The sequence below is a fragment of the Streptomyces sp. CBMA291 genome, from assembly GCF_014596525.1.
Classification (GTDB): Bacteria; Actinomycetota; Actinomycetes; order Streptomycetales; family Streptomycetaceae; genus Streptomyces.
In genome coordinates, this window is the sequence record NZ_MSJP01000050.1 from 1 (window position 1) to 57,671 (window position 57,671).

Genomic DNA, 57,671 nt, shown 5'->3' on the forward strand with positions numbered 1-57,671 from the left:
GGCCCCCGGGTCGCCGACACCCGCGCCGCGCTCGCCGTCGGCCGGGGCGCCGACGCGGGCCCGGCCACCGGCTGGATCCGGCCGCCCGGCGCGGGTCCGCACGGCGCGGACCACGGTTCGTACGCCGGGGAGCCCGGCCCGCCGCCCGGCGCCCGCCCGGTCGGCGTCCCCGCACCCGGCCCCGTGCCCGAGCCCGCCCTGCCGGAGCCGGGGCACTGGCGGCCCTGGCGCTTCCGTATGTCCAACGACGTGTGGGGCACCCCTGTCGTCGACGGCGACCTGCTGTACGTGACCTCTTTCGAGGTACACGCCCTGGACATCGGAAGCGGTCGCCGTCAGTTCAAGACGCGGGACGTGGCCTGGTCGATGGCGGTCGCCGGAGGCCGTATCCATGCCTCCGACGGACCCACGCTCTATGCCCTCGACGCCACCGACGGCGGCGAGCGCTGGCGGCTGCACACGGACGCCTGGGTGTACTCGCTCCGGGTCGACCGGGGCACGGTCGTCACCGGTACGCGCGGGGGCGGGGTGCAGGGCTGGGAGGCCTCCAACGGCGCCAAGCTGTGGGAGATCACCGGCGCCCAGACCGACTTCGAGACCGCGGAGGCGGGGCCCGCCGTGCACGGCGACACCGTGTACGTGTGGCGGGACGCCCGGCTCCAGGCACTCGACGCCCGCACGGGAGTGGAGCGCTGGTCGTACCCGGTCGGCGACGCCGCCTCCTGCGCCAACGTGCCGGTCCGGGTCGCCCCCGCCGAGGACGGCTGTGTGTACGTGACCGCCGGGACCCGGGTCCTGTCCGTCGACATCGCCTCAGGGCACGTCCGCTGGCACTTCGAGGCGCCCGCCGTCTTCCTCTCGCCGCCCACGTTCGCGCCCGGCCCGGCGGTCACCGGCGGCGGGGTCTACCTCACCGACCACCTCGGCACGGTGTACGCGCTCGACGCCACCACCGGCCAGGACCGCTGGCGGATCGCGACCGAGCCCCGGCAGTCGACCGAGCCGGTGCTGGTCGCCGACGGCAATGTGCACGTCGGCAGCGGCAGCGCGCTCTACACCCTCGACGCGGTCACCGGCACACCCCGCTGGCGCTTCGCGGCGGGCGGCGAACTCGTCGGCTCCCCGGTCGTCGCCGACGGGCGGGTCCACTTCGGCTCCGCCGACCACGTCCTCTACACCCTGGACGCGACCGGCGGACAACTGCGCTGGAAGCTGGCGACCGGCGGCGAGATCACCGGCTCGCCGGTGGCCAGGGGCGGGGTCGTGTACGCGTGCAGCAAGGACCGCTGCGTGTACGCGCTCGACGCGGTCAAGGGCACGGCGACGGGCCGGGGTTCCGGTACGCGATAGAGCGACGCGCCCGACGGCCGGGGACCCGCCGTCCGGGGAGCGGCCCCTCGGGGCCGGCCCTCCGGGCGGCGGCCCACCCGCGGGTTCGCGAGGGTGTCTCCGGATGTCGGCAGATGGGTGGTTGGTCGTTCGCCGACGCTTCGACCCGCCGCGCCCGACCGGCCAGGGATCAGGTCAGGTCAGATCAGGGCAGGTCCGCTCGTGGGTGGGTGGGACGGTGGTTCGGTGACGTCCCGGAGGAAGCTCCGGAGTGCTTCGCGCAGGGCGCCGGGCTGTTCCAGATGGAGGTCGTGTCCCGCGCCCGGAACGCTCAGGGCCACCGTCTCGGGGCGCTGCCGGAGCATGCGTCCGGAATCCTCCGGCGTGACGATGCCGGACTGGCCGAGGACGACCAGGGTCGGGCAGACGACACGGGCCCACTCGTCCCAGTAGGCGCGCCGGGCGTTCTCCGCCAGGGAGTCGACCATCACGTCACGGTCGAAGCGCGGCCACCATCCGCCGTCGCGTTCCTCAAGCCCCGCGGCCCAGCCCTCGCCGACCGGGCCGCCGCCGAGGAACTCCACCGCCGCCTCCCTCGAAGGAAAGGGCGTCGGCCACGAGTCGAACCACGAGCCGATCCCGGCGACGACCTCCGGACTCGACCCGCCGGGACCGGCTTCGACCAGGACGAGCGCGCGGACGAGACCGGGGTGCGCCGCGGCGGCGAGCATCGCCGTGAGGCCGCCGAGCGACTGGCCGACGAGTACCGCCCGCCCAAGCTCCAGCTGTTCCACGACGGCGACGACATCCGCGACGTACGCGGCACGTGAGCGGTCACGGGGGCGCCGCTCGCTGGCTCCGTGCCCACGCTGGTCCACGGCGACGACGCGATGCCGGGCGCGGAGGTGTGCGGCTGCCGTGTCCCACTCGCCCGCGTGGCCGGCCAGCCCGTGCAGCAGGACGACGGGTGGACCCGACCCGCCCCAGTCGCGGCAGGAGATGCGCACACCGTCGCGCACCACGGTGCGCTCGAACCACGTCATGGGGATCCCGCCTGGGTCGGTGAGGCGCTGGAAGGTGGTCGCCAGGGTCGCCAGGACCCGTTCGAAGCCCTGTTTGTACCAGGCCGCACCCCGCTCGGGGAAGGCGTCTGCGTCGGGAGCGGGCGGGCGGCACGGCCATCGCCTTCGAGCGGCGGGGCGCGGGCCCGTACGCCCGGCCCGAGAGGAGTTCGGGACCGTGACGGCCGTCGTGCCAGGCACGGAAGGGGCTCCGGACGGCGGCCGCCGCTCCGATGAGAGCCGGGACCGGGCCGACCACGTTCCCGGTCGTCGCCGCGGCCTCCCTCGCGGGACGGCTCTCGCTCCCGACGCTACGCCGGGTGCGCGGGCCCCGCCAGATGGCCCATCCCCTAGGGTGGCGCGCACACGACATCGAACGGGGGAACGAGAGTGGTACGTACGCGCTTGAAACTGGCGGTCACGCTCACGGTGGTGGTCCTGGCGCTGACCGGCTTCCAGACCGGGAGCCACAGCGGCGGCGGCAAGAGCAGGAGCCGGGGCCACTCCTCGCACCACGACTCGGGCGGCGGCTGCTCCAGCGACGAGAAGCGCAACGACGACTACGGCGGCTCCGGTTCCGGCACGACGGCGCCCACGCCCACCCCGTCCCCCGCGTCGGCGGAGGTCGTGGTCGTCGACTGCGTGAAGCCCGAGACGAAGAAGCTCAAGGGGAAACCGGCCCGCCGGGCGGACACCACGGCCACCCTGGAGATCACCTCCAAGGTCTGGGACACCACGACCTTCCGCGTCACCCTGGAGTTCAAGAGCGCCTCGGGCTCGGCGGTCGACTCGGCGGAGACCCTGGTCACGGTCGACGGCCGGGCGAAGAAGCGCTTCGAGATCGCGATGAAGAAGCCGAAGACCGTCGGCCAGGTGCGGAACTGCTGGGTGTACGACGTACGGGTGGAGCGGTAGGCCCACGGGTGGGAGCGGTAGCCCGCGGGTGGAGCGGCAGGCCGGGCCCCGGTGCCGCGCCCGCCGCTCACCGCACCCGGTACTCCTTCCGCCTCCCCCCGAACAGTTCCGCCTGCCGGTCCGAGGGCAGGTTGCCCAGGGCGATCAGATGCGGGGCGTGGGCCAGGGCCTGCGAGCGGGCCGCTTCCTGGACGGACCACAGGGCGCGGACCGTGCCCTGGACGGCCTCCGTGGGGTGGGCGGCCACGACGGCTGCGGCGCGGAGGGCGGCGGACAGGGCGTCACCGGGGGCGGTGAGTTCGGAGACCAGGCCGGTCTCGTACGCCCGGCGGGCGGAGATCCGTTCCGCGCCGCCCATGAGCGCCATCCGGGCGGCCTCCCCGTGGGGCATCCGCAGGGCCATGTGGACGGTCTCGAAGGCGCTGACCATCCCGTAGGTGGTGTGCGGGTCGAAGAAGACGGCGCTCTCCCCGGCGATCAGGAACTCGGCCTCGCCCAGCAGATAGAAGGCGCCGCCGCAGGCCGGCCCCTCGACGGCGGCGATCACCGGTTTCCACAGGTCGTTCGCCTTGGGGCCGATCGCGAGGAGGGGATCGTCGATCGTGTACGGGGACGAGGGCTGGGGCACGTTCCCCGCGTCGGTCCGGTCGATCCCGGTGCAGAACGCGCGTCCGCCGGCCCCGGTCAGCACGATCGCGCGGACCTCGTCCTCATGGCGGAACGCGCGCCAGAGCGCGCCGAGTTCGCGGGCCATCGCCAGGGTGATCGCGTTGTGCCGCTCCGGCCGGTCGAGGGTGACGACCGCGACCCCGGTCGCCGCGTCCCGCTCGACCCGGACGCTCATCCGCGCTCCAGGAGCCAGCGGGGGACGGTGAGACCGCCGGTCTCGGTGAAGGCCACCCGCACGGGCGCCCCGATGCGCAGCCGCGCCGGGTCGACCGAGTCGAGCGGGGCGTCGGGGGCGGCGACGACGTTCCCGACGAGCCGGACGCGAGGGGCGTCGAGCAGCTCCACGAGCACCGCGTTGTACGGGGCTTGGGCCGCGTAGGCGGGCAGCAGGGGCGGATGGGGCAGGACGTACGACCAGATCCGGCCACGCCCCGACATCCGGCGCCACTCGCTCGCGAAGGAGCGGCAGTGGGGGCAGCAGGGGCGGGGCGGGAAGCGGGGCTCCGCGCAGTCGGCGCAGAACTGCACGCGCAGCTCGCCCCGGGCCGCGTACTCCCAGAAGGGGGCGCCGTCCTCGTCGACGACGGGCGTCAGGAGGGACGGGAGGGGGCCGTCGGCGGTGGGCGCGGACGGCCCGGGGGCGGCGGGGTCGAGGCCGGGTTCGGGTGACACGGGGGCGGTGGCGTCGAAGCCGGGTCCGGGTGACACGGGGGCGGTGGCGTCGGGTTCGGTGGCGGGTGGCGGCATCGTCTCTCAGCTCCTCAGCAGGATCGCCGATGTGGGGACGCCCTCGCCCGCCGTGACCAGGCAGGTGGCGGCGCCGGGGACCTGGGCGGTGGAGACGCCCCTGAGCTGCTTCACGCCCTCGTTGACGAGGTTGAAGCCGTGTACGTACGCCTCGGAGAGCCCGCCGCCGCCGGTGTTCAGGGGGAGCCGGCCGCCGATCTCCAGGGCGCCGCCCTCGGTGAAGGCGGCTCCCTCGCCGCGCCCGCAGAAGCCGTAGCCTTCGAGGGAGAGCGGGACGAGCGGGGTGAAGGCGTCGTAGATCTGGGCGACATCGACGTCATCGGGCCCGAAGTCGGCTTGTTTCCACAGGTGCCGGGCGGCGGTCCAGGCGGGGCCCGAGAGCGGGTCGTCGTTCCAGTAGTTGACCATGCCGTGGTGCTGGGAGGGCAGCCCCTGCGCGGCGGCGTGCACGTAGACCGGCTTGTGGCGGCAGTCGCGGGCCCGTTCGGCGCTCACGATCACACAGGCGAGGGCGCCGTCCGTCTCCAGGCAGTTGTCGAAGAGGCAGAGGGGTTCGCTGATCCAGCGGGAGGTCATGTACATCTCCCGGGTCAGCGGCCGCTCGTACATGATCGCGTCGGGGTTCTGGTTGGCCCGGTTGCGGCAGGCCAGGGCCACGTTGAAGAGGTGGTCCCGGGTGGCTCCGTACTCGTGCATGTAGCGGCGGGCGAGCATGCCGATCTCGTCGGCGGGGCGCAGGAGCCCGAAGGGGCGGGTCCACTGGCCGGGGGTGGGCAGCTGCGCGGCGGTGTTCTTCCAGGGGCGCGGCCCGCTGCCCCGCTTGCGGGAGCGCCAGGCCACGCCGACGTTCGCCTGGCCGGCGGCGATGGCGGCGGCGAGGTGCCCGACGGTGGCGCAGGAACCCCCGCCGCCGTAGCCGACCTTGGAGAAGAAGGTGACGTCCCCGGCGCCGATGGACTTGGCCAGCTCGACCTCGTCGGTCTCCTCCATCGTGTACGAGGCGAAGGCGTCGACCTCGCCGGGGTCGATCCCGGCGTCGTCCAGGGCGGCGAGCACCGCCCGGCAGGCGAGGGCCTTCTCCGTCTCGGGGAGCCGTTTCGAGAAGGCGGTCTGTCCGATGCCGACGATGGCCGTGGCGTCCTTGAGCAAGGCAACCTCCCCATGGGGCCGAGATGCTGACAGTGCGTCAGGTTACAACTAATCTGACGAACAGTCAGTTGGTGGGACGGTGGAGGTGGAGATGCGCGGAGACCTGGAGTGGGGCACGATCCCCGGACTCGTCCGGACGGCGGCCGAGCGGTACGGCCCACGGGAGGCCGTCGTCGACGGACGCGTCCGCGTCACCTACGCCGAACTCGGCGCACGCGTCGAGCGGGCCGCCGCCGCCTGCCTCGCCACCGGACTCCGGACCGGGGACCGGGCCGCGATCTGGGCCCCCAACACCCTCGAATGGATCGTCGCCGCCCTCGGCGCGGTCACCGCCGGAGCCGTCCTCGTCCCCCTCAACACACGCTTCAAGGGCGCCGAGGCCGCCTCCGTGCTCCAGCGCTCCCGGGCCCGGCTGCTCTTCGTCACCGGCACCTTCCTCGGCACCTCGTACGTGGCCTCGCTGCGCCGCTCCGGGGCCGACCTGCCGGACCTGGAGACGGTCGTCGTCCTCGGCGACACCGCGCCCGAGGAGTGGACCACCTGGAAGGAGTTCCTCGCCGGGGGAGACACCGTCCCGCCCGCCCGGGTCCACGAGCGCGCCGCCGCTCTCGACCCGCACGCCCCCTCCGACATCGTCTACACCTCCGGCACCACCGGCCGGCCCAAGGGCGCCGTCATCAGCCATGCGCAGAGCCTGCGCTGCTACGCGATCTGGTCCGCGCTCGCCGGGCTCCGCGAGGGCGACCGCTATCTCGTGGTCAACCCCTTCTTCCACACCTTCGGCTACAAGGCGGGCGTCCTCGCCTGCCTCATGCGGGGCGCGGTGATCGTCCCGCAGTCCGTCTTCACGGCGGAGGCGGCCCTCGCCCACATCTCCGCCGAACGCATCACCGTCCTGCCGGGCCCGCCCACCCTCCACCAGTCGCTCCTGGACCACCCGGCCCGTGCGGTCCACGACCTGTCCTCGCTCCGGCTCGTGGTGACCGGCGCCGCCGTCGTCCCGCTCCGGCTCGTCGAACGCCTCCGCACCGAGCTGGGCGTCGGCACGGTCCTCACCGCGTACGGCCTCTCCGAGGCGAGCGGCATCGTCACCATGTGCCGCCGCGACGACCCGGACGAGACCGTCGCCACCACCTCGGGCCGCCCCATCCCCGGCACCGAACTGCGCCTCTCCGCGACGGGGGAGATCCTGGTCAGGGGCCACCATGTGATGCGCGGTTACTTCGAGGACGAGGAGGCGACGGCGGCGGCGGTCGACGCGGACGGCTGGCTGCACACCGGGGACGTCGGCGAACTCGACGAGGCGGGCAACCTGCGGATCACCGACCGGCTCAAGGACATGTACATCGTCGGCGGCTTCAACGCCTACCCGGCCGAGATCGAACAGCTCCTCGGCCTCCACCCCGACCTCGCGGACGTGGCCGTCGTCGGCGTCCCCGATCCCCGGCTCGGCGAGGTCGGCAAGGCGTTCGCGGTCCGCCGCCCCGGCGCCCGGCTCACCGCCGACGACTTGATCGCCTGGGCCCGCCGCGCGATGGCCAACTACAAGGTCCCCCGCGAGGTCGTGTTCGTCCCCGCCCTCCCGAGAAACGCGAGCGGCAAGGTCCTCAAGGGCGAACTGCGGGCGCGCCGGGAGGAGTGACCCTCCCCTCGGGGGCGCACGCCGGAGGGGACCGGCCTCCGTCGCGCGCGTGGAGGGCCGAACCTCCGTGCGGGCGTACGCCGGAGAGGCCCCGTACCTCCGGATTGCCCTCGCGTACGCCGGAGGGGCCGTACCTCCGGATTCCCCTCGCGCGCACGCCGGAGGGGCCGGGCTGCTGCCCGGCCCCTCCTGTGCGGTGGTCCGATCGCGTCGCGCACGGCCCTTCCGGAACCGATCCCCCCGGTTCCGTCCCGGAATCCCCCGGGCCCGTGTGCTCCCCCGTCGACCGGACCTCCCTGGTCGGCCCCGGCGACTCCCCCGAAGTCGTCGCCGCGGCCTATCCCCGTCGGGAGTGGCTTCAGTCGACCGGCTTGACGTCGTGCTTCTCGCCGTCCTGGCCGGTCACCTTCTCGGCGATCGCGGCGAGCGCGGGCTCCGAGGTGGCGTGCATGTCCTTCGTGGCGATCGCGTGCTCTTCCGTCCCCGTGATCTTCGCGGTGATCGCGTCGAGCGCGGGCTCCGAAGTGGCGTGCATGTCCTTGGTGGCGATGTCCTGCGTGATCGGGTCGGTCATGCTCGTCAACTCCTGCGTGTGATATCCGAGAGATGAGGAGATTCGTCCGGCCGTTCCCCCGTGGACGACCGGACGAATCTCCGGGGCCGATCACCTTAGACGCAGGTGTCGTGGCCCTCATCGGCGACCCGTCTGCCCCCCGACGCGGCGGATCGTCATGGGAAGAGCATGCCGGGTGGCGATAAACGAACGATGAACGCACAGGCCACACGGACGGTACGGGCCGGGTGACCCCACCGGGCCCACCCGGATCGGGCCCCTTCTCCCCAGGGACAAGCAGGGAGAACGCCCCTGCGAGGGCCCCGGCCCCGGTCCAGGACGGCTCCGCCCCGCAGGGGCGTACGTGGCCGAGACCGGTCCCCTGGGACGGCAGGGGCTACGGGGGCACGGGGGCGTACGGGGCGGGGCCCCGGCCCCGGGGGTCACCCCGCAGCCCGCTCCCTCACGCCGCGTTCGCCGGGAACAGCAGTGCCCGTACCTCCGCCGCCTCCGGGACTCCCAGTTCCTCGTAGATGCCGAGCGCCTCCCGCCAGCAGACCAGCGCCCGGCCGGTCTGTCCGATGCCGAAGAGCGCCCGGCCGAGCACCGTCAGGACGTTCCCGCGCCGCCACTCGCCCCCGATCCCGCGCAGCACCGTGAGCGCCATCTCCGCGCCCGCCGCCGCCTGCGCGTGCCGGTGACCTGCGAGGTCCACCTCCGAGAGGCGGAAGAGGGTCATCCCCTCCCAGAGCCGCTGCCGGCTGTCGGCGAAGACGCCGAGCGCCTCCCGCAGTTGCTCGCCCGCGGCGGCCAGCTGGTTGTCCTGGGTGAGGGCGAGCCCCAGCGCGTACCGCCCGTTGGCGCCGCGCAGCGCGTGCCCCATCGCGTCGTAGATCGCGGTGCCCTGCCGGGCCAGCGCTATGGCGCTCGACGTGCGGTCGGTGGCCAGGTGGATACGGGAGAGGTTGCACAGCGCGCTCGCCTCGCCCGGCTGGTCCCCGATCCCCCGGAACCGCTCGATGGCCTCGGTGAAGCACCGCTCGCCCTCCGTGAAGCGGTTCTGGTAGAGCGCGATGATGCCCCGCGCGTTCGCCGACCAGCAGGCGGGGACGGGGTCGCCCGCCCGCTCCGCGTGCGGCAGCGCCCGCTCGGCGTCGTGGTCGGCCTCCTTGAAGCGGCCCGCCGTGTGGTGGACCCCGGCGAGGACCATGAACGCGCGGCCCCCGGCCCGGTCGTCGCCGAGCGCCCGCGCGGCGTCGCGGACCACGGCCCCCGTCGCCTCGAACTCGCGCGAGTTCGCCCCCGATTCGCCCAGGTCGAGCGCGGCCCACAGCAGGTCCACGCCCCGCCGCAGGGTCCCGGGGGCCGTCGCGGCCTGCCGGACGCAGGCGAGCAGGCAGTTGGCCTCCGCGTACAGCCAGTCCTGGGCCGCGTGGCGGTCGGTGAAGGTGAGGCCCTCGTGGGTGGTGGGCTCCAGGTGGTCGACGAGCTTGTCGCCGGGGCGCTCGATGGCGTAGACCCGCGCCGCCGTCGACAGATAGAAGTCGAGGAGCCGGGAGAGCGCCGCCGCCTTCTCGGAGGGCGGCTGCTCGTCGCGGTCGGCGCACGCGCGCGCGTACAGCCGGACCAGATCGTGGTACCGGTACCGGCCGGGCGCCGCCGACTCCACCAGGGAGGTGTCCACGAGGGCTTCGAGCAGGTCCTCCGTGTCCCACAGCGGCAGATCGAGGACGGCCGCCGCAGCCGCGAGCGACATGTCCGGTCCGTCGGCGAGGCCGAGCAGCCGGAACGCGCGGGCCTGCGCCGGTTCCAGCTGTCCGTAGCCCAGCTCGAAGGTGGCCTTCACCGCCAGGTCGCCCGCCTGGAGTTCGTCGAGGCGCCGCCGCTCGTCCGCCAGCTTGGCCGCGAGCACGGAGACCGTCCAGGTCCTGCGGGCCGCGAGCCGGGAGGCCGCGATCCGGATGGCGAGCGGCAGGAACCCGCAGGCGCCGACCACGTCGAGGGCCGCCTCCCGCTCGGAGCGCACCCGCTCCTCGCCGACGATCCGGGTGAAGAGCTGAAGGGCCTCGTCCGGGGACATCACGTCCAGGTCCACCAGATGGGCGCCGGCCAGGTCGACCATCCGGATACGGCTGGTGACCAGGGCCGCGCAGCCCGCCGTGCCGGGCAGCAGCGGGCGGATCTGGGCCGCGTCCCTGGCGTTGTCCAGGAGGACCAGGACCCGGCGCCCGTCGAGCGTCGAGCGGTAGAGCGCCGCCCGGTCCTCAAGGGATTCGGGCACGGCGGAGTCCGGGGTGCCGAGCGCGCGCAGGAAGGAGCCGAGGACGGTCTCCGGGGACGCGGCGGCCGAACCGGCGCCCTGGAGGTCCACGTACAGCTGTCCGTCGGGGAAGTGCGGCCGGGCCTCGTGGGCGACGTGCACGGCCAGGGTCGTCTTGCCGACGCCCCCGATGCCCGCGAGCGCCGACACGGCCATGACGTGCCCCTCGGCGCCCGCGAGCCGGGTGCTCAGCTCCCGTACGAAGGCGGCGCGGCCGGTGAAGTCGGGGACGGTCGCCGGGAGCTGCGCGGGCCGGGCGACGGGCGCCGCCGCCGGGGCCGCCTCCTCGACGGGCCGGGCCAGTTCGGCGTCGGCCTGGAGGATGCGCTGCTGGAGCCGGGAGAGTTCGGGGGTCGGGTCGACGCCCAGCTCCTCGGCGAGCAGACGGCGGGTGTCGGCGTACACGGCGAGCGCCTCGGCCTGCCGTCCGCTGCGGTACAGGGCCAGCATGAGCAGTTCCCGCAGCCGCTCGCGCAGCGGCTGCGCGGCGGTGAGCGCGGTCAGCTCGGAGACGGCCTCGGCGTGCGCGCCGATCTCCAGGTCGATGTCGAGCCGGGACTCAAGGAGCGTCAGCCGCCATTCCTCCAGGCGGGTCCGCTGGGTCTCGGCGTACGGGCCCGGTACGGAGGCCAGCACCTCGCCGTCCCACAGGTCGAGGGCGGTGGCGAGCCGGTTTCGGGCCGCCGCCCGGTCCCCGGCGGCCCGCAGCTTCTCGGCCTCGGCGGCGAGTTCCTGGGCGTCGGTGACGTCGAGGGCGGCGGCGGAGGTCCGCAGGGCGTAGCCCCCGGACTCGCTGACCAGGACCTCGGGCCCGAGGGCCTTGCGGAGCCGGGAGGCATACGTCCGGACGGCCGCGAGGGCCTGCGAGGGCGACTCCTCGCCCCAGAGGGCGTCGATCAGCTCGGCGGCGGTGGCGGTCCGCCCGCCGCGCAGCAACAGGGCGGCGAGCAGGGCACGCTGCTGCGGGGACCCGGTGGACACGGACGCGTCCCCGCGCCAGGCCCGGACGGGCCCGAGCACGGAGAACCGGAGGAGAGCGGGGACGACGGGGCTCTCCGTGGGGTTCTCCGTGGGGTTCACCCTGGGGCTCTCGGTGGCGCGCTCGACGGCGGCGGGGGCTGTGGCGACAGCCTCATCCGGCGCACTGGCCTCATCCGGCGCACCAGCCGCAACCGGCGCATCAGCCTCATCCAGCACACCAGCCACAACCGGCACACCGGCCTCATCCAAGACACGGGCCCCATCCGCGACACCAGTCCCGTTCGGCGCACCGGCCCCGCCCGGGGCAGCGGTCCCATCCGAGACAGCACCCGTCCCGCGCTTACCACCCTTCACCTCGGCGTCATCCCCGGCATGGCCGGAATGCGACCCCGTACCGGCCTTGTCGGCCGCCTCGTGCGCCGGGGCCGCCGCGCCCGTCCTCGGAGCCCGCTGCACCGGAACTCGCGGCCCGTTCTCACGGTCCATCGCTCCCCCTGCCGTACCGCAACCGCTGGTTTAGCCCTGCACAGTCTGCCTTGTCCGGAGGGGGTGCGTCAGCATCAGGTCAGCCTTACCGGGGCCGGATGCGGGGGAGTACGGGAGCCCGGCGAGGCCGTCCGCGGGGTCGGTGAAGGCCCCGTCGAGGCCGTGCGGACGGGCCTCCGGCCGGGTCGCCCGGGACCCCGATCCACCGCACGATAGCTGACGGGTCGTCAGTTCGGCGCTAACGTGAAGCATATGGAGACCTTCCCGGAGATCATCTCGGTGGACGACCACACCGTGGAGCCCCCGCACGTCTGGCGGGACCGGCTCCCGTCCCGGTACCGCGACACCGGCCCCCGGATCGTCCGCGCACCGCTGAAGGAAATGTCCTTCCTCGGCGGCAGATTCGCCCCGGTCATGGGGGAGAAAGGGGACGAAGGGCCGATAGGGGACTGGTGGGTCTACGAGGACCTGCGCCGCCCCCTCACCCGGCTCGACACCGCCGTCGGTCTCGATCGCGACGAGATACGGCTTGAAGTGATCACCTACGAGCAGATGCGGCCCGGCTCGTACGCCGTACCCGAGCGGCTCGCCGACATGGACGTCAACCATGTGCAGTCCGCGCTCTGCTTCCCCACCTTCCCCCGCTTCTGCGGCCAGACCTTCACCGAGGCGGCCGACCGTGACCTCGGGCTGCTCTGCGTCCGCGCGTACAACGACTGGATGGTGGAGGAGTGGTGCGGGCCCGAGGCCCGGGGGCGGCTCGTCCCGCTCACCCTCGTCCCGCTCTGGGATCCGGAACTGGCCGCCGCCGAGGTGCGCCGCAACGCCGCGCGCGGGGTGCGGGCGGTCGCCTTCTCCGAGATCCCGCCGCACCTCGGACTCCCCTCGGTCCACACCGACCACTGGGACCCCTTCCTGCGCGCCTGCGACGAGACCGGCACGGTCGTCGCCATGCACATCGGCTCCTCCAGCCGGATGCCGTCCACCTCCGCCGACGCCCCGCCCGCCGTCGGCTCCACCATCACCTTCGCCAACTGCTGCTTCTCGATGGTCGACTGGCTGATGAGCGGCAAGTTCGAGCGCTTCCCGAACCTTCGGATCATGTACGCGGAGGGACAGATCGGCTGGATCCCGTACATCCTGGAGCGCGCCGACATCGTCTGGGAGGAGAACCGGGGTTGGGGCGGGGTCGCGGACAAGGTGCTGCGCCCGCCGTCCGAGCTGTTCGCCGGGCACGTCTTCGGATGCTTCTTCGACGACGCCTTCGGGCTGCGCAACCTTGACGCGATCGGTGTGGGAAATGTCCTGTACGAGACGGACTACCCGCACTCGGACTCCACTTGGCCCAAGTCCCGCGAGGTCGGCGAGGCACAGATGGGACATCTGCCCGCGGACACGGTCGAACGGATCGTCCGGGGCAACGCCATCGACCTCCTCGGCCTCACCCCGGAAGGTCTCTGGCCCGGCGCGTGAACCAGCGCGTAGGCCGGTCGCGTGGGCCGGTCCGTAAACCGGCGCGTGAACCGGCGACCCTCGCCCCATCTACCCCACTTCCCCCAACCGCCCCAGCAAAATAGATTCTTCGTACAACCTCTCGCTTCCGTCGGCAGTCCTTTCGGGTGAGGGCGCGGCACGCGCCCATCGCCCCGGAAGGGATCGCACCATGCACCATTCGTCTCGCCGGCGGCTGACCGCCGCCGTCGTCACCGTGCTCGCCGTCACCCTCGGAGCGGGAGCTGTGACCGGATCGGCCTGGGCCGCGTCCGCCGCGCCCGGCGCCTCCGCCGTCGCCGCTCCCGCCGCCGTCACGAGCACCCCGGCGCCCGTCCCGTATCCGAAGGACTCGCCGATCCTCGGGGCGGGGGTGACGGGCTTCCTCACCCGGCCCGACTCCGAACGGCCGTCCCCGCCGCACTGGTCGCTCTTCGGGGACGGCTCCGGGCAGGACGTCCGGGACTCCGCCGAGCTGCGGTCCACCCGTACCGACGACTTCCTGGTCAGCCGGTCCGTCTCCGGTGTCACCCAGCGGAACATGACGACCTCGGCCACCTTCGAGGTGCGCACCGGTCCCTCCGACGTCTACGTGGGCTCGGCGGCGGACGCCGTCTTCACCCGGACCACGGCGGCGGACGGCGGCCAGGTGCTGACGCGGCACACGAAGCGGGACGGCGACGTGCCCGTGACGGGCTTCCCGGCGGGCGCGTCCGGCTTCGCGGTCGGCCCCGGCACCGTCGATCACGCCCTGGTGACCTTCACGTCCGGCGGAACCGCCCGGTGGGGCCTGATCGATCTGGCCGCGGGCACCGTGGGCGAGCTGCGGGTGCGGCCCCCGGCGGCCACCGGTCACGTGGCCGTCTCCGCGACCCGTGTCGTCTGGACCGAGGGCGGGGACACCGACCCGGTCAAGGTCGTCCTCCTCGACCGGGCCACCGGCGCGACCCGGCAGCTTCCCGTCCCCTCCGGGCGGGCGAGCCTCAAGGTCGGTCTGGTCGGCGGCTGGGTCGTGTACGGCGAGCCCGGCGCGCTCTCGCGCGGCACCACCCTGCCGTTCGACGCGTTCACCGCGTACCACCCGGGCACCGGGGCCAAGGTGCCGCTGCTCGACCACCTCACCTCGGTCGCCGCCGGTCCCGACGGCAGCCTGTACGCGCGGGGCGGCACCGTCGCGGGGGGCGAGGGGCTGTACCGGATCGCGAGCACGGGCGACGAGCGGCCGACGGCCGTCAAGGTGGCGACCACCGGCGAGCCCACCAAGATCGTGATCGGGGCGTCGCGGGTGCCCTCGACCCTGCGTCTCGCGGACTCCGGCGAGAAGGCGTCGCTCGGCTGGGATCTCTCCCGGAGCACCGCGCGGGTGAAGATGACCCTGCGGCACACCGGCACCGGCAAGACCTACGTCGCCTACGAGGACCACCCGGTCCGGCCCGCCGTGACGTTCCTCTGGCCGGGGCAGGTCCAGGGCACGGGCGGCGCGGCGGAGGCCGCGCCCAACGGCGCGTACACCTGGGAGCTGAGCGCCGCCCCGCTCAACGGCATCGGCCCCACCGCCGTGGCCAGAGGCTCCTTCACGGTGGCGCGCGGGGTCCAGCCGCACGACCTGAACGACAACGGCACCCCCGACCTGCTGATGCGGGACGCGTCCGGCCGTCTCGTGCGCGAGGACACCTACTACAGCCCGTACCACCAGGACGGCAGGCTGGTCGGCGGCGCGGCGCGGACCTCGCTCGGCGGCGGCTGGAACGTCTACGACCGCATCGAGGCCACCGGCGACCTCGCGGGCTCCCCGGTCGGCGACCTCGTCGCCCGGGACAAGGCGGGCGTCCTGTGGCTGTACCAGGGCACGGGGAAGGGCGGCTTCGCGCCGCGCGTCCGGGTCGGCGGCGGCTGGGGGGTCTACGAGCGGCTGGCCGGCGGCAGCGATCTGACGGGTGACGGCAGGGCCGACCTCGTCGCCGCCGACAAGCAGGGCGTCCTGTGGCTGTACAAGGGGACGGGCGACGCCAAGGCGCCTCTCGCCGCCCGCAAGAGGATCGGCGGCGGCTGGGGCGTCTACAACGACCTCGTCGCCACCGGGAACCTCGGGGGCGCCGCCGCCGGAGACCTGGTCGCCCGCGACAAGGCCGGTGTCCTCTGGCTGTACCTCGGCCGGGGGGACGGCACCTTCGCCCCGCGCGTCCGCGTCGGCGGCGGCTGGGGAGCCTTCACCCAGCTCGTCGCGGTCGGCGACGCGAACGGCGACAAGCGCCCCGACCTGCTCGCGATGAGCCCGGACGGGAACTATCTCTACCAGTCCACCGGAAAGTGGGCCGTTCCCTTCAAGCCGGGGGAGATCGCACAGGTCAGTCGCCCGTTCGGCGGCGGGCAGCTCATCGGCTGACGCCCGCAGGAACGCCCGGAGGCCGGGCGGTCCGGCCGGGGCGCCCTGGAAGGGGACGCCCCGGGACGCCCGGCCTCCGGCGGCAGCGCACCCGGAACTCCCCTCCCGCATCCCTTGCCTGATGGAACGTCAGCCGTGAGCATGGCCCGGCCCGCGCGCGTATGACACTCCGTCAGGCAAGGTTCCGAGGAGGTCCCCATGGTGGTCTACGGGATGCAGCTGCCCGTCCAGTCGCAGTCCGTCCTCTACGCCGAGCCCTGGGAGGCGGCGGCGGGCCCCGCCGATCTGCTCGCCGTCGCCCGCGCCGCCGAGGCCCACGGCTTCGACTACCTCGCCTGCTGCGACCACGTCGCCATCCCGCGCGACCTCGCCGGGGCGATGAGCACCGTCTGGTACGACCCCGTCGCCACCCTCTCCTTCCTCGCCGCCGCCACCACGCGGATCCGGCTCCTCTCGCACGTCGCCGTCGTCGGACTGCGCCACCCCCTGGTCACCGCCAAGGCCTACGCCACGCTCGACCACCTCTCCGGCGGGCGGCTCGTCCTCGGGGTCGGCGCCGGGCACGTCCGGGAGGAGTTCGAGGCGCTCGGCGTGGACTTCACCCGCCGGGGCGCCCTCCTCGACGAGACCGTAGACGCGCTGCGGGCGGCCCTCGGGCCCGAGGAGTACCCCGAGCACGCGGGCGCGTTCTTCGCCTTCAGGGAGCTGGGCCAGCGCCCCCGGCCCGTGCAGCGCCGGGTCCCGCTCTGGGTGGGCGGCTCCTCCCCGGCGGCCGTGCGCCGCGCCGCGCTCAAGGGCGACGGCTGGCTGCCGCAGGGCGACCCGCGCGAACGGCTCGCCGCGCGGATCGCCACCCTGCGACGCCTCCGCGCGGACGCCGGGATCGCCGAACCCTGCACCGTCGGCGCGATCACCGAACCGCTCTACGTCGGCACGCCGGGACATCCGGTCGGCCGCCGCACCCTGAGCGGCCCGCCGCAGGAGCTGGCCGCCTCCCTGCGCGCGTACGGGGAGATGGGCGTGGACCAGATCCAGGTGCGGTTCCGCTCCCGGAGCCTTGCCGAACTCCTCGACCAGATGGCGGCCTTCGGCGCCGAGGTCGCCCCGCATCTGTAGGTCGGGTCCCGTGTGACGGCCGTCCCCGACCACCCTTTCTGATGACTCGTCAGCTCTTGACGGGTCCGGCCCGCGGTGCGACAGTCGGGCACATCGAGAATCTGATGGGTCGTCAGGTTCCATGGGAGACGACGAGGACGGTGAACCCCCTTGGAATTCGGGATCTTCGTACAGGGATACGTCGGCAGGCGCGCCGAGACCGATCCCGAAGCCGAGCACAAGGCCCTCATGGAGGAGACCGAGTACGTCGTCCAGGCGGACAGGTCCGGCTTCAAGTACGCCTGGGCCTCGGAGCACCACTTCCTTGAGGAGTACTCGCACCTCTCCGCCAACGACGTCTTCCTCGGCTACCTCGCCCACGCCACCGACCGGATCCACCTCGGCTCCGGCATCTTCAACCCGCTCGCCCCCGTCAACCACCCGGTGAAGGTCGCGGAGACCGTCGCCATGCTCGACCACCTCTCCGGCGGCCGCTTCGAGTTCGGCTCCGGCCGGGGCGCGGGCTCCCACGAGATCCTCGGGTTCATGCCGGGCATCACCGACATGAACCACACCAAGGAGATCTGGGAGGAGACCATCGCCGAGTTCCCCAAGATGTGGCTCCAGGACGAGTACGAGGGCTTCCAGGGCAAGCACTGGTCCCTCCCGCCCCGCAAGATCCTGCCCAAGCCGTACGGCGGCTCCCACCCGGCCATGTGGTACGCGGCCGGGTCCCCCTCCTCGTACGCCATGGCGGGCCGCAAGGGCCTCGGCGTCCTCGGCTTCAGCGTGCAGAAGGTCTCCGACATGGAGTGGGTCGTCGACTCCTACAAGACGGCCGTCAAGGAGGCCAGGGCGGTCGGCGACTTCGTCAACGACAACGTCATGGTCACCTCCACCGCGATCTGCGCGGAGACCCACGACAAGGCCGTCGAGATCGCCGTCGGCGGCGGACTCAACTACCTCCAGTCGCTGCTCTTCCGCTACCACGACACCTTCCCGAGGCCCGAGGGCATCCCCGAGTGGCCCGAACTCCTCCCGGAGTACTCCGCCGAGATCATCGAACTCCTCATCCAGGAGGAGCTGATGATCTGCGGCGACCCCGCGGAGGTCCTCGCCCAGTGCAGGCGCTGGGAGCGGGCCGGTGCCGACCAGCTCTCCTTCGGACTGCCGATCGGGATCTCGTACGAGGACACGATGAACTCGATCAGGCTGATCGGCGAGCACGTCATCCCGGAGATCGACACCGACCCGGTCCACCGCACCACCCGCTTCCGGCAGGCGGCGGGCGCGTAGGGCCCGCCACCCACACGTGGGCGGCGTCTTCCCGGACCGCCGCCCACGGCGCCCCGACCGCGGCGGCCCGCGGCCGGGGCACACCCACGCCCCCGCGCCCCCGCCTGCGCGCCCACACCTGCGCGCCCCGCAGCGGAAGCGCCCACGCCCCACGCACCCCAGGCGCACCAGGCCTCATGCCCCCCCCCGCGCCCCATGCCCCCCGCGCCCGAGGCGCCCCGCGCAGAAAGGGACCGTCATGCTCGACCACCTCATCACGGGAGCCACCGTCGTGGACGGCACCGGTGCCCCCGCCCGTACCGCCGACGTGGGGATACGCGAGGGCAGGATCGCCGTCGTCGCCGCCCCCGGCACCGTCCGCGAGGCGGCCCGGACCCGCGAGGACGCCGCCGGTCTCGTCCTCGCGCCCGGCTTCGTCGACCCGCACACCCACTACGACGCCCAGTTGTTCTGGGACCCGTACGCCACCCCTTCGATGAACCACGGCGTCACCACCGTCGTCGGCGGCAACTGCGGCTTCACCCTCGCCCCGCTCCACCCGGACCGGCCCGAGGACGCCGACTACACCCGCCGCATGATGGCCAAGGTGGAGGGCATGTCCCTGACGGCCCTGGAGGAGGGCGTCGACTGGGGCTGGTCCTCCTTCGGCGAGTACCTGGACGCCCTCGACGGCCGGACCGCCGTCAACGCCGGGTTCATGGTCGGCCACTGCGCCCTGCGCCGGTACGTGATGGGCGCCGACGCCGTCGGAGGGGCGCCCACCCCCGGGCAGCTGGCCCGGATGGTCGCCCTGCTCAAGGAGGCCATGGCCGCCGGTGCCTGGGGGCTCTCCACCACCCAGTCCGCCACCCACTCCGACGGCGACGGCGCCCCCGTCGCCTCCCGGCACGCGGCCCCCGAGGAACTGATCGCGCTCTCCCGCGCGGTCGGCGAACACGAGGGCACCCAGATCGAGGCGATCCTCGCGGGCTGCCTCGACCAGTTCTCGGACGCCGAGATCGACCTCTTCGTCGAGATGACGGCGGCGGCGGGCAGGCCCCTCAACTGGAACGTCCTCACCATCGACGCCGCCGTCCCCGCCCGCGTCCCGCGCCAGCTCACCGCCTCCGAACGGGCCCGCGAGTCCGGCGGCCGGATCGTCGCCCTCACCATGCCGATCCTCACCCCCATGAACATGTCCCTCGGCACCTTCTGCGCCCTCAACCTCATCCCCGGCTGGGGCGAGGTCCTGGCCCTGCCCGTCCCCGAGCGGATCGCCCGGCTGCGCGAGCCCGCGACCCGGGCGGAGCTGCTGCGCCGCGCCGACTCCCCGGAGGCGGGCGTCTTCCGGCGGCTCGCGGACTTCGGCCGGTACGTCGTCGGGGACACGTACAGCCCCGAGAACGAGGGACTGACCGGCCGGGTGGTGAAGGACATCGCCGCCGAACGCGGCCAGGACCCCTTCGGCTGCCTCGTCGAGATCTGCGCCCACGACGACCTCAGGACCGTCCTGTGGCCGATGCCCCGCGACAACGACCCGGCCTCCTGGGCGCTGCGCCGCGAGACCTGGGACCACGAGGACGTGCTGCTCGGCGGCTCCGACGCGGGCGCCCATCTGGACCGCATGTGCGGGGCGCCCTACACCACCCGCTTCCTCGGCGACTGTCTGCGCGGGCGCGGGCTCGTGCCCCTGGAACGGGCGGTGCGGATGCTGAGCGACGACCCGGCCCGGCTCTTCGGGCTCCGCGAGCGCGGCCGGATCGCCGAGGGCTTCCACGCCGATCTGGTCCTCTTCGACCCGGCGCGGATCGACGCGGGCCCGGCGACCCTCGTGCACGACCTGCCGGGGGAGAGCCCGCGGCTGGACTCCCGGGCGGTCGGGATCGTGTCGGTGCGGGTCAACGGCGTGGAGACGGTACGGGACGACGAGGTGACCGGCGCGGTCCCGGGCCGGGTGCTGCGCTCCGGCCGGGACACGAGGACGGTGAGCACCCGATGACCCGCACCGGACGGCTCTTCGTCGGCGGCTCCTGGGTGGAGCCCGACGAGGGCCACTACGAGGTGGTGAACCCGGCCACCGAAGAGGTCGTCGGTCTCGCCCCCGAGGCGTCGAGGAGCCAGGTGTACGAGGCCGCCGCCGCCGCCCGCGAGGCCTTCGCCGCCTGGTCGCGCACCCGGCCCGAGGAACGGGCGGCGCTCCTGGACCGGGCCGCCGACCTGATGGCCAGGGACGCCGGGGCCAACACGCTGCTGGCCCGTGCCGAGACCGGGGCGACGACCGGCACGGCGGCCGGAATGCAGGTCGCGGTGGGCGCCGCCCGCTTCCGGCGGTACGCGCGGGGCGCCCTGGAACCGGTCGAGCGTCCGCTGCCCCCGCAGATCAACGAGGCCGGTCCGATGGGCCGGGCCGGGATCTTCGGCGCGGTGGCGGTGCGCCGCCCGGTCGGCGTGGTCACCTGCGTCACCTCGTACAACAACCCCTGGGCCAACGCGGCGGGCAAGGTCGCCCCGGCGCTCGCCATGGGCAACACGGTCCTGGTCCGGCCCGCCCCGCAGGACCCCTTCTCCGTGTACGCGATGGCGCGGGCCCTCGAAGAGGCCGGGATCCCGCCGGGCGTGGTCAACGTGGTGACGGGCTCCACGCCGGAGACCGGGCGGGCGGCGGTGGACTCCCCGGACGTCGACATGGTGTCGTTCACCGGCTCCACGGCCGTCGGCCAGGCGATCGGCGAGGTCTGCGGCCGTCAGCTGAAGCGGCAGCTGATGGAGCTGGGCGGCAAGGGCGCGGCGCTCGTCTTCGACGATGCCGACCTGGACGCGGCCGTGCGGGGGATCGGGACGACGTTCTCCTTCTACAGCGGCCAGATCTGCACCGCCCCGACCCGGGTGCTCGCCCAGCGCGGCATCCACGACCGGCTGGTGGAGCGGCTCGCCGCCTACGCCTCCCGGCTGACGGTGGGGGACCCGGCGGAGCGGGGCACGGTGGTCGGCCCGGTGATCTCGGCGGCCCACCGCGACCGGGTGGAGGGATACGTGGAGCTGGGCCGGAAGGAGGGGGCGGTGGTCGCGGCGGGCGGCGGCCGGCCGGAGCTGCCCGGGGGCTTCTACGTGGCCCCGACGCTGCTCGTGGGGTGCGCCCCCGGGATGCGGGTGGTCCGGGAGGAGATCTTCGGGCCGGTGGTGGTGGTCGTGCCCTTCGACGACGAGGAGGAGGGGATCGCCCTCGCCAACGACAGCGACTACGGGCTGATCGACTACGTGTGGTCGGGCGATGTGGCCCGCGCCTTCCGGACCGCGGCCCGGCTGCGGGCGGGCGGGGTGGGGGTGAACACGATCGGCCGGAACATGGAGGCGCCGTTCGGCGGCTTCAAGAAGAGCGGGGTGGGCCGGGACGTGGGCTCGTACGCGCTGCACGCGTACAGCGAGTTGCAGTCGGTGGTGTGGCCGGGCTGAGGGGCCCGGAAACCCCCTCCGACCAGCCCGGGAACCCCCTCCCGGCCGTCCGGGGCGGCCGGGAGGTTACCAGGGCGAATCGCCGGAAAATTCCTCGGGAAATTTTGGAAACGGACATTTGGGGCCAGGCTGCGGTTCCCGCATATCGGACGCGGACCGACCGACCTACCAGTTGGTCGGTCGCCGTGGTTGTCGATCTTTCAATCATTGGCAAGTCGCGGACGAGCCCCTGGGATTGCAAGGCGATGATCGTTCAGTTGATCGGATTTCGATCTTCCGGATGTGGAAACCGCACCGTTTAACGTCCTGTTCATGACTCAGGTGGATGTCCGGCCCCGGGCCGGAGACACGGTAAGGGGCGTCGACGCCCCTGGCGGCACGCAAGGCGTGCGCACCAAGGGCCTCGGCGGAAATTCCGTCGGCCTCCTCGGCAGTGCCGTCATCGGCATCTCCACCGTCGCCCCCGTCTACTGTCTGACCTCCACCCTCGGCTCCACCGCCGGCGAGGTGGGCCTCCAGATGCCCGCCGTCTTCCTCGCGGGCTTCCTCCCGATGCTCCTCGTCGCCTTCGCGTACCGGGAACTCAACCGGGTCATGCCCGACTGCGGCACCTCCTTCACCTGGACCGTCAAGGCCTTCGGCCCCCGGATCGGCTGGATGTGCGGCTGGGGCCTCGTCATCGCGACGATCATCGTGCTCTCCAACCTGGCCGGCGTCGCGACCTCCTACTTCTGGCTCCTCGCGGGCGAGATCAGCGGCAGTGACTCGATCACCGCCCTCGACGGCAACAAGGCCGTCCACATCGTCACCTGCCTGGCGCTCATCGCCACCGCGACCGCCATCAGCTACCGGGGCATGACCGCCACCAAGGGCATCCAGTACACCCTCGTCGGCCTCCAGCTCGTCGTGCTCGCCGTCTTCGTCGGCATGGCCCTGTCGAAGGCCGGTTCCTTCGAGACCTCGGTCAGCTTCTCCTGGTCCTGGATGAACCCCTTCGCGGTCCAGTCCTTCGCCGCCTTCACCGCCGGACTCTCGCTCTCGATCTTCATGTACTGGGGCTGGGACGCCTGCATGGCGAGCAACGAGGAGACCACCGGCAGCGCCAAGACCCCCGGCCGCGCCGCGCTCATCGCGATGGTCGTCCTGGTCGGCTCCTACCTGGCCACCGGCATCGCCGCCCAGATGGTCGTCGGCTCCGGCGACCAGGGCCTCGGCCTCGCCAACCCGAAGACCTCCGACAACGTCTTCGCCGCCCTCGCGGGCCCGGTGATGGGCCCCACGCTCGGCATCCTGCTCTTCGTCGCCGTCCTCGCCTCGGCCGCCGCCAGCCTCCAGACGACCTTCATCCCGGTCGCCCGCACGGTCCTCGCGATGTCCACGTACGAGGCCCTGCCGAAGTCCTTCACCAAGGTCCACCCGGTCTTCAAGACCCCCGGCAAGGCGACCGTCGTCGCGGGCATCGCCACCGGCGTCTTCTACACGGTGATGACCCTGGTCAGCGAGCACGTCCTGGTCGACACGATCTACGCGCTCGGCCTGATGATCTGCTTCTACTACGCGCTGACGGCCTTCGCCTGCGTCTGGTACTTCCGCGGCGACCTCTTCCGCTCCGCCCGCGACTTCGCCTTCAAGGGCCTCATGCCGCTGCTCGGCGGCCTCATGCTGACCGCCGTCTTCGCCAAGACGCTCTACGACATGTGGAACCCGGCCTACGGCTCCGGCTCCGCCGTCTTCGGCGTCGGCTCGGTCTTCGTGATCGGCGTCGGACTGCTGCTGCTCGGCGCGGTCATCATGCTGGTCATGCAGCGCCGCAGCCCCGCCTTCTTCCGGGGCGAGGTCCTGACGAAGGAGACCCCGTCGCTGGTGCTGCCCGACTGAGGCACTCCGGGGCACCCCCCCAAGCGCGAAGGTGACGGGCCCGTGGGGGGTCCCGTCACCTTCGCTTCTTCCGTTCCGGCTCTGCCCCGGGGCCGGTTCAGCCCTTCGGGAGCAGGCCCCCCACCAGCGAGGACGCGTGCGGCAGCGGCGCCTTCCCGCCGGGCTTCGCCTTCGGCATCAGCAGACCGCTGAGCGGCACCACCGAGGGCAGGTTGAGCCCGCCGGTGTCGGCGGACGCGGTCCCGGCGGCGAGGGCGCCACCGGAGACGGTGAGACAGGTCAGGACGACTGCGGTGAGGATCTTCTTCATGCCCGCACCAACGCGGAGGAGACCGGTCCGGTTACGACCGGGAGGACGCGCGCCCGCTCACAGCGCCGTACCGGCGGGCTGGCGGACGGTGACGTTCAGCCGGTTGAACAGGTTCGTCAGCGCCACCATCAGCGTGATCGCGGCGAGCTGCTTCTCGTCGAAGTGATCGGCGGCGGCGTCCCAGATCTCGTCCGGCACCGCGTCCGAGGTGTCGGCGAGCCGGGTCGCCGCCTCCGCCAGGGCGAGCGCCGCCCGCTCCTCCTCGGTGAAGTGCGGCGACTCGCGCCAGGCGGAGACCGCGAACAGCTTGTCGTCGGCCACCCCGTGCTTCCGGGCGCTCTTCACGCCGTATTCGACGCAGAAGCCGCAGTTGTTGATCTGGCTGGCCCGCAGGTGCACCAGTTCGAGGACGGACTCCGCCACCCCGCCCTGCCGGGTGGCCTTCACCAGCCCCTGGATCGCGGCACCGGCCTCGGGAAGCAGGTAGGCGGGGTTGGTCATACGGGGCTTGGGCTCGTACGTCATGGGAATCGCTCCTCGGCGTCTCGGGTCTCGCGCGGGTGCCGTGCTTTCCGCTTCACCTCCCTGACGGAGCGGGCGACGGGGATGTGACGGCTTCCGGAAAATTCTTTTCCGGCGGGATTCCCGCGCGCCCCCGCGCCGGGCCCCCGCCCGCCGGAGGTTCCGCACCCCTGTCCGGGGCGCCGCCCCCTCGGAAAACCGGCCGGTACGCCCTACCGTGCCGCTATGCGGATCTCGACCACGATCTTCCTGACCGACGAGACCATCACCCCCGTCCGGCTCGCGCGCGAGCTGGAGGAGCGCGGCTTCGGCGGGCTCTATCTGCCCGAGCACACCCACATCCCCGTCGAGCGGAGCACGGCCTACCCGGCGGGCGGCGAACTGCCCCGGGAGTACAGCCGCACCCTCGACCCCTTCGTCTCCCTCTCCATGGCCGCCGCCGTCACCGAACGCCTCCACCTCGGCACCGGCGTCACCCTGGTCGCCCAGCACGACCCGATCGCCCTGGCCAAGCAGGTCGCCACCCTCGACCACCTCTCCGGCGGCCGCTTCACCCTCGGCGTCGGCTTCGGCTGGAACCGCGAGGAGGCCGCCGACCACGGCGTCACCTGGTCCGAACGGCGGGACCTGGTCGGCGACCGGGTCGGCCTCATGCGGGCCCTGTGGGCGGCCGAACCGACCGCGTACGAGGGACGCCACGGCGACTCCGTACGCGCATCCGAGGCCTGGCCCAAGCCCGCCGGGGGAGCCCCGCGCGTCCTCGCGGGCGGCGCGGGCGGCCCCCGGCTCTTCGCCGGGATCGCCGCCTGGGCCGACGGCTGGCTCCCGGTCGGCGGCGGCGGCCTGACCGAGACCCTGCCGGTCCTCCGCGAGACCTGGGAGAAGGCGGGCCGCGACCCGGAAACCCTCCGGATCGTCCCGTACGCCGTCGTCCCCACCCCCGGCAAACTCGCCCACTACGCCGAACTGGGCTGCGAGGAGGTCGTCCTCCAACTCCCGCCCGCCCCGGAAGCGGAGGTCCTGCGGACCCTGGACGCGTACGGACGGTACGTCTGAGCGGGGAGTGAGGGAGTACGGAGCCGGGGGAGGCGGGGCGGTACGGGCCGGAGGGGCGGGTGGGGCGGGCGCGTGATGTCGGGCGCGTGATGTCGGGCGGTACGGGCCGTGGCCCCGGGCGGTCCTGGCCCGAGTCCGGGCGGTCCGGGGCCTCACCCCCGCCAGGCCACCCCGGGGCCCTGCCCGGCCCGGCCGTCCCCAAGCCTCAAGCCCCAGGTCCTGCCTCGCCCGGCCCAGCCGTCTCCCAGATCCCGCCCGGCCCGGCCAGGCCCGGCGATCCCCCAGGTCCCGTCCAGCCCGGCCCGGCCAGCCCCAAGGCCCCAAGCCCCCAAGACTCACCCCACCTCACCCCACCCCGCCAAGCCATTCACCAGCCCTCGTTCCGGCCTGTTCCGGTCCGTCCCGGTCTCCCTGCGGGGACCCGCAGTCTCTTCCCACTGTCCGCTCGTATGCTCGGTTCATGACGGATCACCAGGAAGAACGGCCCACCGCGAACGCCATGCGACGAGCACTCCGGCGCGCCCGCGACGGGGTCGCGCTCGACGTGGAAGAGGCCACCGTGCTGCTGCGGGCACGCGGCGACGACCTGGCCGATCTCGTCGCCTCCGCCGGACGGGTCAGGGACGCGGGCCTCGCGGCGGCGGGCAGGCCCGGGGTCATCACGTACTCCAAGAGCGTCTTCATCCCGCTCACCCGGCTCTGCCGGGACAAGTGCCACTACTGCACCTTCGTCACCGTCCCCGGCAAGCTCCGCCGGGCCGGGCACGGGATGTTCATGTCCCCGGACGAAGTCCTCGACGTCGCCCGGCGCGGCGCCGCGCTCGGCTGCAAGGAAGCCCTGATCACCCTCGGCGACAAGCCCGAGGACCGCTGGCCCGAGGCCCGCGAGTGGCTCGACGCGCACGGCTACGACGACACGATCGCGTACGTCCGCGCCATGGCCATCCGCATCCTGGAGGAGACCGGCCTCCTCCCGCACCTCAACCCGGGCGTCCTGTCCTGGACCGACTTCCAGCGTCTCAAGCCGGTCGCCCCCTCCATGGGCATGATGCTGGAGACCACCGCGACCCGGCTCTGGTCCGAGCCCGGCGGCCCTCACCACGGCTCGCCCGACAAGGAACCCGCCGTCCGGCTGCGGGTCCTTGAGGACGCCGGACGCTCCTCCGTCCCCTTCACCTCGGGGCTGCTGCTCGGCATCGGCGAGACCCTGGAGGAGCGCGCCGAGTCGCTGTTCGCGCTGCGCCGGATCTCCCGCGCGTACCACTCCCTCCAGGAACTGATCATCCAGAACTTCCGTGCCAAGCCGGACACGGCCATGCGCGCGATGCCCGACGCCGAACTCGACGACCTCGTCGCCACCGTCGCCGTGGCCCGGCACATCATGGGCCCCTCCGCCTGCCTCCAGGCCCCGCCGAACCTCGTCGACGCCGACTACGAACGGCTCATCGCGGCGGGCATCGACGACTGGGGCGGCGTCTCCCCGCTCACCATCGACCACGTCAACCCCGAACGGCCCTGGCCGGCGATCGAGGAACTGGCCGCCCGCTCCCGCGCCGCCGGGTTCGAACTGCGCGAACGGCTCTGCGTCTACCCCGAGTTCGTCACCCGGGGAGAACCCTGGCTCGACCCCCGACTCCTCCCGCACGTCCGCGCCCTCGCCGACCCCGAGACCGGCCTCGCCCGCCCCGACGCACCCGTACGGGGCCTGCCCTGGCAGGAGCCCGACGAGGCGTTCACCGCCACCGGCCGCACCGATCTGCACCGGACCATCGACACCACCGGCCGCACCCACGACCGGCGCGACGACTTCGACGAGGTGTACGGCGACTGGGAGGCGCTGCGCGAAGCCGCCGCCCCCGGGCTCGTCCCCGAGCGCGTCGACGCGGACGTACGCGAAGCGCTCTCCGTCGCCGCCGACGACCCCACCCGGCTCACCGACGCCCAGGCCCTCGCCCTGCTGCACGCCGACGGGCCCGCCCTGGACGCGCTCACCCGGATCGCCGACGACGTACGGGCGGCGGTCAACGGCGACGACGTCACCTACGTGGTCACCCGGAACATCAACTTCACCAACGTCTGCTACACCGGCTGCCGCTTCTGCGCCTTCGCCCAGCGCCGCACCGACGCCGACGCGTACACCCTCTCCCTCGACCAGGTCGCCGACCGCGCCCAGCAGGCGTGGGAGGTCGGCGCGGTGGAGGTCTGCATGCAGGGCGGCATCCACCCCGACCTGCCCGGCACCGCCTACTTCGACATCGTCCGCGCGGTGAAGAAGCGTGTCCCCGACATGCACGTGCACGCCTTCTCCCCGATGGAGGTCGTCAACGGCGCGACCCGTACGGGACTCTCGATCCGGGAATGGCTCACGGCGGCGAAGGAAGCCGGACTCGACTCGATACCCGGCACCGCCGCCGAGATCCTCGACGACGAGGTCCGCTGGATCCTCACCAAGGGCAAACTGCCCACCGCCACCTGGATCGAGGTCGTCACCACCGCCCACGAGCTGGGCCTGCGCTCCTCCTCCACGATGATGTACGGCCATGTCGACCAGCCCCGGCACTGGCTCGGCCACTTCCGCACCCTGGCCCGCGTCCAGCAGGAGACCGGCGGCTTCACCGAGTTCGTCACGCTCCCCTTCATCCACACCAACGCCCCCGTCTACCTCGCCGGCATCGCCCGCCCCGGCCCGACCGTCCGCGACAACCGCGCGGTCATCGCGATGGCCCGCCTCCTCCTCCACCCCCACATCCCCAACATCCAGACCAGCTGGGTCAAGCTCGGCACCGAGGGCGCCGCCGAGATGCTCCGCTCCGGCGCGAACGACCTCGGCGGCACCCTGATGGAGGAGACCATCTCCCGGATGGCCGGATCGAGTTACGGCTCCTACCGCTCGATCCGCGACCTGGAGTCCATCGCGGCGGCGGCCGGCCGCCCGGCGAAGCCCCGCACCACCCTCTACGGCGAGGTCCCCGAGGAACGGCAGCGCACCGCGCGGGCCTCGGACGGACATCTTCCGGAACTGCTGCCGCTCCTCCCGAAGGAGGACAGGGCCTGACGCCCGCAGGGCCCCACTCCCCCCAGCTCGACCCGTGATGGGTCAAGTCCGGTCAAAAGTGGCCGGAAGGGCGTCGGATCACATAACGTTCTGGCCCCCAATCGCGCGGACCCGGTCCATTACAGTGCTGCGCAGACCGGTCTACGGGGGAGGGGGCACGTCGTGGCCACGACAGCCGCGGCCGTGTGGGGCCGCGCCGAACAACAGGACTTCCGCGCCCGCGTACGAGGCTGTCTGCTCGGCGGAGCCCTCGGCGACGCCCTCGGCGCGGGCGCCGAAGGCCGTACCCTCGCCGAACTCCGCGAGACCCACGGCCCCGAGGGACTCGCCGAGCCCGCCCCCGCCTTCGGCCGCCGCGGCGCCGTCACCGCCGCCACCCAGATGGGCCTGTTCACCGTCGACGGCCTCATCCGCGCCCAGGTCCGCCGCGACACCGGAGCCTGGCACCCGCCCACCGACGTCCACCGCGCCCACCGGCGCTGGGCCGCCACCCAGCGCGACTGGGGCCCCGACGAACGCCGCAAGGACAACGGCTGGCTCGCCTGCGAGGAGTGGCTCTACACCCGCCGCAACCCCACCCGCGCCAGCCTCACCGGCTTCGCCGACGACATCCTCGGCACCCTCGTCACCCCCAAGAACCCCGACGCCGACGACTACGGAGCCCTCGTCCGCTCCGCCCCCTTCGGCCTGCTCGTCGGCTGGGAACCCGCACTCGTCTGGCAACTCGCCCTGGAATGCGCCGCCCAGAGCCACGGCGCCCCCACCGCACGACTCGCGGCCGGCGCCTTCGCCGTCACCGTCCACGGACTCGCCCGCGGCGGCACCGTCGAGACCTCCGTCGCCCGCGCCCTGGAACACCTCGCGGACCACCCCGACCACACCCCCGTCACCGACGCCCTGGACCGCGCCCTGACCGCCGTACGCGAAGGCGTCCCGGACCCCGGCCGGGTGACGGCACTCGGCGCGGCCGAAGACCGCGCGGAAGGACAACTGGCGGCGGCCGTCTACTGCACTCTGGTCGGCGAGGACGTACGCCACGGTCTGCGCCTGGCGGTCAACCACGACGGCCCCTCGGCGGCCACGGGCACCCTCACCGGCGCCCTCCTCGGCGCCCTGCACGGCGAAACGGCCCTCCCCCCGGCCTGGCTCGCCGAGTTGGAGGGCCGGAGCACGATCCTGGAACTGGCCGACGACTTCGCGATGGAAATGACCCAGGGCCCCGCCCTGCACGGCCCCACCGACTCCTCGCCGGGGTGGCTCACGCGGTATCCCCGGGGGTGAGGGGCGGGCCGCCGGAGAAAAGGGAAAAGGGGAGAGCCGGGGGAGGGAGGAAGCGCCGGGAAAAGGGGAGAGCCCCCTCGACCAGGACGGCGGACCGGACGAGAGGGCTCTTGCGTACCAGGAGTGCTGCGGCGGGAGCCGCGGGGCTCAGAGGGCCCCGAGGCTCACCTCGCCGACGAAGGCGTTCCACGAGCCCGGTCCGAAGGAGAGGGAGGGGCCCTCGGGAGCCTTGGAGTCCCGCACCGCGATCGCGGCCATGACCGGGGACTTCACCTCGACACAGGCTCCGTTACCTCCGGAGTACGAGGACTTCGTCCAGGTGTCGGTACCACCCTGAATAATCGCCATGCTGATTCAGCTCCGGTTCTGCCGATGAAGGCTTCACGCCAGCGTTCTTGCCGACGTGATCGACGCTACTGGTCGGCCCCGCCCGACGAGGCCGACGTTCACACGTCCGGGTGGCGTGTACCCATCGTTCTTCCCTGGCGACGACCAGGCGGTGTACCTTGCCTCCCCCGCCTCAACTCTTGGCGTATTTTCTCGCCATCTCCGCGATGAAGTCCCGGGTCTGCTCGACGTTCAGCGCCTGCGCGCGCAGATGCTCGTACATGACGCTGTACTTGCCGACGTCCTGCGTCTTCTCCAGATACAGATCGCTCGTCACACCCTCGATGTAGACCACGCTGGAGTCCGAGGTGTCGGGGAACTCCAGGATCGAGTACTGCCCGCTGATGCCCGGGTGCGCCCCCATCTCGAACGGCAGCACCTGCACGGTGACGTGCGGCAGCTGCGCCTGCTCGATCAGGTACTCCAACTGCTCCACCATCAGCTGCCTGCTCCCGACGACCCGGTGCAGCGCGCCCTCGTCGATCACCGCCCAGAGCCTCAGCGGCCGTTCGGCGTCCCGGACGCGCTCCTGACGACGGGTGCGGACCGTGACGCGCTTCTCGATCTCGGCGGGCGTCGACTCCGGCAGCGCACCGGCGATGACCGCCTCCGCGTACGCGTGCGTCTGGAGCAGCCCCGGGATGATCTGCGGCTCGTACATCCGCAGGCTCTCCGCGTCCGTCTCCAGACCGATGTACACGCTGTACGGGATGTCGCCGAAGGCGTGCCACCAGCCCTGCTGGCGGGAGTCCTTGGCCATCTGCATCAGGGAGTCGACCATGCGCTCGTCCTCGACCTCGTACACCCCGCAGAGGTCGCGCACATCGCGCTGGCTGATGGAACGGCGTCCGTTCTCCAGCCTGCTGATCTTCGACTGGGAGACGAGGAGGCGATCGGCGACCTGTTCGGCCGTCATGTTCTTCGACTCCCGGAGCCGCCGCAGCTCCTGGCCCAATCGGCGTCGCCTGACGGTGGGATTGACATTGGACGCCACGGAAACTGCACCTCCGGCTGTCTGCCGCGTAGCTGTGAGTATCTACCGCTTGGCAGACTGCCACCAATGGCCCCGTGCGCGCTGGAAAACGAGCACAACGCGAACCGGGCCGCACACACGCGTGTGCGGGACGACCGTCCTGGCCGTCCCGCACACCGTGCGGCTCCCGGTGGGATGCCTGATCGCTCCACGAGCGCGTACCGCTCGTGGAGCGCCTGGGCCGTGCTGGTGGTGGTACTGGTGCCGGCGCCGGGTGCTAGTGCGCCGCCGCGCGGGCCATGCTGCCGCGAGGCTGCGCCGGGACACCCGCGGCGCTCCGGCGCGGCTGTGCCCCCGCGCCGTTCTGGACGTCCATCACGGCGTGCGCCACGAGTCCGCCCATCGGGTCGTGCCGGATCAGATCGCGCAGCCGGGACCGCGACGACCTTCCTTCGTTTCCGGGGTAGAGGTGCTTCCCGAGACCGACCGCGTGGGCCAGTGCGGCAAGCGCCGCGGTCCGCGGGTCCGGCGGTACGCCGGTGCGGATCGCACTGTCCAGCCGGGCACGGATCTCCCGACTGATCGCCGTGTCGGTCGCCTGGTAGCGAGTCGTCGGCAACACCCCGCACATCTGGCCCTCCACGGCATGCACCATGCCGCATCGCTCCAGATGCGAGAGATACGTCTGACGGAGCCCCAGTCGGGGTCCGCCGATCCAATGGACGGCCCGGACCGGACTGCCACGCCTGCGCAGCAGCTCCAGTGCGGAGTCCAAGGTCGGATCTCCGGTCGGCCGTGGCATCACCACGGCGATACGATCCCCGTCTGGGGCTATCCGGCCTGCCAGCGCCAGCTCCACTAGCTGTGCGCCGGCCAGGCCGAGGTCGAGCGACTGCGGCTGCGCTGTGGTACCCGTGGTCGGGTCCAGAGCGAGCAGCAGAAGCTCCTCCGGAATGGTTCTGCGGCTCCTGCCCATCCATGCCTCCCCGCGTGGATGAATGACAGGGTGACCCCTCTCACATTCATCTGTCGAGAGTGCCTGGGTGGTTCATCCGGGAACCAGTAGGTATGTCGTTCTCGTCTAGCACGGGGGCCAAGGGGCCCACACAGGACACTGGTACACGGACCGGTACATGGTTCGAACGTACGCATGACGCTGAAGGAGGCACGGTGGCGGGCGAGTCCCCCGACAGGGCGGAGCAGCAGGGGTCGTCGCAGGAGACGGCGGCCTCGGGCGTCGGCGGCCGGGATCCCCGGCTCTCCACGCTCCGTGAGGAAGACGCCTCGTCGTCGGCTTCGGTTGCGACGCCTGCCGAGCCGGACTCGGAAGCGGACTCGGAATCGGAGCCGGAGCCGGAGTTGGAATCGGAGTCGGTCGTCGACTCGGTTTCGGCTTCGGCCGGGGCTTTGGCTCAGGCCTCGGCCTCGGTTTCGGTTCGGGAGGACCAGGCGACGGCCGTCTTCCGGAATCTGACACCGCGTACGGCGGAGGACGACGCGGGGACGGAGACCGGCGCGGGGGCCGACGAGGGGGCCGCGGGGGCCGCCGAGACCGCGTCCGCCGGGACGAAGCCCGAGCCCGCGTCCCAGCCCGCGTCCAAGCCCGGATCCGGGTCCGCTCCCGAGCCGGAGGGGGAGCGGCTGAAGGCGGCCGTCGCGGCGTGGGTCGCCACGGCCGGGGACGCGGGGGGCGCCGACGGCCAGAAGGGCGCGGGCGGGGCGGAGGGGGCCGGGGAGGCCCAGGAGGCCGGTGATGCCGACGGCGGCGCCGTCGTGGCCTCTTCGTCGACGGAGGGCCCCGAGGGGCCGAAGGACGAGCCCAAGCCCGGCTCCGCGTCCGGCTCCGACTCGAAACTCGCCGCGGGTGCCGCCGCTGGTGCCGGTGCCGCTGCCGGTGGCTCCCTGGCGGCGGGCTCTGCGCCCGAGCCCGGCGGCAGGACGGCCGACGGAAAGACGCCCGGCGGCGGTATCGACGGCGAGGGTGACGGCACTGACGCCGCTGACGCCGCTGACGGCGCCGAGAAGCCCGTACCGGCGAAGCCCGCCGCAGGCTCCTGGTTCGCCGCGCGCAAGCCTCTGGCGGAGCGCGAGTCCGTCGAGGACGGCTCCGAGACCTCGGGCGAGGACGACGAGCGCGACGAGCGCGACCGGCGCGCCGAGCCCGCCGAAGAGGTCGAGCCCGCCGGGGACGACGAGCCCGTCGACCAGCCCACGACCATGTTCAAGGCCATCCGCCCCGCCCCGGTGGACCAGCCGACGACCGCGCTGAAGATCCCCCGGTCCCTGGCCGAGGAGTCCGACAGCGAGCGCACCAGCACCTTCGTGCCGCTGCGGGCGGACATCCCGGCCGAGCGGAAGGCCGGGGGGACCCCGGAGGCGCGGGGAGCCCAGCAGGCCGCCGTGCCCGCGCCCGCCCCCGTACCGGAGCGGAAGCGGCCGGCCGTGGGGCAGGCGGCCGAGGAGGCGCCGGGCGTCGGCGCGGAGGGTTCTCCGGGTGCCGCCGCGGCGGCGGAGCGGACGCGGCAGCAGCCGCTGCCTCCGCTGCCCCCGCTCGACCTGCTCGCCGAGCTGACGAACACGCCGCCCCCGCCCCCGACCCCGATGCGGACGACGTTGCGCCGGGTGCGGATCTGGACGCCGCTCGTCCTGGTGCTCCTGATCGTCTTTGCGATCGCGCAGATGGTGCGCCCGCTGCCCTCGCCTCAGCTCAAGCTCTCGGCCGAGCCGACCTTCGTCTTCCCCGGCGGGCAGCTGAAGATGCCGTGGCCCACGGAGGGGCAGGGCGCCGTCGAGGTCGAGGGCGTCGGTTCGATGGGCACGTTCGGTGCGCAGAAGCCGGCCCCGATCGCCAGCGTCACCAAGACGATGACGGCGTACGTGATCCTCCGCGACCACCCGATCAAGGGGAGCCAGAAGGGCCCCGAGATCACGGTCGACAAGAAGGCGGCCGAGCAGGCGAAGGCGACGCACGAGTCGACGGCGGCGGTCCAGGAGGGCCAGAAGTACACGGAGAAGGAGCTGCTCGAACTGCTCATGATTCCGTCCGCGAACAACGTGGCCCGGCTGCTCGCGCGCTGGGACGCCGGTTCCGAGGCCGCGTTCGTGACGAAGATGAACGCCGCCGCGAAGGAGCTGGGGATGACCCAGTCGACGTACACCGACCCCTCGGGGCTGCTCGACAGCACGGTGTCGACTCCGAAGGACCAGCTGAAGCTGGCGAAGGCGGTCATGCAGTTCGATGTGTTCCGGGAGATCGTGAACATGCCGAACGTGACGGTGGACGGCATCCCGGGCCGCATCGAGAACAACAACAACATCCTTCTGGAGCCGGGGGTGAGCGGCATCAAGACCGGCTCCTCCACCCCGGCGGGCGGCAATCTGCTGTGGTCGGCGAACACCGTCGTCGACGGCAAGAACCGGCGGATCCTCGGCATCGTGATGGGGGCGAAGGACGCCAAGCTCCTCAACGACAAGCTCCAGCTCGCCATCGACAACAGCCTCAAGCTGATCCAGCAGGCGCAGAAGGACGTCACCTCGGCCGCCGTGGTCCGCAAGGGGCAGGTCCTCGGATACGTCGACGACGGTCTCGGCGGCCGGACGCCGGTGGTGGCGACCAAGGAACTGAAGGCGGTCGGCTGGCCGGGCCTGAAGGTGGACCTGGAGCTGACCGACGGCGGCCAGGCCGTGCCGCACAAGGGCGCGGCGGGCGACGTCGTCGGCCAGGTCTCGATCGGCACGGGCGCGGGCCGGGTCAGCTCCCCGGTCGCCCTCCAGGCCGACCTGACGGAACCGGGCTTCGACAAGAAGCTGACGCGCGTCGGCTGAGGCCGCCGGACGAACACGGAGGGCCCCGCTCCCGGACCGCCTTCGGGCCGGGAGCGGGGCCTTTCCGTTGAGCCGGGAGAGCCCCTGCCGGACGGTACGGGGGCGGGCCGCCTGCCGGACAGTGGGGCCTTTCCGGACGGTACGGGGCGGGGGAGCTGGGCCTTCCGGACGGTGCGGGTAGGGGGGAGCCGGGCCCTTCCGGACGGTAGGGGGCGGGGCCGCCGCCCCCTCGGCTGGGCGCCCCGGGGCTTCCGGAGTGCCCAGCTGTTAGCGTCTTCGGGGGGACGAGAGGGACGCGTGGCACACCCGCGCGCAGCGAGACGGGCAGCACGGGAAAGGGCCGCAGTGACCACCGCCGAGCCGACACGCGCCGACCGCGCGGACTCCTCAGCCGATTCCGAGGCGACGGGGGTCGCCTCCGTATCCGCGGCCGTACCGGCGTCGGCGGGGGCCGACGGACCGGGCGGAGGCGGTGGATCCGACGGACCCGCCAGGGCCGACGGGGAGGCCGGCGGACCGGGAGGCACGGGCCGATCCGGGAGTACGGGTCGGGTCGGCGGGTCCGGTGGGTCCGGCGGTACGGGTCGATCCGGCGGGTCCGGCGGGTCCGGTGGGTCCGTTGGTACGGGGCGGGCCGGTGCCGAGGTGCCGCGTGAGGCGGGGGCGCCGGAGGGAGTCGATGTGTCCGATGATTCGCTTCCGCGAATAGTGCTTCCGGCCCAGCGGCCGGCATCGGAGACCCTGGCGGTCCCGGAGCCCTCGGCGACGCAGATGCCACCCACCACCCCCACTGCTCCCACCACCCCCACGAGCGACACGACTCCCACCGCTCTCACGAAGACCACCCCACCCACCGTCCTCACCTCGCCCACCTCACCTACCCCCCTCACCTCACCCACCCCACCCACCTCCCTCACCCCGCCGACGGCAGTCCGCCGCCCCCGTAAGCGCCGCTACACGGTCCTGGCGGCGAGTGCGCTCGCGGCCGTCACGCACCTCCTGTGGTTCTTCTTCGTCGCGAACAGCGGCGGGGATCTGGCGGCGCAGGACGCGTGGGCCGAGTTCGTCGGCCGGCATCCGGATTCGGCGTACAACCTGGCCTGGTACGGGGGGATGCACCCGATCTCGTACAGCGTGGTGTCGCCGTATCTGATGGCGGTGCTCGGTGTGCGCAGCACGATGATGATCGCCGGGACGCTGTCGGCGGCGCTGACGGCGCTGATCCTGGTGCGGGTGAGGGCGGTCCGCAATCCGCTGGCCTGTTCGGTGGCGGGCGCGTTCGCGTTCCTCTGCAACGCGCTGTCGGGCCGGGTGACGTTCGGGCTCGGCATGATGTTCGCGCTCGGCGCGGCGGCGGCGGTCTTCTGCTGGCCGCACCGCTGGCGCCGCAAGCGCTGGGCGAAGGCGGCGGTGGCGGCACTGCTCGCGGCGCTCGCGACGGCGTGCAGCCCGGTCGCGGGGCTCTTCCTGGGGATCGCGGCGGCGGCGCTGTTCCTGAACGGGCGGCGCCCGGGGGCGTACGCGCTGGGGCTCACGCCGGTCGCGGTGGTGGCCCTTTCGTCCTGGCTGTTCCCCTTCTCCGGTACGCAGCCGATGGCCTTCGGGTCGACGGCGCTGCCGCTGCTCTTCGGGGTGGTGGTGTTCCTGCTGGTCCCGAAGGACTGGCGGACGGTCCGTACGGGGGCGGCCGTGTACACGGTCGGGGCGCTGCTGACGTGGCTGATCGACTCGCAGATCGGCTCGAACATCTCGCGGCTGCCGATGCTGTTCGCCGGGGTGGTGCTGCTCGCGGCGCTGCCGTACACGGCGCCGCGTTCGCGCCGCTGGTACGCGCTGGTCCTTGCGTTCGCGGGGCTGAACTTCTGGATCGGCTTCAAGGGCGTCGACGACGTGATCCGGACGGCTCCGGACGCTTCCTGGGCACGGGAGGTGGCGCCGCTGATCAACCAGTTGCAGGTGCGGAAGGCGGACAAGGCGCGGGTCGAGGTCGTCCCGGCGTCCAGCCACCGCGAGTCCTCGGCGCTGAGCCCGTACATCAACCTGGCGCGTGGCTGGAACCGGCAGGCGGACATGGAGCGCAACCCGCTCTTCTACGACGACACGCTGGACGCGGCGAACTACGCGGAGTGGCTCGACCGCTGGGCGGTGCACTACGTGGTGCTGCCCACGGGCGCCCCGGACTCGGGCGCCGAGCAGGAGGCGGAGCTGGTCGGGGCGGGGCTGCCGTATCTGAAGCAGGTGTGGTCGGACGCGAACTGGCGCCTGTACGAGGTCGAGGACCCGACGCCGCTGGCGGAGCCGCCGGCGGAGGTGCAGAGCGCGGAGGAGAACGAGGTCGTCATCCGTGTCGACAGCCCCGGACGGGTCCTGATCCGGGTCCCGTACTCGCCGTGGCTGGCGCTGGTGGACGAGAACGGCGGCAAGATCGAGCCACCGCAGGAGACGGAGGAGTCGAAGCTGGCCCGCGAGGAGTCGGACCGGGACCTCCCCAAGGCCTTCGCCAACGAGAACGGCTGCCTCTTCAAGACGGAGCCGAACGCGGAGGGCGACGAGTGGACGGAACTGATCGCCCCGAAACCGGGCACGTACCGCCTGGCGGCCCCGTACAAACTCTCCCGGGGGACGGCCTGCCCGGAGGAGCTGCGTTAGGGGGACACGGCGGGTCCGGGCCCGGGGGAGACACCACCCGACGGGCCCAGCCGGGGTGTGCCGCATCATGTGCGCGTGATCACCATTCATCTGAAGTACGAGATCGACGCGGACAAGCTGACGGACTTCGAGGAGTACGGCCGCCGCTGGGTCGGCCTGGTCGACCGCCTCGGCGGAACGCACCACGGCTACTTCCTGCCGAGCGAGGGCGACAGCGACATCGCCTACGCCCTCTTCTCTTTCCCGAGCCTCGCCGAGTACGAGCGCTACCGCATCGCGAGCGAAACGGACCCGGAGTGCCAGGAGGCCTTCGAACTGGCCCGCCGGACCCGGTGCATCAGACGCTATGAGCGACGGTTCCTGCGGCCGTTGGACGGGGGGCTTTCGGGCGGGGGGGCCGGGGCGGTCGGGTGACTGGAGGGGGCCGTCGCCCGGAGAGGAAGGATGCGCGCCGACGGGTGTCAGGCCTCTGGTGCCTCGCGGCGATACCTTCAGGCCAGGGGCAGGGCTCCATGGGGTCGTGCGGTCGATCGGCCCTGGTGCCGGGCGCAGGGCGTCATACTCGTCGCGTGTGCGCATGGACGGATACGCTCAGTTGGCTCTTCGGTGCGGTGTCCGGGGCGGTGCAGTTCTCACCGCGACCCTGCTGCTGGTGGCCGGCGGTGGCGTACGAGCGCCTGACGCGGCACCTGTGTCATGACGAGGACCCAGGGCTCCTGTCGAAGGATGAGGGCTGGGTGTACCCGGGCTACTGGGTCGTGACCAACGGTCTGGTCCAAGTCCTGACCCGGCCGACCTGGCGTGATGGGCTGTTGAGGGCAACTCTGACGCGTCAGCCCTCTGCCGATTGATCGGGATTTCGTGAACGGTCTCGCACCACGGCAGTCTTTGTTCGGGAGAATTCTCCTTGTAAAGCAGCTGATGTGGGGCGATCTCATGGAAGGCGGCAAAGTGAGCGATGCGCGCATCCAAGGCTTCCTTGGCAGGGAGAACGACATTTTCGTGCGTCTCGACGATCCGTTGCCGTGGCTCGATCAACGGACCCGGTAAGTTTGCCTCAGGTCATGCTACGTCGATCTCAACCCTGCCCACGATGGCTTCGTAGCTGCTCTGCTGCCATTGGTTGGCCGAATCGTGTGGCAAGAGCGGCAAGCTCCTTAAGGAGGTGTGCCGTTGTATCCGCCTCCATGCCCCGGACGAGTTCCTGAAGAAGCTTGGCCGTTGCGACCCAGGATGTTCCAGGATCACAGGAAGAGATCTTGACAATAAGCTGGTCAATCTGATCGATGGCTTCTGAAGAAAGTCCCTGTGGGTGCCGAAGGGCAAGATGGGCGAGCGCCAAACTCGGATCCTTGCGCATCGCGTCTCGAAAATTCTCGCTGAGTTCGATCACGCCCCTGTATTGCTCCTCCTTCACCTTGTGTTCGTATATGCGTTGCAGGGACCGCGTGGCGTTGTCAAGGTCATCGGATTTCCCCCACAGCCGAACGGAAGCCCAGCTGAGGGAGACTGGCATATCTGGTACAGAGGTCGGCAGGCCGAGGTGAGCGTTGACACGCTTCTCCACGGTCAGGGCATCCGGCAGCTCGTGGGCTCTTGTGATCTTTCGAAGGATGGTAAGGACGTGATCCGTGGCAGCCGCCTCAGGGTCATGATGGCGTTCGGCTCCGGGCGAGTCCCGCCAATGACCCGTGGCCTCGAAATGGAATCGATAGCACTCAGCCGAGCTGGGCATCGTTCCAGCGGCGTTAAAGGTCCCGTTGCGCAGCTTGGGACTACGGCTTCGGAACACTGGAGTCGATTCCCGGGTTGGTGGGGTCCGAAGCCCTGACCCAGTCGATCAGTGAGTCACGGAAGCGGGCGCGGTCGGTCAGAGGCTTTCTCGGTTCGGAGGGCTCCCAGTGGGTGGCCAGCCGATTCAGGCCCAGGAAGCGGATGGCGCTGTTGTCCTCGGGAGCGTCGTGGACTGCCTGCGCGAGAATGCCGAACACAGTGTCACGGGTGTCGGGTGCGGCGGCAGCCCCCTCCATCCACACCTTGAAGGCGCTGATGGCGGTCTCGGGAGCTGGATCATGCTCCAGAGTGGTCCGCCAACTCTGCATGATCCAGGGCAGATCGTTCTCGTAGTCGTCTCCTGCGGACAGCAAGGACGGTGTGCCGTTGCCCTCCACGCGGCTGGCGAGGTACAGGAACGCATGACTGCTGGAACGACGGAGTGACCCGGTGGAACTCCTGGCCCATGTGCGGAGCACCTTCCTGACCCTCTGCCGTTGCTCAGGGCGGTCCCACATCGCGTTGAACGCCTTTCCTACCGCGGCGGCCACGTCGGGCTTGTCGCTCGCGGCCAGTTCGCCCAGGCGAAGAAGCGCTTCCTTCGGATAGACCTGGCTCACTTGCTGGCACACATCAGCCAAGGTGACCAGGAGGTTCTTTGGCACATCGCCATCGCGAGCCCATGCGAGGGTTCCGTCCCGGACCAGGCGTCCGATCTCGCTGTCGACAGCTGCGACCGACAAGAGGTCGCGGGCATGCCCTTTAAGGATCGGGATAGAGGACCATCGCCCTGCTACCGACTTCAGTACACGTACTGAACGGCTCTTCTGGGTATGGCGAATCACCCACACTGCAACGCGATCTGCGAGTTGCGTCCCGAGGTCACCTTTGAGGTTGGCAGCCTGCGTTGCGGTCCACTCTGTGAAGCGATCGACGAGATGTGCGCGGTCCATCAGGAAGTACTCGACAACGGCTTCGGCGTAGCCTTCACTCGGCAGCACGACGGTGCCATCGGAAGTCAGCTCAGCGCCGATCATGTACGTCAACTCGATGATGCCGGGCCCCTGCTGGCCCGGCCTCGGCTTGGGCTCCTCGCCGAGGGCGGTGGCAAGGCTTTCCGAAGCGCGGTAGATCTGGTCAACCGGAGTACGGTCCATGGACGCAGCTGCGAGGAGGAAGTTGCGGTGGTCGCTGTCCGGGTGTTCGATGTGCCATGTACGAAGCTGGTTACGCCAGTCGGCCATAGCCTCGATGACACGTTCGACCTGCTCGTTGAACTCTTTTGTGATCTGCTCGCTGGTAGTGGTGGTGGCTGTTGAGGCCATCGGGCGGCTCTGCTCAGCCACGATGGCGTCAGACCATCGCTTGACCTCGCCCGGCAGCTTGTCAGTGATGGCTTGAGCGATCCGGGAGTGCGCGGCCCATTTCTCTGACTCTCGGCACTTCGCCGCCCGCAGATGGGCAAGCAGGACGTCCTCGGCCTCTGGCGCCTCCAGCGTTACGGCGACGTCGCCTCCGCCGTCGCTGATCGGTTCCCACACCTCGGGGCTGGCCAACACCACGAGGTACGACGTAGCCGCCTTGAGGGCAGTGGTGTCCTGAAGTGAGAAGCCCAGGCCGCCCGAGACGGTATCGCCCTCTGCCCTGAGGTCGAGAATCCAGCCGACGTTCTGCTGGCCAGTCAGGTCGGTGAGTGAGAATGGGTCCTTCGGCTCGCGATGGAAGCGCTTGAGGGTGAGCTTCTCTTTGAGCCCCTGCAACAAGTGGAGGCCAGCGGGCTGCCGTCCGGCGCCGCTCTTGCCAAGGAGCACGACAACGTGGTCGTCACGCAACTTGGCGGCTGCTTCCTTCTCGTTCTTGGGGGGTACGTAGACGGCCAACTGTTGGGTGACCCAGTCCTCGCGCAGTTCAATGGTGCGCATTCCGTTGATGATGTTCTGGAACTGCACTCCGATTGCGATGCCGTTGTTCGTGTTGATGTGCTGCTGCATCGACGCCACGGTGGCCTCGGGCCGAACGGGCGACGGCTCGAAGTCCGAGGCTTCCTCTTGTGTGTCGCCGAGGGGCGTGCGCTCGGCTTCATCGTCTGAGGCGAGGCGACCGGACTCCGACGTCGGCTCCTCGGCCGGTTCTCCTTCGGGGGAGAAAGGGGTGTTGGCTTCTGGCTGCCGGTTCGGTTGAACCGGCAGCTGCTCATCGGCCGGACCGTTCCCCAGGAAGCGAAAGGGCGTGTTCACGATGGGCTTCTCCTGGTCATACGCGAGTTGAGAGCCGGAGAGAAGTGGCGGGACTGCGGACTCAGGCCTTCAAGCTTTGTCGCCGATGGTGAAGGCGGACATCCCGATCACCGTGGATCCACTGCTTACCGTCTTGAACTCCTGATCGACCTTTCCCGTGACGATTGCCCCGCCTGCCTGCATGCCGGTCACATTGCCGGCCACAGTGTCGATTCGCTGTACAACCAACGGGCCGGAGCGTTCACGGCTCTCGCCGGCGAAGGTGAAACGGTGGGAGTAGATCTCTTCCAGGGTCACGCGGAGTTGCCCGAGGACATCAAGCAGCATGGAGTCGTCCAGCACTACCAGGCTCGGATTCTGCTGGTAGCGCGTGAGAACCGACCTCGCCATACGCAGCTGCGCGGCGTATTCATCGAGGCGCTGCTTGTTGGCCACGAGCGGCAGGGTGACGGTACCCACCAGCGCCGACGGCAGGTTGGATGTGGTGAGTTCGTCGGTGGCGTCGCGACCCTCGTGGCGGTTGAGGAGGGCGTCAAGGCGCCCATAGAGGAAGGTGAACGTCGGCTGGAGTGCTGCGGCAGCAGCGGCGGAGAGGCTGAGAGTGTCGGACATTTGATCCCCCTCGGGAAGGCCCTGCCTGGTCACCAGGAAGCCATTCCTACACCGCCAGGGGTTAGCGGGTGTCGCGAATAGGAAGGATGGCTGAATCTCAGCACGTAAAGCGAATGGAAATCCTATAAATTTCCGACTGATCGGTCACGCTTTCGAGAGTGTGGGGATTTTCGAATCTAGTGCGATCCTGTTTCGGAAGCGGCTCTTGTGATCGCCGAGGCCGCTGCCCGTCTCGTCCCGGGCGCACGCAAATGGCACCAGGCGAGATTCCCGAGGTCGGGTAAGACTCCGACCTGGGAGGAGAACCCCAGGCCGGAGCCGTACCACATGGTGCCCCCGGCAGGATTCGAACCTGCGACACCCGCTTTAGGAGAGCGGTGCTCTATCCCCTGAGCTACGAAGGCGGGACTGACCGCTGACAGCCTAGCGGATGGGGGTCATCCGGGTCTCCTCCCTTCCCCGGAGAGTCGGGAAGATGCCGGTGACCTGCGGTTTTCGTTCAGGAAGGGGTGGGTTCCCGGAGGGTGGGGAGGGTCAGGGACGCCGCCGTGAGGGAGAGTGCCGAGGCTGCCAGTGTCGTCGTCATCGCCAGGCTTCCGGTCAGGAGCGTGCTCGCCGTCAGCAGGGTCAGGAGGGCCGTCAGGGCCGTCAGCGCCGTCGGCAGGAGGCGGTGGAAGGGCAGCAGGCGCTGGACGCGGGCCGCCGCCAGGGCTCCGATCAGGCCGCCCGCCGCCATCCCGCCCTGCGCCAGGCCCAGCGTCCGGGCGCTGTTCCCCGCCTCCGTCAGGATCAGGACCGTCGAGAACTGCGCCCCGCCACCGCGAAGACCACCCCGAGGGGCGCCCCGGCGAGCAGGATCGCCGCCGCCAGGCCCGTGAACAGGAGGGCCCGTCCCGCGTCGCAGACCTGCATCACGCGCTTTCTGCTCCAGCGGTCGGCCAGCGCCCCCGCCGGGAGCTGGAACCCCACCCGCACCACCGCCCGGAGAGTGCCCAGGGCCCCCGCCTGCACCGCCGAGCCGCTCGTCGACAGGACGAGCAGCGGGAACGCCAGCACCGAGACGGACGTGCCCAGTCGGGAGACCTACTGGCCGCCCCAGAGGAGGGTGAAGTCCCTGTTCCGGCGGAGGGGTTCCGGGGCCTGGAGTCTGTCCCGGAACCGCAGTATCAACTGCTCCACCTCGGCCTGTAGTTCGGCCGCCTCCTCCAGGGTGGCCCACCGGATCGTGTGGAAACGGTCGGCCCCGCCCTCGTGCGCGCGGTGGCGGTCCAGCTGGCGTTCCAGGGTGAGTTCACCCAGGTGCCGGGCCGCTACCGCGTGCTCCCCGCCCTCCCCGCCCTCCTCGTCCGGGGACTCCTCCACGGACCAGCCGAGCCGGGTGATCCGCCAGGGGCGGGAGCGGCCGGGCATCGGGCCCGCCTCCTCCACGAAGCCGTACTTGACGAACAGGTGGTGGCGGTCTCGCCGATCAGCTTGCCCGCCCGCGTGGCGGTCAGCGCGCCCCTGAGCGGACCCTCGGGGCTCAGTGGCGTGTCACCCTCACCCGGTACGTCCCGTCCTCCGACTCGTCGAGGACCGTGATCCGGATGCCGTGTGCCCGGTCCGTGAAGGTCTCCCCGGGGCGGTAGGGGGCGTCGGAGAGTTCGGCGTGCACATTGGCCCGGTGGGTGCAGCCGCCGCTCGCGCGCCGGCTGTCGGCGACGGTCACCGGGCCGTGGCCGGTGTCGACGTCGGACTCGACGCGGTAGACGAGGACGCCCTCCTCGCAGACCGCCTCGTCGTTGCCGCCCTTGCCGCGCACCTCGACCGCGTACCCCGACGTCCCGGAGAGCGGTACGAACACCAGCTTGGGGCCGCCCGGTTCGGCGAGCGGGGTGAGGGTCCAGTCGGCGGAGCCGGGGCGGGCGGCGCAGCCGATCTGCTCGTTGTCGAGCCAGCCCAGCTTCCATTTGTGCCAGCCGAGCAGGTCGTTGTTGGCCCCCCAGTCCTCGGACATGATGTCCCAGTGCCCGACGGTGCCGCCGCCGTCCGGGGTGTAGAGGTCGGGCAGTCCGAAGACGTGCCCGTTCTCGTGCGGCAGGACCCGGTAGCCGGTCTCGGGGTAGCTGCCCGAGCCGTCGTCCTGGCGGCTGTAGACGAAGGACGTGTTGGCGAGCGGTACGCCGTCGGCGTACGGGGCGTCGTCGTTCCCCGAGAAGGTCACGGACAGGACGGTGTCCAGGGCCGAGGGCCCGGCGTTCGGTGTGACCAGGACGTTCACCAGGTCGTACGCGCTGAAGTCGATCCGGGAGTCGGCCGCCTTCACGATGTCCTCGACGAGCGAGCGGTACCCCGGTTCGAACGGGGAGCCGCGCTCGATCCCGTACGCCGCGAACGCCTTGGGCATCCGCAGCCAGTCGGGTATCGGTGCCTCGGCGAGATACCGGAGCCGTCCGTAGGAGCTGGTGCGGAACCAGTCGGCGGTCCGCGGGAAGAACTCGCGGAAGCGGCCCATCGCGGTGCCGTCGCCGGGGGCGTCGGGGAAGTCGACCATCAGGTTCAGGGCCCGGACCCGGCCCGTGGAGTGGACGTATCCGGGGGCGGTGGGCAGCCCCTCCGACATCTGCACGCCCAGGGAGGTGGCGATGCGGCACGGCCCGAGCTGGGCACCTTCGGGGGCGGCGGCCACGGGGCCCGCCGAGGCGGGGGCGGGACCGGGGAGCGTGCCGCTCGCGGAGGCGAGGAAGGCGAGGGAGAGGGCGGTGGACGCGGCCAGGGCGGCGCGTCCGCGTATCCGTCGGCGGGGGTGCTGCATACGGACGCCTCTCCGGTTCAGGCGGGTCGGTGATGCGGGGTTCCGCTCCGGGGCGGGCGGGCGGGTCGGTGGCGCGGGGCTCGCCCGGGGGCGTGCGGGACCGCGCTGTGCGATCAGCCTGTGACGGGTGGTTCCGGAGCGCGCGCCGGAAGGGCCGATCGTGGGTATTCCGGCCGGACGGGAGGGTGTGACGCAGGCCACAACGGGCTCGGGAAATAACCGGGGACCTTCTCCCCGTTTGGAGCTGTGTCGAGCGAAGCGGGGAATCTCTCCCCGGATCTCTCTTCCCGGGATCTCTTCCCCGGGCTCCCGCCCGGTTCCCTGCTTCCCGTGACCCAGGAGGTCGTGACGTGACCAGCTCCTCCGGTACCGCACCCGGCGCCGTGTCCCGTACGACTTCCGGCGCGACGTCCGAGCCCCGTACGACTTCCGGCGCCGTGTCCCGTACGTCCTCCGGGGCCGGTGCCGAGCCCCGTACGGGTTCCTCCGCCGAGCCCCGTACGGGACCCGGCGCCGAGTCCTGTACGGCCCCCGGCGCCGCCGCCCCCGCCCCCGCCCGCGCCTCCCGTCCCCGGGTCGACGCCCTGCGCAATCGTGAGCGGCTCGTGAGCGCCGCCCGTGAGATGTTCGTCGAGTTCGGGCCCCAGGTGCCGTACGACGAGATCGCGCGTCGGGCCGGTCTCGGGAACGCCACCCTCTACCGCAACTTCCCCGAGCGCGCCGACCTCGTCCACGAGGTCGTGCTCTCGATCACCGAGCGCATGACCGCGCTCGCCGAGCGGTCCGCCGCGGAGGAGGCCGACACCTTCGCCGCGATCCGCCGCTTCACCCACGGCGCCGTCGAGGAGCGGGTCGGCGCCCTCTGCCCGATACTCGACGGCGCTTTCGACAAGAAGCACCCCGATCTGATCGCCGGGCGCGAGCGTTTTGAACAGGCCGTGCAGACGCTCTTCGACCGGGCCCACGGGGCCGGGCGGCTCCGCGCCGACGTCGGCGTCGGCGATCTGATGGTGGTGCTCTCCCAGCTCACCCGCCCGCTGCCGGGGGCGTCCTGCGGAGCGGGCTTCGACCGGTTCGTCCACCGCCATCTCCAGCTGCTTCTCGACGGCCTTGAGACACCCGCCCGCTCCGAACTGCCCGGCTCCGCCGCGACCTTGGAAGACCTGCGGCGCGAGTCCTGTACGTCCTGAGGAACCCGAGGATTCCCATGCCCCCGAAGGTCCCTTAGGGGGCGACCGCCCGGCGGCCCCATCCCTTAGGGGCCGCCCCCAGGCTCCGCCCTCACCCCGCCCCACCCTCCCCATGCGTCCATAACATCCCTTTTCTGCCAGTACGTGCCAAGAGGTGGCCACAGCCATGCCTGAAAACCCCGAGAACACCACGACCCGGCCCGATCCGGGGCGCTGGAAAGCCCTCGTCTTCATCGCCCTCGCCCAGCTGATGGTCGTCCTCGACGCGACGATCGTGAACATCGCCCTGCCCTCCGCCCAGCAGGATCTGGGGATATCGGACGGCAACCGGCAGTGGGTCATCACCGCCTACGCCCTCGCCTTCGGCGGACTGCTCCTCTTCGGCGGGCGCATCGCCGACCTCTGGGGGCGCAAGCGCGCCTTCGTCGTCGGTCTCGTCGGTTTCGCCGCCGCCTCCGCCCTCGGCGGAGCCGCGAACGGCGAGGCCATGCTGCTCGGCGCCCGCGCGCTCCAAGGCGCCTTCGGCGCGCTCCTCGCGCCCGCCGCGCTCTCGCTGCTCGCCGTGACCTTCACCGACGCCAGGGAACGCGCCAAGGCGTTCGGCATCTACGGGGCGATCGCCGGAGGCGGCGGCGCCGTGGGCCTGATCCTCGGCGGCTTCCTCACCGAGTACCTCGACTGGCGCTGGACCTTCTACGTCAACATCCCGTTCGCCGTGGTCGCCGCCGCGGGCGCCTACTTCGTGGTCCGTGAGCCCGCGGGCGGACGCAACCGCTCCGCGCTCGACGTCCCCGGCGTGTTCCTCTCCACCCTGGGCCTGGTCGCGCTCGTCTACGGCTTCACCCGGGCCGAGTCCGCGGGCTGGAGCGACACCGGCACCATCGGCCTGTTCGTCGGCTCCGCCGTCCTGCTCCTCGCCTTCGTGCTCACCGAGGCGAAGGTGAAGTCCCCGCTGCTGCCGCTGCGCGTCCTGACCGACCGCAACCGGGGCGGGGTCTATCTGTCGCTCGGCCTCGCGGTCATCGCGATGTTCGGACTCTTCCTCTTCCTCACGTACTACCTCCAGGTCGTGAAGGGGTACACGCCGGTCAGGACGGGCTTCGCGTTCCTCCCGATGATGGCGGGCATGATCGTGGGCTCGACCCAGATCGGCGCGCGGCTGATGACCCGCGTCCGGCCGCGCCTGCTGATGGCCCCCGGTTTCCTCTCCGCCGCCCTCGGCATGCTGCTTCTGACGGGGCTTGAGACCGACACCTCGTACGCCGCGCTGATCCTGCCCGCGCAGTTGCTCCTCGGCCTGGGCATGGGTACGGCGTTCATGCCGGCGATGTCGCTCGCGACCCTCGGCGTGGACCCGAAGGACGCCGGGGTGGCCTCCGCCATGGTCAACACCTCGCAGCAGGTCGGCGGTGCCATCGGCACGGCCCTCCTGAACACGATCGCCGCCTCGGCGACCACCGCCTATCTGACGGCGCACGCGGCGGACGCGGCCACCCCGCAGGGGGCGGCGCTGCTCCGGCTCCAGAGCATGGTCGAGGGGTACACGGCGGCCATCTGGTGGGCCGTCGGCATCCTCGCGGCAGCCGCCGCGATCGCCTTCACCCTGGTCGACGCGGGCCGACCGGGCACGGGCGTGGTCACCGGCTCCGGCACTAAGAGCGACGCCGATTCCGACGCCGCTTCCGAGGCAGCGGCGCGGATCCCGGTCGTCGCCCACTGACCCGTACGAACGGGGGATCCTCCTCCCGCACCGGGCCCGCACAGGGGACGGGCCCGGTGCGGGGGAGACCCGTACGTCCGGCGTCCGGGAGATCCGTACGTCCGGAGTACGGGAGACCCGTACGTCCGGCGCGCGGGGAGTCCGGGGAGCGCGGGGCGGACGCCGCCGCCACCCGCGCCGCCTCCAGTGCGGCCACCAGCCGCACCACGCCCCGGTTCCGGGACTGGCCCCAGCTGTGGCCCGACAGCATCAGGAGCGGGTACGTACCGCCGGAGGCGAGGACCAGTTCCGGGGCGTCGGACTGGTAGATCCTGGCGGGCAGCACGACCAGCCGGACTTCCCGTACGTCCGCCCAGGGGAAGGTGCGCCGTCCGAGCAGCCCCGTGTACGTCACCCCGGCCGGTCCGCAGGAGACGCCGAACAGCGGCGCGCGGAACGTCAGGAGCGCCCCCGGTGGGCCGAAGAGCAGGGCCGGGATCAGGGCGGGCAGATATCCGTGCAGTGCGCCGGCCACCATCAACACGGCGATCAGCAGGAGCGCACCGCCCATGACGAAGTAGACGATCGCCCCGAGCGGGTGCTTCTTCCGCATGTCCGTCGCCATGTCCGTCGCCCCCGGTCCCGTCGCCTGGGGCCAGGATACGAAGGACGCGAAGGACGCGGAGGGCGCGGAGGGCGCGGAGGCCCGGCGGGATCCGGAGGGCCCGGACCCGCCGCCCCCTGTCGGCTCAGCGCAGCCAGGGCAGGTCCGCCTGCGCGTCCTGTGGCTCCAGGCCCTCCGCCATGACCCGCATGATCGCGCCGAGCTGGTCCACCTGTTCGGCGGAGAGCCGGTCGAAGAGGGCTTGGCGTACGGCCGCCACATGGCCCGGCGCGGACCGGCGCAGGACCTCCACGCCCTCCTCCGTCAGCCGGGCGAACTGGCCCCGCTTGTCGGACGGACAGCTCTCGCGCCGTACCCAGCCCTGCTGTTCGAGGCGGGCGACCGCGTGGGAGAGCCGGGAGCGGGTGATCTTGGCGCTCTTGGCCAGCTCGGTCATCCGCATCCGGGTCTTGGGCGCGTGGGAGAGCTGGACGAGCAGCCCGTAGTAGAGGTGCGGCATCCCGGCGTCGCGCTGGAGCTGCCGGTCGAGATGATCGTCGAGGAGCATGGTGGCGTGCAGGTAGGAGCGCCAGACGCGCTGCTCCTCGGCGCTGAGCCAGCGCGGTTCGGTCGTGTCTCCCATGGTGTCCATCGTAAGGCCCATTCTTGAAAGTTGAACTATATGAGTTTAAGGTGTGCGGTAACGCTTGAACTTTCAAGAACTCTGCTCCGGAGAACCCTGAAGGGGGTCGTCGCCTTGGACACCACGCTCGAACGGATGCCCGCGCTCTATCTGTCCCACGGCGCCCCGCCACTCGCCGACGACCCCGTCTGGCCCGGCGAACTCGCCGCCTGGTCCGCGGGCCTCCCGCGCCCCAAGGCGATCCTCATGGTCTCCGCCCACTGGGAGGAGGCCCCGCTCGCCCTCGGCGCCACCGAGACCATCCCCCTCGTCTACGACTTCTGGGGCTTCCCCGAGCACTACTACCGCGTCCGCTACGAAGCCCCCGGCGCCCCGGCGCTCGCCGAGGCCGTCCGCAAGCTGCTGCGCGCCCCCGGCACGCCCGTCCAGGACATCCCCGACCGGGGACTCGACCACGGCGCCTACGTGCCGCTCGTCGAGATGTACCCGGACGCGGACATCCCCGTACTCCAGATCTCCATGCCCACCCTCGACCCGCGCCGCCTCATGGACATCGGCCGCAGGCTCGCCCCGCTCCGCGACGAAGGCGTCCTCATCGTCGGCAGCGGCTTCTTCACCCACAACCTCGCCGCCCTCCGGCACGGCGGCGTCCCCGGCTGGTCCGCCGAGTTCGACGCCTGGGGTCACGAAGCCCTCGCCTCGCAGGACGTCGACGCCCTCCTCGACTTCGAGCACAAGGCACCCGCAGGACGCCTCGCCCACCCGCGCACCGAGCACTTCGCGCCCCTCTTCGTCACGATGGGCGCCGCCGACGCGGCGGGCGACCTCGGCACCGACCGCTCCGTCATCGACGGCTTCTGGATGGGCCTGGCGAAGCGCTCGGTGCAGTTCGGCTGAGCGACTCCCGGGCAGGTCAGAAGGCCGGCGGATTGAGTTCCACCGAGCGGACGGCGGCGGCCAGCGCGAGCGGACCGCCCACGTCGAGCGCCGTATCGGTGAACTTGATCGTGTGGTCGTCGCCGTGCGCCGCCGCCCGCGCGAAGACCTCCTCGGGCGTCAGCGAGACCGGCGCGCACGGGGCGCCCTCCGCCGGCGCGTACGCCGCCGTCACCGCGGCCGAGGCCGTCCAGGCGGCCGCCAGACTCGGCGCCCACAGCTCCCGGGGGAGCGCGGGCAGGGCGCGCAGCACCGCGTTCGGCGCGGTCGCCGCGTGGACCAGCATGACCGGCTCCGCGTGACCATGGGTCGCGTACCGGTGGGTGGCCGCCGTCACCAGCTCCACCAGCCGCTCCCGCGCCGTCTCCGGATCCGGCGCCGCGCCCCACGCCGGGAACGCCGTCAGCCGTGCGAGCCGCTCCCTGATCCCGCCCTCCTGCTCCGGAACCAGGGGTACGGCGTCCAGGGCGGCGGCCGCCGACGGCGCCGGGGCCAGCGTGGCGAGCGCGGGCAGCGGCTGATGCCGGGCGGCCCAGTACCCCAGCGCGTGCGCCAGCTCGGCCCGGCGCGGCCCGGTCGTCCCCGCCTCGCCGGATTCGAGCAGGGTCCGTACGGCGTGCCCGGTGCGGATCACCGGGTGGGTCGCGCCGCCCGCGATCCCGGGCAGCAGCCGGGGCCACCACTCGGCAAGGACCTCCCGCCAGGGCCGCTCGTCGAGCTGCCGCCCGAAGAACAGCACCCAGTCGGTCATCCGGGCCGGGTCGCCGAGCGCCCCGGCGGCGTCGGCGGCGGTGAGCGTCCCCGTCGGCGGGGGCAGCTCCTCCAGGTTGGGCGCGTAGTGGTCGATCCAGCGGTGTACGGCCGTCGCCTGCCCGTGGCGGACCAAGGCCTCGACGGCCATCGGGGCGTGGTTGGAGAGCCAGCCGCCGCGCTCGGGGCCGCTGGCGTGGAGGCGTTCGAGTGCTTCGTCGAGAGTTCCGGTGCTGTCGTCCATGCCGAGGACGCTAGGGCGGGGGAGGGGGTGCGGGGAACGGACCGGGGACCTATTCAGCCGGGCGGCCGACGACCTAGGTCCCGGAGGCCGCTGTCTCGGTCCGCGAGGCCGACCGCCTGGTCCCGGAGGCCCACGACCTGGTCCCGGAGGGTGATCCCCCAGCCCGGGAGGCCGATCACCCGGTCCGCGCGGCCGATCCCCCGGCCCGGGATGTCGATCACTTGGTCCGGGAGGACGACAACCTCCCGGCTCTTCCCCGCGTCCTCCAGGGTGACGCCGTGTGTGAGCGCGGTCTCACCGACGGTGTGGTCGGCGGGGGCCGCGAGCGGGGTCGCGGCGCCCTTCGTGCCGGGTCTGACCTGGGCCTCCGCAGGTTCCGCAGGCATGCCCCGGGGGTCGGCGGCCACGCAGGATACTGCATGATCTCGAAAATCCATGTGCCGGGTGGGAATTCTGTCCTGATTCCAGTCGTTGTTTCCGTCGGATGCAGGGCACCCGAAAGGGTGTCGCGACCTACTCAGCAAGGGAGCACGCATGGCAACCCGTGCCGTCGCCCGTCGTCAGACCTCCGCCAAGAGCGGAGCCGCACGGGCCAGCAGCGTTCGCGCCGTGGGCGGGGAGATCGCCGACCGCGACCTGGTCGGCATGTACCTCGACGAGATCGCGCGCACGCCCCTGCTCGACGCCGCCAAGGAGGTCGAGCTCTCCCAGACGATCGAGGCCGGGGTGTACGCCCAGCGGATACTCGACGGCGAGGTCGAGAGCGAGGCGGGCGGCGCGAGCCGTGAGGAGCTCGAAGCCCTGGTGGCCGAGGGCGAGCGTGCCAAGGACCTCTTCATCAAGTCCAACCTGCGGCTCGTGGTGGCCGTGGCCCGGCGCTATCCGCGCAGCGGGCTGCCGCTCCTCGATCTGATCCAGGAGGGGAACGCGGGCCTGGTCCGCGCGGTCGAGAAGTTCGACTACGCCAAGGGTTTCAAGTTCTCCACGTACGCCACCTGGTGGATCCGTCAGGCCATCACCCGGTCCATAGCCGACCAGTCCCGCACGATCCGGCTCCCCGTCCACCTGGTGGAGGAGCTGGGCCGGATCCGCCGGGTGCAGCGCGAGTTCAACCGGGAGCACGGGCGGGAGCCCGAGCCCGCAGAGATCGCCACCGAGCTGGGCTCGACGCCCGAGCGTGTCGTGGACGTCCTGGACTGGGCGCGGGACCCGGTCTCGCTGAACATGGCGGTGGACGACGAGGGCGAGACGCAGTTCGGCGACCTCCTGGAGGACACCTCCGCGGTCTCGCCCGAGCAGTCCGTCCTGACCCTGCTGCGCAGCGAGGAACTGGACGACCTCATCGACAAGCTCGACCACCGCACGGCCTCGATCATCCGCATGCGGTACGGGATCGAGGACGGGCGCGAGCGGACGCTGACCGAGGTCGGCAAGGAGCACGGGCTGACCCGCGAGCGCATCCGCCAGATCGAGAAGCACGCCCTGCTCGAACTGAAGAAGATGGCCCACGACACCGGGTTCGACGCGGTGGCCTGATCCCGACCCTGAGCGGGGGCGCCCACGGGGAGGGCCTCGGGGACCGGGGCGGTCCCCGAGGCCCTTATCCGTATCCGCTCCTGCCCTGAGGGGGCGGGGCCGGATGCCTGCCCGGTGGGTCAGGGACCAGGGGGGCAGGGGCCAGGGGCCAGCGATCAGGGGGCACGGTTCAGGGATACGGGACGCCCGCCGGGCCCTCCCCGTTCTCCCTGTTCAGCGTTCTCCCCGTTCAGCTACCGGTGACCGTCGCCGTCGCCGCCGCTGCCAGCCGTTCCGAGAGGCGGCGCAGATGGGCCACCAGCGGCTCCGGGCCGTGGACGGTGAAGTCGACGTCCATCACGGCGAGGCGAAGCGCCAGCCACTCCACCGAGTCGGCGACCCGGGCGTGCAGTCGGCAGCGGTCCGGGCCCGTCGCGACCGGCACCAGATGGGAGGGCAGGCGGGCCACCACGAAATCGGCGGGCGCGGAGAACTCCACGTCGAGGTCGAGTTCGCCCTGCGCCCGCGCCATCGACCGCGCGGTGAACGCGGCGGCGTCCCCCGAAGGCAGCTCCCGGGGCGTGAACCGGGCGCCGGTCGGGAAGGGCTCGCTCACCCGGTCCACCCGGAAGGTCCGCCAGTCCTCCCGCCCCAGGTCGTAGGCGACGAGGTACCAGCGGTAGCCGGTCGACACCAGCCGGTACGGCTCCACCAGGCGCCTGGACTCCGTGCCGTCGCCCGCCCGGTAGTCGAACCGCAGCCGCTCGTGCCCGGTCACCGCGCCCGCGAGCGCGGTCAGGGTCGCCGGGGTGACGGTGGCGCCGTCGCCCCTGGTCAGCGGGATCGTGGCGTTCTGCAAGACGGAGACCCGGTGCCGCAGCCGGGCCGGAAGCACCTGTTCCAGCTTGGCCAGGGCCCGTACGGAGGCCTCGTCGACGCCCTCGATCGCGTGCCCCGCACCGGCGCGCAGCCCGACCGCGATGGCGACGGCCTCCTCGTCGTCGAGGAGGAGCGGGGGCATGGCCGTACCGGCGACGAGGCGGTAGCCGCCGACCGCGCCGAGCGTCGCCTCCACGGGATAGCCGAGGTCACGGAGGCGGTCGATGTCCCTGCGGATGGTGCGCGGGGAGACCGAGAGCCGTTCGGCGAGTTCGCTTCCGGGCCACTCGCGCGGGGTCTGGAGGAGCGAGAGCAGATGCAGGAGTCGTGCCGGGGTGTCCGTCATGACACCAGCATGCGGGGCATCTAGGACATGACCTGACCTATATGGCTTCTATCTTTCTTTCATGAGTTCACAAGAAGCCGTCCTGGACGCGGCCCCCCAGGACACCGACGCGGCGCCCGCCGACCCCGGCGACAAGCGGCGCTGGATAGCCCTCGCCATCGTCATGACCGCCGCCTTCATGGACCTGGTCGACGCCACGATCGTCAACATCGCGATCCCCAGCATCGAGCGGGACCTCGGCGCCGGGTTCGGGGCCATCCAGTGGATCACCGCCGGATACGCGCTCGCGTTCGCCGCGGGACTGATCACCGGCGGCCGGCTCGGTGACATCTACGGGCGCAAGCGCCTGTTCCTCCTCGGCACGGCGGGCTTCACGCTCGCCTCCGCCCTCTGCGGCTTCGCGGCCAACCCGGAGATGCTGGTCGCCTCCCGCCTCCTCCAGGGCGTGGCGGCGGCGATGATGGTCCCGCAGGTCCTGTCGATCGTCCACGTCACCTTCCCCGCGCACGAGCGCGGCAAGGTCTTCGGCATGTTCGGCGCCATCGTCGGTCTGGGCGCGGTCTCCGGACCGCTGCTCGGCGCGCTGCTCACCCAGTGGAACATCGCGGGTCTGGAGTGGCGCCCGATCTTCCTGATCAACCTGCCGGTCGGCATCGCCGGTCTGCTCCTCGGCCGGAAGTTCATCACCGAGTCGAAGGCGCCGAAGGCCCTGCGGCTCGACATCGTGGGCGTGCTCCTGGTGACCGCCGCCCTGCTGATGCTGGTCTACCCGCTGACGCGTGGCCGTGAGCTGGACTGGCCGCTGTGGGGTCATCTGATGATGGCCGGGAGCCTGGTGGTCTTCGGTCTGCTCGTCGCGTACGAGAAGCACAAGACGCGCAAGGGCGGTTCGCCGCTCGTCGAGCTGTCGCTGTTCCGTGTGAAGAGCTTCGCCGCCGGTATCGCCGTGCAGCTGACCTTCGGCGTGGTGCTCGGCATCTTCTTCCTGGTGTGGACGCTCTACATGCAGATCGGTCTGGGCTGGAGCGCGCTGCGGGCGGGCCTGACGGGCGTGCCGTTCTCGGTCGCCGTGTCGGTGGCGGCGGGCATCTCGGTGCAGAAGCTGGTGCCGCGTTTCGGCCGCAAGGTGCTCCAGGCGGGCGCCCTGACGATGATCGCGGGCATCCTCTTCTACTTCTTCGTGGCCGGCCGGTACGGGGCCGACATCCAGTCCTGGCAGATGATCGCGCCGCTGGTGGTCATGGGTCTGGGCATGGGCCTGATCGTGGCGCCGCTGACCGACGCGGTCCTCTCCGAGGTCCCGAAGGAGCACGCGGGTTCGGCCTCGGGCCTGATCAACACGACGGGCCAGATGGGCAACGCGCTCGGTCTCGGCCTGGTGTCCGTGGTCTTCTTCGGCGTGATCGACGACGAGCGGCTGGCCCGCGCCCCGGGCGAGGTGGGCGCCGCCTTCACCGACGCCTTCCGGAACTCGCTGGGCTGGGCGGCGGGCGTCCTCGCGCTGATCTTCCTGGTGATGTTCGCCCTCCCGGCGAAGCCGAGGCAGCATCTGGAGGGCGGCGGCGACGAGGCCGAGACCACCGCCGACGTCCCCGGCGGGGCGACGAAGGAACCGGCGCTCGCGAGCTGAGCCGGGTCCGCCCGGCGAGTCCCGGGCGAGCCTTGAACGAGGGGGACGGACGAGGGGCGGTGCGCGTGACGCGCACCGCCCCTCGGCGCGTCCGCCCCGGGGCTGGACGCTTCGTCAGACCACGTACGTCCTGTCAGGTCACGTACGCCCCGCCAAGCCACGTACGCCCCGTCAGCTACATATGCTCCATCAGGCCGCGTACACCCCGTCAGACCACGCGGGCGCGGGACTCCATCGCCTCCCGGGCCGCGCGCTCTTCCTCGTACACCTCGCACATGTGGCGGCCGTCGGGGGTCGCCGTGTGCTCGACCTCCCAGAGGCTGACCTCGCTGCCGTCGAGCAGCAGGAACTGGTGCTCGTAGAGGGTGAATCCGGCGCCCCGGCCGCCCTCCACCGGGCAGTGCCGGCCGAAGGCCTGGGTGATGTGGTGGGCGAAGGCCGAGCGGAGCCGGCGGGCCGTGCGCTCGCCCGGCCGGTCCGCGTTCTCCGCGCGGCGCAGGACCCGGCGCGCGTGGTCGGCGGAGTTGTCCGGCACGTACAGCCGGGGCTGGGCCGGTATCGGCCGGGTCAGCAGCGCGCTGAGCAGCTCCAGGTCGTCGTCCTCGTCGAAGGCGCGGCCGTCGGAGCGCTCGGCGCTCCAGCCGGCCGGCGGACCGGACGGCAGCCGCGAGGCGGCGAGACGCGCCTCGGCCTCCTCCGCGTACAGCTCGTGCTGCTCGGCGCCGTCCCGCCCGGCGTTGTGCGTCAGCTCCCAGAGGGTGAGGGCGCTGCCGTCGCCGAGCAGATACGTGTGACGGTAGGTGGAACGGTGCAGCGACGCGCTGTGGTGCGAGGAGTGCAGCGCGCTGGAGTGCGCGAGCGCCGTACCGAGGCGCTCGACGGTCGAGTCGGGCAGGTCGAAGGAGTTGAGCGCCCGGCCGAGGAGCCGCTCAAGGTGCGTCTCGGTCGTCTCGTACGGATCGTGAGGATCCTGCGGATCGTTCAAGAGGGTCTCCAGGCCGTCGCCGCATGTCACTTGGTGCTTGCTTAACGTAGTCCCTTGGTCTGACATCTTGTCCGGGGTTTCGGAAAACGAAGGGTACGCGGGAGAAGTTCCCGCCCATCCCCGGCCGTTCCTTTTTTCTTCCTTTTCTTTTCTTTTCAACTTCCTTGGTTCGCGGGGAAGTAGGACCCCGCTTCCGGACCGTACAGCTCAATGTACGAGGGAAAGTCGCCGCCCGGCCCCCTCCTGCCGCCGGGAGCCGCCAGCACCGCCCGGACGATCGCCCGCGTCACCAGATCGGCGGCCACCGCCAGAACCTCGTTCAGGGCGAGCGGACCCGCCGCCGACGGCAGCTCCCGTACGCCGGTGGCGAGGGTGAAGACGGTGTCCCCGTCGTTCATCAGATGCACCGGACGCACCGCGCGCGCGATGCCGTCGTGCGCCGTGCCCGCGACCTTCCGCGCCTGGGCGCGCGTCAGGACCGCGTCCGTCGCGACGACGGCGAGCGTGGTGTTCAACGGCGGCGGCACGGACGCCGTCCGCGCCTCCGCGAGCCGCCGTACGGCCGCCTCGTGGACCGCCGCCTCGGGGTGGACCGGACGGCCCCCGCCCGTGTGGTGACTGCCGTACAGGACTCCGGTGTCCGGGTCGACGGCGGAGCCCGCCGCGTTCACCACGACCAGCGCGCCGACCGTGATCCCCGACTCCAGGACGGCGCTCGCCGTGCCCACCCCGCCGCGCAGCCCGCCGACCACCGCCCCGGTGCCCGCGCCGACCGCGCCCGTCGCCACGCGCGCGTGGTCCCCGCTCGCGTCCGCCGCCGCCACCGCAGCCCGCCCTGTGGCCGCGTCCGGCCGCGCCCCGAAGTCCCCGCCACGGCCCAGGTCGAAGACGCAGGCGGCGGGCACCACCGGCACCACGTGCGCCGGATCGGGGCCCACCCTGACCCCCCGGTGCCGCTCCTCAAGCCAGGCCATCACCCCGGAAGCCGCGTCGAGGCCGTACGCGCTGCCGCCGGTCAGGACGATCGCGTCGATCCGCTCGACGACGTTCCTCGGGTCGAGCGCGTCCGTCTCCCGCGTCCCGGGACCGCCGCCCCGCACGTCCACGGCGGCGACCGCGCCGCCCACCGGGGCCAGCACCACCGTGGTGCCGCTGAGCGCCCCGGACCCGGCCACGCGCGCGTGGCCCACGCGTACGCCGGGGACGTCGGTGAGGGCGTCGGCGCGGGCGGGGCGTCCGGGACGTTCGGGACGTTCGGGCTGAGTCATGGGCCCTGCCTACCACGCGTACGGGCGCGGCGGGCCCTTCCCCGCAGGGGTCAGCCGGTCTCCGGCCGGTCCCGGGTC

General features: G+C 72.0%; 47 protein-coding genes and 1 tRNA gene (1 of these 48 running past the window's edge). 21 read left to right on the top strand and 27 right to left on the bottom strand.

From position 1 onward, the window contains the following. Nucleotides 1-1,350 (top strand): PQQ-binding-like beta-propeller repeat protein (locus tag BU197_RS13485; RefSeq protein WP_188268495.1); only part of this gene is annotated, 1,350 nt, incomplete at its 5' end. A gap of 179 nt (nucleotides 1,351-1,529) precedes the next feature. Here the strand turns inward: BU197_RS13485 and BU197_RS13490 are convergent. After that, nucleotides 1,530-2,372, bottom strand: coding sequence for an alpha/beta fold hydrolase (locus BU197_RS13490; protein WP_188268496.1), 843 nt, complete (start codon nucleotides 2,370-2,372; stop codon nucleotides 1,530-1,532). Nucleotides 2,373-2,795: 423 nt separating this feature from the next. Between BU197_RS13490 and BU197_RS13495 the strand changes: the two genes are divergently transcribed. Next, on the top strand, nucleotides 2,796-3,305 hold the full coding sequence (locus tag BU197_RS13495; RefSeq protein WP_223182819.1) for a hypothetical protein: 510 nt from the start codon (nucleotides 2,796-2,798) through the stop codon (nucleotides 3,303-3,305). Nucleotides 3,306-3,372: 67 nt separating this feature from the next. On the opposite strand, the gene BU197_RS13500 is transcribed toward BU197_RS13495, so the two are convergent. The 3 genes from BU197_RS13500 to BU197_RS13510 form a co-directional block, all read right to left on the bottom strand. Further along, on the bottom strand, nucleotides 3,373-4,149 hold the full coding sequence (locus BU197_RS13500; protein ID WP_188268498.1) for an enoyl-CoA hydratase/isomerase family protein: 777 nt from the start codon (nucleotides 4,147-4,149) through the stop codon (nucleotides 3,373-3,375). After that, a complete protein-coding gene (locus BU197_RS13505; protein WP_223182830.1) occupies nucleotides 4,146-4,568 on the bottom strand; it encodes a Zn-ribbon domain-containing OB-fold protein in 423 nt (140 codons plus the stop codon). Before BU197_RS13505 ends, BU197_RS13500 begins: the two co-directional genes overlap by 4 nt. Before the next feature lie 159 nt (nucleotides 4,569-4,727). Further along, entirely contained in the window at nucleotides 4,728-5,870 is a 1,143-nt protein-coding gene (locus BU197_RS13510; protein ID WP_188268500.1) for a lipid-transfer protein, read from the bottom strand. Between the two features lie 91 nt (nucleotides 5,871-5,961). On the opposite strand from BU197_RS13510, the gene BU197_RS13515 reads away from it, so the two are divergent. Continuing rightward, nucleotides 5,962-7,512, top strand: a complete 1,551-nt coding sequence (locus BU197_RS13515; protein WP_188268501.1) for a FadD3 family acyl-CoA ligase — start codon at nucleotides 5,962-5,964, stop codon at nucleotides 7,510-7,512. 358 nt (nucleotides 7,513-7,870) lie between these two features. On the opposite strand, the gene BU197_RS13520 is transcribed toward BU197_RS13515, so the two are convergent. Together BU197_RS13520 and BU197_RS13525 are read right to left on the bottom strand one after the other, a co-directional pair. Beyond that, nucleotides 7,871-8,086 (bottom strand): hypothetical protein, encoded by a 216-nt coding sequence (locus BU197_RS13520; protein ID WP_188268502.1) that lies wholly within the window; start codon nucleotides 8,084-8,086, stop codon nucleotides 7,871-7,873. 442 nt (nucleotides 8,087-8,528) lie between these two features. After that, nucleotides 8,529-11,465 carry a BTAD domain-containing putative transcriptional regulator gene (locus BU197_RS13525; RefSeq protein WP_188268503.1) on the bottom strand — a complete coding sequence of 979 codons (2,937 nt, stop codon included), beginning with the start codon at nucleotides 11,463-11,465 and terminating at the stop codon, nucleotides 8,529-8,531. A gap of 639 nt (nucleotides 11,466-12,104) precedes the next feature. Between BU197_RS13525 and BU197_RS13530 the strand changes: the two genes are divergently transcribed. The 7 genes from BU197_RS13530 (at nucleotide 12,105) to BU197_RS13560 (ending at nucleotide 23,430) form a co-directional block, all read left to right on the top strand. Then, the gene (locus BU197_RS13530) at nucleotides 12,105-13,325 is read left to right on the top strand and encodes an amidohydrolase family protein (RefSeq protein WP_188268504.1); all 1,221 of its coding nucleotides are present in this window, start codon (nucleotides 12,105-12,107) and stop codon (nucleotides 13,323-13,325) included. Between the two features lie 190 nt (nucleotides 13,326-13,515). Continuing rightward, a complete protein-coding gene (locus BU197_RS13535) occupies nucleotides 13,516-15,729 on the top strand; it encodes an FG-GAP repeat domain-containing protein (protein WP_188268505.1) in 2,214 nt (737 codons plus the stop codon). A 198-nt stretch (nucleotides 15,730-15,927) separates the two neighbouring features. Next, on the top strand, nucleotides 15,928-16,845 hold the full coding sequence (locus BU197_RS13540) for an LLM class F420-dependent oxidoreductase (protein ID WP_188268506.1): 918 nt from the start codon (nucleotides 15,928-15,930) through the stop codon (nucleotides 16,843-16,845). Nucleotides 16,846-16,995: 150 nt separating this feature from the next. Then, complete coding sequence (locus tag BU197_RS13545) at nucleotides 16,996-18,120, top strand: LLM class flavin-dependent oxidoreductase (RefSeq protein ID WP_188268507.1); 1,125 nt, start codon at nucleotides 16,996-16,998, stop codon at nucleotides 18,118-18,120. A gap of 238 nt (nucleotides 18,121-18,358) precedes the next feature. Continuing rightward, a complete protein-coding gene (locus tag BU197_RS13550; RefSeq protein ID WP_188268508.1) occupies nucleotides 18,359-20,098 on the top strand; it encodes an N-acyl-D-amino-acid deacylase family protein in 1,740 nt (579 codons plus the stop codon). Beyond that, nucleotides 20,095-21,552 carry an aldehyde dehydrogenase family protein gene (locus BU197_RS13555; protein WP_188268509.1) on the top strand — a complete coding sequence of 486 codons (1,458 nt, stop codon included), beginning with the start codon at nucleotides 20,095-20,097 and terminating at the stop codon, nucleotides 21,550-21,552. Before BU197_RS13550 ends, BU197_RS13555 begins: the two co-directional genes overlap by 4 nt. A 312-nt stretch (nucleotides 21,553-21,864) precedes the next feature. Continuing rightward, nucleotides 21,865-23,430 carry an APC family permease gene (locus BU197_RS13560; RefSeq protein ID WP_188268510.1) on the top strand — a complete coding sequence of 522 codons (1,566 nt, stop codon included), beginning with the start codon at nucleotides 21,865-21,867 and terminating at the stop codon, nucleotides 23,428-23,430. A 97-nt stretch (nucleotides 23,431-23,527) separates the two neighbouring features. On the opposite strand, the gene BU197_RS13565 is transcribed toward BU197_RS13560, so the two are convergent. Together BU197_RS13565 and BU197_RS13570 are read right to left on the bottom strand one after the other, a co-directional pair. After that, on the bottom strand, nucleotides 23,528-23,740 hold the full coding sequence (locus BU197_RS13565) for a hypothetical protein (protein WP_188268511.1): 213 nt from the start codon (nucleotides 23,738-23,740) through the stop codon (nucleotides 23,528-23,530). Nucleotides 23,741-23,797: 57 nt separating this feature from the next. Beyond that, nucleotides 23,798-24,265 carry a carboxymuconolactone decarboxylase family protein gene (locus BU197_RS13570; protein WP_223182817.1) on the bottom strand — a complete coding sequence of 156 codons (468 nt, stop codon included), beginning with the start codon at nucleotides 24,263-24,265 and terminating at the stop codon, nucleotides 23,798-23,800. A gap of 222 nt (nucleotides 24,266-24,487) precedes the next feature. On the opposite strand from BU197_RS13570, the gene BU197_RS13575 reads away from it, so the two are divergent. From BU197_RS13575 to BU197_RS13585, 3 genes are all read left to right on the top strand, one after another. After that, a complete protein-coding gene (locus tag BU197_RS13575; protein WP_188268512.1) occupies nucleotides 24,488-25,318 on the top strand; it encodes an LLM class F420-dependent oxidoreductase in 831 nt (276 codons plus the stop codon). Between the two features lie 460 nt (nucleotides 25,319-25,778). Next, complete coding sequence (locus tag BU197_RS13580; protein WP_188268513.1) at nucleotides 25,779-28,373, top strand: bifunctional FO biosynthesis protein CofGH; 2,595 nt, start codon at nucleotides 25,779-25,781, stop codon at nucleotides 28,371-28,373. A gap of 162 nt (nucleotides 28,374-28,535) precedes the next feature. Then, complete coding sequence (locus BU197_RS13585; protein ID WP_188268514.1) at nucleotides 28,536-29,654, top strand: ADP-ribosylglycohydrolase family protein; 1,119 nt, start codon at nucleotides 28,536-28,538, stop codon at nucleotides 29,652-29,654. A gap of 147 nt (nucleotides 29,655-29,801) precedes the next feature. On the opposite strand, the gene BU197_RS13590 is transcribed toward BU197_RS13585, so the two are convergent. From BU197_RS13590 to BU197_RS13600, 3 genes are all read right to left on the bottom strand, one after another. After that, a complete protein-coding gene (locus tag BU197_RS13590; protein WP_188268515.1) occupies nucleotides 29,802-30,002 on the bottom strand; it encodes a DUF397 domain-containing protein in 201 nt (66 codons plus the stop codon). 172 nt (nucleotides 30,003-30,174) lie between these two features. After that, a complete protein-coding gene (locus BU197_RS13595) occupies nucleotides 30,175-31,035 on the bottom strand; it encodes a helix-turn-helix domain-containing protein (protein WP_188268516.1) in 861 nt (286 codons plus the stop codon). Nucleotides 31,036-31,291: 256 nt separating this feature from the next. Then, nucleotides 31,292-31,990: a GOLPH3/VPS74 family protein gene (locus BU197_RS13600; RefSeq protein ID WP_188268517.1), complete on the bottom strand. Its 699-nt coding sequence runs from the start codon at nucleotides 31,988-31,990 to the stop codon at nucleotides 31,292-31,294. 194 nt (nucleotides 31,991-32,184) lie between these two features. Here BU197_RS13600 and BU197_RS13605 point away from each other — a divergent pair, with 194 nt between their 5' ends. From BU197_RS13605 to BU197_RS13615, 3 genes are all read left to right on the top strand, one after another. After that, nucleotides 32,185-34,839 (top strand): D-alanyl-D-alanine carboxypeptidase family protein, encoded by a 2,655-nt coding sequence (locus tag BU197_RS13605; protein ID WP_188268518.1) that lies wholly within the window; start codon nucleotides 32,185-32,187, stop codon nucleotides 34,837-34,839. Between the two features lie 771 nt (nucleotides 34,840-35,610). After that, nucleotides 35,611-37,488 (top strand): MFS transporter, encoded by a 1,878-nt coding sequence (locus BU197_RS13610; RefSeq protein ID WP_223182816.1) that lies wholly within the window; start codon nucleotides 35,611-35,613, stop codon nucleotides 37,486-37,488. A gap of 75 nt (nucleotides 37,489-37,563) precedes the next feature. After that, complete coding sequence (locus BU197_RS13615) at nucleotides 37,564-37,902, top strand: NIPSNAP family protein (RefSeq protein WP_188268519.1); 339 nt, start codon at nucleotides 37,564-37,566, stop codon at nucleotides 37,900-37,902. A 664-nt stretch (nucleotides 37,903-38,566) separates the two neighbouring features. On the opposite strand, the gene BU197_RS13620 is transcribed toward BU197_RS13615, so the two are convergent. The 8 genes from BU197_RS13620 to BU197_RS13655 all read right to left on the bottom strand — a co-directional run bounded on the left by BU197_RS13620 (nucleotide 38,567) and on the right by BU197_RS13655 (nucleotide 44,904). Next, complete coding sequence (locus tag BU197_RS13620; protein ID WP_188268520.1) at nucleotides 38,567-39,055, bottom strand: hypothetical protein; 489 nt, start codon at nucleotides 39,053-39,055, stop codon at nucleotides 38,567-38,569. Nucleotides 39,056-39,263: 208 nt separating this feature from the next. Then, complete coding sequence (locus BU197_RS13625; RefSeq protein ID WP_188268521.1) at nucleotides 39,264-41,498, bottom strand: hypothetical protein; 2,235 nt, start codon at nucleotides 41,496-41,498, stop codon at nucleotides 39,264-39,266. Nucleotides 41,499-41,567: 69 nt separating this feature from the next. Further along, a complete protein-coding gene (locus BU197_RS13630; protein ID WP_188268522.1) occupies nucleotides 41,568-42,110 on the bottom strand; it encodes a hypothetical protein in 543 nt (180 codons plus the stop codon). A gap of 328 nt (nucleotides 42,111-42,438) precedes the next feature. Continuing rightward, nucleotides 42,439-42,514: transfer RNA gene (locus BU197_RS13635), tRNA-Arg, on the bottom strand. 95 nt (nucleotides 42,515-42,609) lie between these two features. After that, nucleotides 42,610-42,846 (bottom strand): hypothetical protein, encoded by a 237-nt coding sequence (locus BU197_RS13640; protein WP_188268523.1) that lies wholly within the window; start codon nucleotides 42,844-42,846, stop codon nucleotides 42,610-42,612. A 53-nt stretch (nucleotides 42,847-42,899) separates the two neighbouring features. Continuing rightward, nucleotides 42,900-43,184: a hypothetical protein gene (locus BU197_RS13645; protein ID WP_411158487.1), complete on the bottom strand. Its 285-nt coding sequence runs from the start codon at nucleotides 43,182-43,184 to the stop codon at nucleotides 42,900-42,902. 9 nt (nucleotides 43,185-43,193) lie between these two features. Beyond that, nucleotides 43,194-43,520, bottom strand: coding sequence for a hypothetical protein (locus BU197_RS13650; protein WP_188268525.1), 327 nt, complete (start codon nucleotides 43,518-43,520; stop codon nucleotides 43,194-43,196). Nucleotides 43,521-43,632: 112 nt separating this feature from the next. Then, nucleotides 43,633-44,904, bottom strand: coding sequence for a M6 family metalloprotease domain-containing protein (locus BU197_RS13655; protein ID WP_188268526.1), 1,272 nt, complete (start codon nucleotides 44,902-44,904; stop codon nucleotides 43,633-43,635). A 584-nt stretch (nucleotides 44,905-45,488) separates the two neighbouring features. Between BU197_RS13655 and BU197_RS13660 the strand changes: the two genes are divergently transcribed. After that, nucleotides 45,489-46,094 (top strand): TetR/AcrR family transcriptional regulator, encoded by a 606-nt coding sequence (locus BU197_RS13660; protein WP_223182825.1) that lies wholly within the window; start codon nucleotides 45,489-45,491, stop codon nucleotides 46,092-46,094. Nucleotides 46,095-46,260: 166 nt separating this feature from the next. Further along, nucleotides 46,261-47,814, top strand: coding sequence for an MFS transporter (locus BU197_RS13665; protein ID WP_188268527.1), 1,554 nt, complete (start codon nucleotides 46,261-46,263; stop codon nucleotides 47,812-47,814). Here the strand turns inward: BU197_RS13665 and BU197_RS13670 are convergent. Both BU197_RS13670 and BU197_RS13675 read right to left on the bottom strand, forming a co-directional pair. Further along, nucleotides 47,747-48,406: a PH domain-containing protein gene (locus tag BU197_RS13670; protein ID WP_188268528.1), complete on the bottom strand. Its 660-nt coding sequence runs from the start codon at nucleotides 48,404-48,406 to the stop codon at nucleotides 47,747-47,749. The genes BU197_RS13665 and BU197_RS13670 overlap by 68 nt on opposite strands. A gap of 136 nt (nucleotides 48,407-48,542) precedes the next feature. After that, nucleotides 48,543-49,049 (bottom strand): MarR family winged helix-turn-helix transcriptional regulator, encoded by a 507-nt coding sequence (locus tag BU197_RS13675; protein WP_188268529.1) that lies wholly within the window; start codon nucleotides 49,047-49,049, stop codon nucleotides 48,543-48,545. Between the two features lie 105 nt (nucleotides 49,050-49,154). On the opposite strand from BU197_RS13675, the gene BU197_RS13680 reads away from it, so the two are divergent. Beyond that, on the top strand, nucleotides 49,155-49,937 hold the full coding sequence (locus BU197_RS13680) for a dioxygenase (protein ID WP_188268530.1): 783 nt from the start codon (nucleotides 49,155-49,157) through the stop codon (nucleotides 49,935-49,937). Nucleotides 49,938-49,953: 16 nt separating this feature from the next. Here BU197_RS13680 and BU197_RS13685 read toward each other — a convergent pair whose 3' ends face one another. After that, nucleotides 49,954-50,970, bottom strand: a complete 1,017-nt coding sequence (locus BU197_RS13685) for a questin oxidase family protein (RefSeq protein WP_188268531.1) — start codon at nucleotides 50,968-50,970, stop codon at nucleotides 49,954-49,956. Between the two features lie 53 nt (nucleotides 50,971-51,023). Further along, complete coding sequence (locus BU197_RS30460; protein WP_223182815.1) at nucleotides 51,024-51,356, bottom strand: hypothetical protein; 333 nt, start codon at nucleotides 51,354-51,356, stop codon at nucleotides 51,024-51,026. 148 nt (nucleotides 51,357-51,504) lie between these two features. Here BU197_RS30460 and BU197_RS13695 point away from each other — a divergent pair, with 148 nt between their 5' ends. Next, on the top strand, nucleotides 51,505-52,506 hold the full coding sequence (locus tag BU197_RS13695; RefSeq protein WP_188268532.1) for an RNA polymerase sigma factor RpoD/SigA: 1,002 nt from the start codon (nucleotides 51,505-51,507) through the stop codon (nucleotides 52,504-52,506). Nucleotides 52,507-52,735: 229 nt separating this feature from the next. Here the strand turns inward: BU197_RS13695 and BU197_RS13700 are convergent, their stop codons facing one another. Beyond that, complete coding sequence (locus BU197_RS13700) at nucleotides 52,736-53,710, bottom strand: helix-turn-helix transcriptional regulator (RefSeq protein WP_188268533.1); 975 nt, start codon at nucleotides 53,708-53,710, stop codon at nucleotides 52,736-52,738. Between the two features lie 61 nt (nucleotides 53,711-53,771). On the opposite strand from BU197_RS13700, the gene BU197_RS13705 reads away from it, so the two are divergent. Then, nucleotides 53,772-55,340 carry an MFS transporter gene (locus BU197_RS13705; protein WP_188268534.1) on the top strand — a complete coding sequence of 523 codons (1,569 nt, stop codon included), beginning with the start codon at nucleotides 53,772-53,774 and terminating at the stop codon, nucleotides 55,338-55,340. A 208-nt stretch (nucleotides 55,341-55,548) separates the two neighbouring features. Here BU197_RS13705 and BU197_RS13710 read toward each other — a convergent pair whose 3' ends face one another. The 3 genes from BU197_RS13710 to BU197_RS13720 all read right to left on the bottom strand — a co-directional run. Continuing rightward, nucleotides 55,549-56,391, bottom strand: coding sequence for a DUF6227 family protein (locus BU197_RS13710; protein WP_223182814.1), 843 nt, complete (start codon nucleotides 56,389-56,391; stop codon nucleotides 55,549-55,551). Nucleotides 56,392-56,480: 89 nt separating this feature from the next. Next, nucleotides 56,481-57,593, bottom strand: a complete 1,113-nt coding sequence (locus tag BU197_RS13715; RefSeq protein ID WP_188268536.1) for a P1 family peptidase — start codon at nucleotides 57,591-57,593, stop codon at nucleotides 56,481-56,483. Between the two features lie 50 nt (nucleotides 57,594-57,643). After that, a protein-coding gene (locus tag BU197_RS13720; RefSeq protein ID WP_188268472.1) for a low temperature requirement protein A crosses the window boundary here: on the bottom strand, nucleotides 57,644-57,671 show its final stretch. 1,154 nt of this gene lie beyond the right edge of the window; 28 of the gene's 1,182 nt are visible here — the last part of the coding sequence; the start codon falls outside the window, past its right edge; it ends in the stop codon at nucleotides 57,644-57,646.

Excerpts from the sequence above, each read along its gene's own strand:
- BU197_RS13490 (WP_188268496.1), bottom strand. The coding sequence starts at position 2,372 with ATGACGTGGTTCGAGCGCACCGTGGTGCGCGACGGTGTGCGCATCTCC.
- BU197_RS13500 (WP_188268498.1), bottom strand. The coding sequence starts at position 4,149 with ATGAGCGTCCGGGTCGAGCGGGACGCGGCGACCGGGGTCGCGGTCGTC.
- BU197_RS13515 (WP_188268501.1), top strand. The coding sequence starts at position 5,962 with ATGCGCGGAGACCTGGAGTGGGGCACGATCCCCGGACTCGTCCGGACG.
- BU197_RS13520 (WP_188268502.1), bottom strand. The coding sequence starts at position 8,086 with ATGACCGACCCGATCACGCAGGACATCGCCACCAAGGACATGCACGCC.
- BU197_RS13530 (WP_188268504.1), top strand. The coding sequence starts at position 12,105 with ATGGAGACCTTCCCGGAGATCATCTCGGTGGACGACCACACCGTGGAG.
- BU197_RS13535 (WP_188268505.1), top strand. The coding sequence starts at position 13,516 with ATGCACCATTCGTCTCGCCGGCGGCTGACCGCCGCCGTCGTCACCGTG.
- BU197_RS13540 (WP_188268506.1), top strand. The coding sequence starts at position 15,928 with ATGGTGGTCTACGGGATGCAGCTGCCCGTCCAGTCGCAGTCCGTCCTC.
- BU197_RS13550 (WP_188268508.1), top strand. The coding sequence starts at position 18,359 with ATGCTCGACCACCTCATCACGGGAGCCACCGTCGTGGACGGCACCGGT.
- BU197_RS13555 (WP_188268509.1), top strand. The coding sequence starts at position 20,095 with ATGACCCGCACCGGACGGCTCTTCGTCGGCGGCTCCTGGGTGGAGCCC.
- BU197_RS13560 (WP_188268510.1), top strand. The coding sequence starts at position 21,865 with ATGACTCAGGTGGATGTCCGGCCCCGGGCCGGAGACACGGTAAGGGGC.
- BU197_RS13565 (WP_188268511.1), bottom strand. The coding sequence starts at position 23,740 with ATGAAGAAGATCCTCACCGCAGTCGTCCTGACCTGTCTCACCGTCTCC.
- BU197_RS13570 (WP_223182817.1), bottom strand. The coding sequence starts at position 24,265 with ATGACGTACGAGCCCAAGCCCCGTATGACCAACCCCGCCTACCTGCTT.
- BU197_RS13575 (WP_188268512.1), top strand. The coding sequence starts at position 24,488 with ATGCGGATCTCGACCACGATCTTCCTGACCGACGAGACCATCACCCCC.
- BU197_RS13580 (WP_188268513.1), top strand. The coding sequence starts at position 25,779 with ATGACGGATCACCAGGAAGAACGGCCCACCGCGAACGCCATGCGACGA.
- BU197_RS13590 (WP_188268515.1), bottom strand. The coding sequence starts at position 30,002 with ATGGCGATTATTCAGGGTGGTACCGACACCTGGACGAAGTCCTCGTAC.
- BU197_RS13600 (WP_188268517.1), bottom strand. The coding sequence starts at position 31,990 with ATGGGCAGGAGCCGCAGAACCATTCCGGAGGAGCTTCTGCTGCTCGCT.
- BU197_RS13610 (WP_223182816.1), top strand. The coding sequence starts at position 35,611 with ATGCCACCCACCACCCCCACTGCTCCCACCACCCCCACGAGCGACACG.
- BU197_RS13630 (WP_188268522.1), bottom strand. The coding sequence starts at position 42,110 with ATGTCCGACACTCTCAGCCTCTCCGCCGCTGCTGCCGCAGCACTCCAG.
- BU197_RS13640 (WP_188268523.1), bottom strand. The coding sequence starts at position 42,846 with ATGGCGGCGGGCGGCCTGATCGGAGCCCTGGCGGCGGCCCGCGTCCAG.
- BU197_RS13650 (WP_188268525.1), bottom strand. The coding sequence starts at position 43,520 with ATGCCCGGCCGCTCCCGCCCCTGGCGGATCACCCGGCTCGGCTGGTCC.
- BU197_RS13655 (WP_188268526.1), bottom strand. The coding sequence starts at position 44,904 with ATGCAGCACCCCCGCCGACGGATACGCGGACGCGCCGCCCTGGCCGCG.
- BU197_RS13665 (WP_188268527.1), top strand. The coding sequence starts at position 46,261 with ATGCCTGAAAACCCCGAGAACACCACGACCCGGCCCGATCCGGGGCGC.
- BU197_RS13670 (WP_188268528.1), bottom strand. The coding sequence starts at position 48,406 with ATGCGGAAGAAGCACCCGCTCGGGGCGATCGTCTACTTCGTCATGGGC.
- BU197_RS13675 (WP_188268529.1), bottom strand. The coding sequence starts at position 49,049 with ATGGACACCATGGGAGACACGACCGAACCGCGCTGGCTCAGCGCCGAG.
- BU197_RS13685 (WP_188268531.1), bottom strand. The coding sequence starts at position 50,970 with ATGGACGACAGCACCGGAACTCTCGACGAAGCACTCGAACGCCTCCAC.
- BU197_RS30460 (WP_223182815.1), bottom strand. The coding sequence starts at position 51,356 with ATGCCTGCGGAACCTGCGGAGGCCCAGGTCAGACCCGGCACGAAGGGC.
- BU197_RS13695 (WP_188268532.1), top strand. The coding sequence starts at position 51,505 with ATGGCAACCCGTGCCGTCGCCCGTCGTCAGACCTCCGCCAAGAGCGGA.
- BU197_RS13700 (WP_188268533.1), bottom strand. The coding sequence starts at position 53,710 with ATGACGGACACCCCGGCACGACTCCTGCATCTGCTCTCGCTCCTCCAG.
- BU197_RS13705 (WP_188268534.1), top strand. The coding sequence starts at position 53,772 with ATGAGTTCACAAGAAGCCGTCCTGGACGCGGCCCCCCAGGACACCGAC.
- BU197_RS13710 (WP_223182814.1), bottom strand. The coding sequence starts at position 56,391 with ATGTCAGACCAAGGGACTACGTTAAGCAAGCACCAAGTGACATGCGGC.
- BU197_RS13715 (WP_188268536.1), bottom strand. The coding sequence starts at position 57,593 with ATGACTCAGCCCGAACGTCCCGAACGTCCCGGACGCCCCGCCCGCGCC.